Annotated in this window: 56 protein-coding genes (1 of these 56 running past the window's edge); 33 read left to right on the top strand and 23 right to left on the bottom strand. The window is 42.6% G+C overall.

What is annotated here, in order from left to right; translation table 11 throughout:
- Together CWC28_RS10235 and tatA are read left to right on the top strand one after the other, a co-directional pair.
- Positions 1–345, top strand: partial view of a TonB-dependent receptor gene (locus tag CWC28_RS10235; protein WP_105180134.1) — the 3' end only. It extends 2,472 nt beyond the left edge of the window; the window shows 345 of its 2,817 coding nt (coding positions 2,473–2,817); its start codon lies off the left edge, out of view; its stop codon occupies positions 343–345.
- A 77-nt stretch (positions 346–422) separates the two neighbouring features.
- On the top strand, positions 423–578 hold the full coding sequence (tatA, locus tag CWC28_RS10230; protein WP_082401550.1) for a twin-arginine translocase TatA/TatE family subunit: 156 nt from the start codon (positions 423–425) through the stop codon (positions 576–578).
- A 12-nt stretch (positions 579–590) separates the two neighbouring features.
- Here tatA and CWC28_RS10225 read toward each other — a convergent pair whose 3' ends face one another.
- Positions 591–1,670: a mechanosensitive ion channel family protein gene (locus CWC28_RS10225; RefSeq protein WP_063702636.1), complete on the bottom strand. Its 1,080-nt coding sequence runs from the start codon at positions 1,668–1,670 to the stop codon at positions 591–593.
- Between the two features lie 122 nt (positions 1,671–1,792).
- Between CWC28_RS10225 and CWC28_RS10220 the strand changes: the two genes are divergently transcribed.
- From CWC28_RS10220 to CWC28_RS10210, 3 genes are all read left to right on the top strand, one after another.
- Positions 1,793–2,761: a YihY/virulence factor BrkB family protein gene (locus tag CWC28_RS10220; protein ID WP_063702634.1), complete on the top strand. Its 969-nt coding sequence runs from the start codon at positions 1,793–1,795 to the stop codon at positions 2,759–2,761.
- A gap of 82 nt (positions 2,762–2,843) precedes the next feature.
- Positions 2,844–3,686, top strand: coding sequence for a pirin family protein (locus tag CWC28_RS10215; protein ID WP_063702632.1), 843 nt, complete (start codon positions 2,844–2,846; stop codon positions 3,684–3,686).
- 9 nt (positions 3,687–3,695) lie between these two features.
- Positions 3,696–4,667 carry a glutathione S-transferase family protein gene (locus CWC28_RS10210; protein WP_063702630.1) on the top strand — a complete coding sequence of 324 codons (972 nt, stop codon included), beginning with the start codon at positions 3,696–3,698 and terminating at the stop codon, positions 4,665–4,667.
- Positions 4,668–4,707: 40 nt separating this feature from the next.
- Here the strand turns inward: CWC28_RS10210 and CWC28_RS10205 are convergent, their stop codons facing one another.
- From CWC28_RS10205 to CWC28_RS10190, 4 genes are all read right to left on the bottom strand, one after another.
- A complete protein-coding gene (locus CWC28_RS10205; RefSeq protein WP_244926734.1) occupies positions 4,708–5,283 on the bottom strand; it encodes an AAA family ATPase in 576 nt (191 codons plus the stop codon).
- A gap of 89 nt (positions 5,284–5,372) precedes the next feature.
- Positions 5,373–5,633, bottom strand: a complete 261-nt coding sequence (locus tag CWC28_RS10200) for a hypothetical protein (protein WP_370625246.1) — start codon at positions 5,631–5,633, stop codon at positions 5,373–5,375.
- Positions 5,630–6,076 (bottom strand): hypothetical protein, encoded by a 447-nt coding sequence (locus CWC28_RS10195; RefSeq protein WP_063702624.1) that lies wholly within the window; start codon positions 6,074–6,076, stop codon positions 5,630–5,632. The genes CWC28_RS10200 and CWC28_RS10195 overlap by 4 nt, the downstream gene beginning before the upstream one ends.
- A gap of 5 nt (positions 6,077–6,081) precedes the next feature.
- The gene (locus tag CWC28_RS10190) at positions 6,082–6,423 is read right to left on the bottom strand and encodes a hypothetical protein (RefSeq protein ID WP_063702622.1); all 342 of its coding nucleotides are present in this window, start codon (positions 6,421–6,423) and stop codon (positions 6,082–6,084) included.
- Between the two features lie 461 nt (positions 6,424–6,884).
- Here CWC28_RS10190 and mraZ point away from each other — a divergent pair, with 461 nt between their 5' ends.
- The 16 genes from mraZ (at position 6,885) to lpxC (ending at position 24,615) form a co-directional block, all read left to right on the top strand.
- Positions 6,885–7,343 (top strand): division/cell wall cluster transcriptional repressor MraZ, encoded by a 459-nt coding sequence (gene mraZ, locus CWC28_RS10185; RefSeq protein ID WP_054552739.1) that lies wholly within the window; start codon positions 6,885–6,887, stop codon positions 7,341–7,343.
- Between the two features lie 30 nt (positions 7,344–7,373).
- Positions 7,374–8,309, top strand: a complete 936-nt coding sequence (gene rsmH, locus CWC28_RS10180; protein ID WP_063702620.1) for a 16S rRNA (cytosine(1402)-N(4))-methyltransferase RsmH — start codon at positions 7,374–7,376, stop codon at positions 8,307–8,309.
- Entirely contained in the window at positions 8,309–8,635 is a 327-nt protein-coding gene (gene ftsL, locus CWC28_RS10175; RefSeq protein WP_063702618.1) for a cell division protein FtsL, read from the top strand. Before rsmH ends, ftsL begins: the two co-directional genes overlap by 1 nt.
- A complete protein-coding gene (locus CWC28_RS10170; protein WP_063702616.1) occupies positions 8,632–10,449 on the top strand; it encodes a penicillin-binding transpeptidase domain-containing protein in 1,818 nt (605 codons plus the stop codon). Before ftsL ends, CWC28_RS10170 begins: the two co-directional genes overlap by 4 nt.
- Positions 10,442–11,920, top strand: coding sequence for a UDP-N-acetylmuramoyl-L-alanyl-D-glutamate--2,6-diaminopimelate ligase (gene murE / locus CWC28_RS10165; protein WP_138625109.1), 1,479 nt, complete (start codon positions 10,442–10,444; stop codon positions 11,918–11,920). Before CWC28_RS10170 ends, murE begins: the two co-directional genes overlap by 8 nt.
- Positions 11,917–13,305, top strand: a complete 1,389-nt coding sequence (locus CWC28_RS10160) for a UDP-N-acetylmuramoyl-tripeptide--D-alanyl-D-alanine ligase (RefSeq protein WP_063702612.1) — start codon at positions 11,917–11,919, stop codon at positions 13,303–13,305. The genes murE and CWC28_RS10160 overlap by 4 nt, the downstream gene beginning before the upstream one ends.
- Positions 13,299–14,381, top strand: a complete 1,083-nt coding sequence (gene mraY / locus CWC28_RS10155) for a phospho-N-acetylmuramoyl-pentapeptide-transferase (RefSeq protein ID WP_063702610.1) — start codon at positions 13,299–13,301, stop codon at positions 14,379–14,381. The genes CWC28_RS10160 and mraY overlap by 7 nt, the downstream gene beginning before the upstream one ends.
- A complete protein-coding gene (gene murD, locus CWC28_RS10150; RefSeq protein ID WP_138625108.1) occupies positions 14,382–15,707 on the top strand; it encodes a UDP-N-acetylmuramoyl-L-alanine--D-glutamate ligase in 1,326 nt (441 codons plus the stop codon). It begins immediately after the preceding gene.
- Positions 15,704–16,879 (top strand): cell division protein FtsW, encoded by a 1,176-nt coding sequence (gene ftsW / locus CWC28_RS10145; protein WP_063702606.1) that lies wholly within the window; start codon positions 15,704–15,706, stop codon positions 16,877–16,879. Before murD ends, ftsW begins: the two co-directional genes overlap by 4 nt.
- Positions 16,876–17,949, top strand: coding sequence for an undecaprenyldiphospho-muramoylpentapeptide beta-N-acetylglucosaminyltransferase (murG, locus tag CWC28_RS10140; RefSeq protein ID WP_105180141.1), 1,074 nt, complete (start codon positions 16,876–16,878; stop codon positions 17,947–17,949). Before ftsW ends, murG begins: the two co-directional genes overlap by 4 nt.
- A gap of 17 nt (positions 17,950–17,966) precedes the next feature.
- Positions 17,967–19,403: a UDP-N-acetylmuramate--L-alanine ligase gene (gene murC, locus CWC28_RS10135; RefSeq protein ID WP_370626057.1), complete on the top strand. Its 1,437-nt coding sequence runs from the start codon at positions 17,967–17,969 to the stop codon at positions 19,401–19,403.
- A complete protein-coding gene (locus tag CWC28_RS10130) occupies positions 19,400–20,320 on the top strand; it encodes a D-alanine--D-alanine ligase (protein ID WP_105180142.1) in 921 nt (306 codons plus the stop codon). The genes murC and CWC28_RS10130 overlap by 4 nt, the downstream gene beginning before the upstream one ends.
- 1 nt (position 20,321) lies before the next feature.
- Positions 20,322–21,101 carry a cell division protein FtsQ/DivIB gene (locus CWC28_RS10125; protein WP_063702598.1) on the top strand — a complete coding sequence of 260 codons (780 nt, stop codon included), beginning with the start codon at positions 20,322–20,324 and terminating at the stop codon, positions 21,099–21,101.
- A complete protein-coding gene (gene ftsA, locus CWC28_RS10120; protein ID WP_063702596.1) occupies positions 21,098–22,330 on the top strand; it encodes a cell division protein FtsA in 1,233 nt (410 codons plus the stop codon). Before CWC28_RS10125 ends, ftsA begins: the two co-directional genes overlap by 4 nt.
- Before the next feature lie 21 nt (positions 22,331–22,351).
- Positions 22,352–23,599, top strand: a complete 1,248-nt coding sequence (gene ftsZ, locus CWC28_RS10115) for a cell division protein FtsZ (RefSeq protein ID WP_105174507.1) — start codon at positions 22,352–22,354, stop codon at positions 23,597–23,599.
- Between the two features lie 104 nt (positions 23,600–23,703).
- On the top strand, positions 23,704–24,615 hold the full coding sequence (lpxC, locus tag CWC28_RS10110; protein WP_063702592.1) for a UDP-3-O-acyl-N-acetylglucosamine deacetylase: 912 nt from the start codon (positions 23,704–23,706) through the stop codon (positions 24,613–24,615).
- A gap of 70 nt (positions 24,616–24,685) precedes the next feature.
- Here the strand turns inward: lpxC and yjjG are convergent, their stop codons facing one another.
- From yjjG to CWC28_RS10095, 3 genes are read right to left on the bottom strand one after another with little or no spacing between them, the layout of a single operon-like run.
- Positions 24,686–25,360 (bottom strand): pyrimidine 5'-nucleotidase, encoded by a 675-nt coding sequence (gene yjjG, locus CWC28_RS10105; RefSeq protein WP_063702591.1) that lies wholly within the window; start codon positions 25,358–25,360, stop codon positions 24,686–24,688.
- Positions 25,361–25,371: 11 nt separating this feature from the next.
- The gene (gene yjjX, locus CWC28_RS10100) at positions 25,372–25,911 is read right to left on the bottom strand and encodes an inosine/xanthosine triphosphatase (RefSeq protein ID WP_063702590.1); all 540 of its coding nucleotides are present in this window, start codon (positions 25,909–25,911) and stop codon (positions 25,372–25,374) included.
- 48 nt (positions 25,912–25,959) lie between these two features.
- A complete protein-coding gene (locus tag CWC28_RS10095) occupies positions 25,960–26,859 on the bottom strand; it encodes a phosphoribulokinase (RefSeq protein WP_054561042.1) in 900 nt (299 codons plus the stop codon).
- Positions 26,860–27,087: 228 nt separating this feature from the next.
- On the opposite strand from CWC28_RS10095, the gene CWC28_RS10090 reads away from it, so the two are divergent.
- Both CWC28_RS10090 and CWC28_RS10085 read left to right on the top strand, forming a co-directional pair.
- The gene (locus CWC28_RS10090; protein ID WP_063702588.1) at positions 27,088–27,957 is read left to right on the top strand and encodes a hypothetical protein; all 870 of its coding nucleotides are present in this window, start codon (positions 27,088–27,090) and stop codon (positions 27,955–27,957) included.
- 69 nt (positions 27,958–28,026) lie between these two features.
- A complete protein-coding gene (locus CWC28_RS10085; RefSeq protein ID WP_063702586.1) occupies positions 28,027–28,392 on the top strand; it encodes a hypothetical protein in 366 nt (121 codons plus the stop codon).
- A 39-nt stretch (positions 28,393–28,431) separates the two neighbouring features.
- Here CWC28_RS10085 and CWC28_RS10080 read toward each other — a convergent pair whose 3' ends face one another.
- From CWC28_RS10080 to CWC28_RS10055, 6 genes are all read right to left on the bottom strand, one after another.
- Positions 28,432–31,002 (bottom strand): M1 family metallopeptidase, encoded by a 2,571-nt coding sequence (locus CWC28_RS10080; RefSeq protein ID WP_138625107.1) that lies wholly within the window; start codon positions 31,000–31,002, stop codon positions 28,432–28,434.
- Between the two features lie 112 nt (positions 31,003–31,114).
- Entirely contained in the window at positions 31,115–31,792 is a 678-nt protein-coding gene (locus CWC28_RS10075; RefSeq protein WP_138625106.1) for a site-specific integrase, read from the bottom strand.
- Between the two features lie 217 nt (positions 31,793–32,009).
- Positions 32,010–32,360 carry a DUF2750 domain-containing protein gene (locus tag CWC28_RS10070; protein WP_054552718.1) on the bottom strand — a complete coding sequence of 117 codons (351 nt, stop codon included), beginning with the start codon at positions 32,358–32,360 and terminating at the stop codon, positions 32,010–32,012.
- Positions 32,361–32,377: 17 nt separating this feature from the next.
- A complete protein-coding gene (locus tag CWC28_RS10065) occupies positions 32,378–32,956 on the bottom strand; it encodes a glutathione S-transferase family protein (protein WP_138625105.1) in 579 nt (192 codons plus the stop codon).
- Between the two features lie 60 nt (positions 32,957–33,016).
- A complete protein-coding gene (locus tag CWC28_RS10060) occupies positions 33,017–33,298 on the bottom strand; it encodes a peptidylprolyl isomerase (RefSeq protein WP_054552716.1) in 282 nt (93 codons plus the stop codon).
- 73 nt (positions 33,299–33,371) lie between these two features.
- Entirely contained in the window at positions 33,372–33,947 is a 576-nt protein-coding gene (locus CWC28_RS10055) for a glutathione peroxidase (RefSeq protein ID WP_138625104.1), read from the bottom strand.
- A 75-nt stretch (positions 33,948–34,022) separates the two neighbouring features.
- Between CWC28_RS10055 and CWC28_RS10050 the strand changes: the two genes are divergently transcribed.
- From CWC28_RS10050 to CWC28_RS10040, 3 genes are all read left to right on the top strand, one after another.
- Positions 34,023–34,514, top strand: a complete 492-nt coding sequence (locus CWC28_RS10050) for a GNAT family N-acetyltransferase (RefSeq protein WP_119852482.1) — start codon at positions 34,023–34,025, stop codon at positions 34,512–34,514.
- Between the two features lie 143 nt (positions 34,515–34,657).
- Positions 34,658–36,607 carry a sensor histidine kinase gene (locus CWC28_RS10045; protein ID WP_138625119.1) on the top strand — a complete coding sequence of 650 codons (1,950 nt, stop codon included), beginning with the start codon at positions 34,658–34,660 and terminating at the stop codon, positions 36,605–36,607.
- A 19-nt stretch (positions 36,608–36,626) separates the two neighbouring features.
- Positions 36,627–37,754 carry a response regulator gene (locus CWC28_RS10040; RefSeq protein ID WP_138625103.1) on the top strand — a complete coding sequence of 376 codons (1,128 nt, stop codon included), beginning with the start codon at positions 36,627–36,629 and terminating at the stop codon, positions 37,752–37,754.
- Between the two features lie 21 nt (positions 37,755–37,775).
- Here the strand turns inward: CWC28_RS10040 and queG are convergent, their stop codons facing one another.
- The 8 genes from queG to CWC28_RS10000 all read right to left on the bottom strand — a co-directional run bounded on the left by queG (position 37,776) and on the right by CWC28_RS10000 (position 45,857).
- The gene (queG, locus tag CWC28_RS10035; RefSeq protein ID WP_138625118.1) at positions 37,776–38,909 is read right to left on the bottom strand and encodes a tRNA epoxyqueuosine(34) reductase QueG; all 1,134 of its coding nucleotides are present in this window, start codon (positions 38,907–38,909) and stop codon (positions 37,776–37,778) included.
- 70 nt (positions 38,910–38,979) lie between these two features.
- On the bottom strand, positions 38,980–39,642 hold the full coding sequence (locus CWC28_RS10030; protein ID WP_138625102.1) for a hypothetical protein: 663 nt from the start codon (positions 39,640–39,642) through the stop codon (positions 38,980–38,982).
- Positions 39,643–39,702: 60 nt separating this feature from the next.
- Entirely contained in the window at positions 39,703–40,920 is a 1,218-nt protein-coding gene (locus CWC28_RS10025; RefSeq protein ID WP_063702568.1) for a methyl-accepting chemotaxis protein, read from the bottom strand.
- A gap of 84 nt (positions 40,921–41,004) precedes the next feature.
- Positions 41,005–41,703 (bottom strand): glycerophosphodiester phosphodiesterase, encoded by a 699-nt coding sequence (locus tag CWC28_RS10020; protein ID WP_063702566.1) that lies wholly within the window; start codon positions 41,701–41,703, stop codon positions 41,005–41,007.
- On the bottom strand, positions 41,700–42,566 hold the full coding sequence (locus CWC28_RS10015; RefSeq protein ID WP_105180151.1) for a DMT family transporter: 867 nt from the start codon (positions 42,564–42,566) through the stop codon (positions 41,700–41,702). The genes CWC28_RS10020 and CWC28_RS10015 overlap by 4 nt, the downstream gene beginning before the upstream one ends.
- An 87-nt stretch (positions 42,567–42,653) precedes the next feature.
- Entirely contained in the window at positions 42,654–44,180 is a 1,527-nt protein-coding gene (locus CWC28_RS10010) for a polyamine aminopropyltransferase (protein WP_249324963.1), read from the bottom strand.
- Entirely contained in the window at positions 44,170–44,988 is an 819-nt protein-coding gene (locus CWC28_RS10005) for a hypothetical protein (RefSeq protein WP_138625100.1), read from the bottom strand. The genes CWC28_RS10010 and CWC28_RS10005 overlap by 11 nt, the downstream gene beginning before the upstream one ends.
- A gap of 20 nt (positions 44,989–45,008) precedes the next feature.
- Positions 45,009–45,857, bottom strand: coding sequence for a DUF350 domain-containing protein (locus CWC28_RS10000; RefSeq protein ID WP_063702559.1), 849 nt, complete (start codon positions 45,855–45,857; stop codon positions 45,009–45,011).
- 182 nt (positions 45,858–46,039) lie between these two features.
- On the opposite strand from CWC28_RS10000, the gene rnr reads away from it, so the two are divergent.
- Both rnr and rlmB read left to right on the top strand, forming a co-directional pair.
- Complete coding sequence (gene rnr, locus CWC28_RS09995) at positions 46,040–48,523, top strand: ribonuclease R (RefSeq protein ID WP_063702557.1); 2,484 nt, start codon at positions 46,040–46,042, stop codon at positions 48,521–48,523.
- Positions 48,520–49,266: a 23S rRNA (guanosine(2251)-2'-O)-methyltransferase RlmB gene (gene rlmB, locus CWC28_RS09990; RefSeq protein WP_063702555.1), complete on the top strand. Its 747-nt coding sequence runs from the start codon at positions 48,520–48,522 to the stop codon at positions 49,264–49,266. The genes rnr and rlmB overlap by 4 nt, the downstream gene beginning before the upstream one ends.
- Positions 49,267–49,334: 68 nt before the next feature.
- Here the strand turns inward: rlmB and CWC28_RS09985 are convergent, their stop codons facing one another.
- Positions 49,335–50,261 (bottom strand): manganese-dependent inorganic pyrophosphatase, encoded by a 927-nt coding sequence (locus CWC28_RS09985; RefSeq protein WP_063701986.1) that lies wholly within the window; start codon positions 50,259–50,261, stop codon positions 49,335–49,337.
- Positions 50,262–50,412: 151 nt separating this feature from the next.
- Between CWC28_RS09985 and CWC28_RS09980 the strand changes: the two genes are divergently transcribed.
- From CWC28_RS09980 to CWC28_RS09960, 5 genes are all read left to right on the top strand, one after another.
- A complete protein-coding gene (locus CWC28_RS09980; protein ID WP_171038304.1) occupies positions 50,413–50,904 on the top strand; it encodes a hypothetical protein in 492 nt (163 codons plus the stop codon).
- Positions 50,905–50,915: 11 nt separating this feature from the next.
- Complete coding sequence (gene mutM / locus CWC28_RS09975; protein WP_138625098.1) at positions 50,916–51,725, top strand: bifunctional DNA-formamidopyrimidine glycosylase/DNA-(apurinic or apyrimidinic site) lyase; 810 nt, start codon at positions 50,916–50,918, stop codon at positions 51,723–51,725.
- Positions 51,726–51,799: 74 nt separating this feature from the next.
- Positions 51,800–53,026, top strand: coding sequence for an efflux RND transporter periplasmic adaptor subunit (locus CWC28_RS09970; RefSeq protein ID WP_063701993.1), 1,227 nt, complete (start codon positions 51,800–51,802; stop codon positions 53,024–53,026).
- Between the two features lie 2 nt (positions 53,027–53,028).
- Positions 53,029–56,163, top strand: coding sequence for an efflux RND transporter permease subunit (locus CWC28_RS09965; RefSeq protein WP_138625097.1), 3,135 nt, complete (start codon positions 53,029–53,031; stop codon positions 56,161–56,163).
- Complete coding sequence (locus CWC28_RS09960; RefSeq protein WP_138625096.1) at positions 56,156–57,526, top strand: efflux transporter outer membrane subunit; 1,371 nt, start codon at positions 56,156–56,158, stop codon at positions 57,524–57,526. Before CWC28_RS09965 ends, CWC28_RS09960 begins: the two co-directional genes overlap by 8 nt.
- Positions 57,527–57,671: the final 145 nt, after the last annotated feature.

Here is a 57,671-nt window from a genome sequence, read left to right as displayed (position 1 = left end):
CCAGAGCTCAAAGAGTCAGGTTTGCCATTTAGAGGCATGTCGAAAAACTCATATAACGCCGTGGTTTACTATGAGCAATATGGTTTCCAAGCACGTTTAGCGTATAACTGGCGTAGCAAATTCTTGTCGGATCCTGATGCATGGGGCGGTCCATATTGGATCTCTGATTATGGTCAGTTAGATGCCAGCATGAGCTATAACATCAGTGACCAATTCACAGTGTTTGCCGAAGCAACGAACTTAACGAATGAGCGTTATTGGGGTTACACCAAGCGTACTGACCAAGTGAGTTACCTTGAGCGTTTTGGTACTCAAGTCGCATTAGGTGTACGTGCTAGCTTTTAATCTTTGTATTCCCAGTTGTTAGTGTTGTTCAAGCGCCTGCAAAGGCGCTTTTATTTTTTTTAAAAAAAGAGGTTGTTATGGCAGGAATTAGTGTTTGGCAATTAGCCATTATTGCCGCAATTGTGGTGCTGTTATTTGGCACAAAAAAATTATCTCGAATTGGTGGAGATTTAGGGACGTCAGTCAAAGGGTTTAAGCGTGCTATGCAAGATAAACCCAATGATGAAGCCTAGCTCTCAAGTACTTTAAATTATATTGCTACCCTGTTCAGGGTCGCGAGATTGATCCGCTTGTTCGCGAATATCATCGGCATCACTGCTAACGTCATCAAGGCTGTGGTCGTCGAGTGATTTTGCTGTTTTTGGCTCTGCGCTTGCATTATTGTTTGGCTGCTCATTATCGTTCTCGCTATTTAAAATAATTCGCTCGCGAGCATCATCAGGCATGCTGATTTGCTCTGCTAAATAGGTATTGACCAATTCTCGCATTAATTGTGAAGCGACTTTGACAGTGCTGTGTTCGCGGCTATTAACCCAAAAATAAATGGTTAGATTTAAAGTCGCTGAGCCTAAAGAATCAATTAACACTTGGCTTGGGGGATCATTAATAACAGCAGGGTTTTGATTAACCACCTTCATTGCTAATTGTTGGGCGTAGCGAATGTCATTATCGTAGCCAATGCCAACATTAAAGTGACCCCGCATTTTCGGGTTTGCAGTGAGGTTTTTAATGACGTTTTTATACACGGTCGCATTAGGAATTTGAATGTGATTGCCATCAAAATCCACCAAGGTGGTGGCGCGAGCCGTAACCTTTTTAACCACCCCTAAACGACCATCAACTTCAATCACATCGTCAATACGAAAAGGGCGCTGCACACTGAGCAGCATGCTTGAAATAAAGTTTTCAGCGATATCGCGAAAAGCAAAGCCTAAAATAAGCCCAACTAAACCAGTCCCACTCATAATCGCTACAGCAAAACTGGTAAGCCCTGCAAGACGCAAAAATAAGTACACCCCAAACAAGATGATAATGATGCTAAAAAAGCGCCTCGTCACTACATGTAAAAGTTTACTTTCACTGACAAAGCCAAGCGGCTTTATTAATAAATACGATAAAGGACGAGCTAATAAGTAGCAAATGATGATGGCCGCAATACCGAGTGTCAGTGCTGGTAACATTTGCCATGCAGTATGTAAAAACTGCGTAATTTGAGAATTTAAGTCTTGCCAAGATAAGCTCGCAGGGATTGCTTGCGATGTTACCCAAATGGTGGGGCTGAACAAACTAGCCAATTGATTTTTAATAAGTAAGTAATAACTCATCGCACCGCTCCATGGATCTTTGTAGTGTTTTTATAAGCGTAGCTTAATGCAATTCAGACGCCATTATTACTGGCAAGTTGTTTGCAGCTTGAGAGTGTTAAAGGCAATTATTTAGGTCGTTTATGAGTAAGGACAATCGTGGTTACCACGCTCGCTCACCGATGGAGATCCCAATTCGCGGTTGGTGGGATATCAGTAAGCGGGTTTATCACAACCTATCACAAGACAATTTATCTTTCGTGGCGGCAGGTGTGGCGTTTTATGCCTTGTTGGCGATTTTCCCTGCGCTGGCGGCCATAGTCTCTGTGTATGCTTATTTTGCTTCGCCAACCGATATTTATGATCAACTCGATAAAGTGATTGCCATTTTACCTGCAAGTAGCCGCGACATTATTTTGCTGCAAGTGAGTGGCATCACTCAGCAATCACAAAAGGTATTAAGTGTCAGCGCCATAGGGACCTTGTTATTAACAGTTTGGAGTAGTAGTAAAGGCTGCCAAGCACTGATCACTGCCTGCAACATTACTTATCATCAGCGCAATAAGCGCCAGTTTTTTATGGCATTAGTGGTGCGTTTTTTATTTTCGTTAGGTGCTATTGTGGTTGCGCTGGTGGCGTTATTGATCATTGGTATTTTGCCAATAGTGCTTAATTTAGTTGGTTTAACTGAGCTTATCGATTTAATGATTCAGCTTATTACTTGGCCACTATTAGCCATTATTTTTAATTGCGCTTTAGCATTTTTATATCGTTATGCGCCTCACAGAACGCCTGCCAAATGGCGCTGGATCACCCCTGGCTCAATGCTTGCCACCTTACTGTGGATCATCGCATCAATCGGTTTTTCATATTATGTATCACAATTTGCAAGTTATAACGAAACCTATGGATCGTTAGGGGGTGTGGTGATCATGTTGATGTGGCTTTATATCAGCGCATACATCATTATTTTTGGTGCGGCCATTAATGCCAGTGCCGAGCAACAAACCTTAGTCGATAGCACCATAGGCCCTGACAAAGAAGTGGGAGATCGCGGGGCAACAGTCGCTGATAGGTTAACCAGGCAACAAAATGAGCATTCTCATAAATAGAATGATTAGTGCGAATTTTACTCATGGTTGTTAGTTAAATTAGCGCCTACAATCATTTCATACAATTTACGGGAGTAAAGTTATGAAAGTGATTCAACAATTAAATAGCCATGCCACACAAGATGGTGATGGTGTAAACATCAGCCGTATTCCAGGCTTTGATGGCAAGTATTTAGACCCTTTTTTAATGATCGATGAGCTGAAGTCTGATGATCACAGTGATTTTATGGGCGGCTTTCCTGCGCATCCTCACCGTGGTATTGAAACCTTTACGTACATTATTAAAGGTGGCTTTGAACACCAAGATCAAATGGGTAACAAAAAAGCGATTCGCGCTGGTGATGTGCAGTGGATGAGTACCGGTTTTGGTGTGATCCACAGTGAAATGCCATTAGCAGATGCCAAAGAAGGCATGCACGGCTTTCAAATTTGGCTCAATATGCCAAGTGCCGAGAAGCTAAGAGCGCCGCGATATCAAGATACCACTGAAGCGCCAGCGCCAACGAGTCAAAATGAGCAGGGTGTTGAGCTTAAAGCGTTGGCAGGAAGCTGGCAATTTGCCGGAGAAGAGCAGGTGTCTAGCTTACAAGACCTCGCCGCTGACGGCATGCTTGCTGATGTGACTTTACCGGCTGGTACGCAGTTTTACCATACACCGCTTACACAAACGAAGGTGATGATTTATATCCATACTGGAGAAATTCATACTGAGCAAGGCGGCCCAGTTAAAGCGGGTAGCTTATTGATTTTAGAGCCTGACAGTGACATTGAGTTTAACTCGCAAACGGGGGCTGGCGTTTTGATTTTAGCCGGTGAGCCGCTTAAGCAACCAATCGCTCATATGGGCCCGTTTGTAATGACAACCCAAGCTGAGTTACAGCAAGCTGTACGTGACTATCAGCTAGGTAAATTTGGCACACTATAGGAGGTTATTGTGGGATTACTAGTAAATGGCCAATGGCAAGATAAATGGTACGACACCGATAACAATCAAGGTGAGTTCAAACGTGAGGCAGCCCAGTTACGTAACTGGGTTAGCGCAGATGGCAGTGCAGGGCAAAGCGGTGATGCGGGCTTCAAAGCTGAAAAAGATCGTTACCATCTTTATGTCTCTTTAGCTTGCCCTTGGGCTCATCGCACTTTGATTTTTCGCCATTTAAAAGGCCTTGAAGATTATATTAGTGTGTCGGTTGTAAGCCCTGACATGTTGGAGCATGGCTGGACCTTTGATAAAGATAATCACAGCACAGGTGATGCACTTTTCGATAGCGACTTTATGCATCAAATTTATACGCGTAACAAAGCAGATTATTCAGGTCGTGTTACGGTTCCCGTGCTTTGGGATAAAAAAACGCAGCGTATTGTTAGTAACGAATCTGCTGAAATTATCAGAATGTTTAATAGCGCGTTTAATGGCTTTACAGGTAATGAACGCGACTTTTATCCGCAATCGTTGCGCTCTGAAATTGATGAAGTTAATGAGTTTGTTTATCACAATATTAATAACGGGGTGTATCGTGCTGGCTTTGCGACAACGCAAGAAGCTTATACAGAAGCCTTTGATAATCTCTTTGCCGCTCTAGATAAGATTGAGCAACGTTTAACAGCTAATCGTTATTTAGTGGGTGACACACTGACAGAGGCCGACTGGCGTTTATTTACTACTTTAATTCGCTTCGACAGTGTTTATGTGGGCCACTTTAAATGTAATTTGCGTACTATCGAGAGCTATCCGGCGATCAGCAATTATTTGCGTGAGTTATATCAAGTTGAAGGTGTAAGTAAGACCGTTGATTTTTATCATATAAAACGTCATTACTATTTTAGCCACACCATGATCAACCCAACTCAAGTTGTGCCAAAAGGGCCTGATATAGACTACGCTCGACCACATAATCGTGGTTAATAGACCTGATAACTAACAGTTTAATGGCTTGATTAAGCTGTTAGTTATAGCTATCCATGACCTTGCGGATGGTGTCGATGCCAAACATCACCTTTTGAATAAATGACTCTGAACTTTTCACTAAATTAAAGTTAGGGTGCTGAGACCAAACAGCTTGTAGTTTGTCATCAAGCAATATGGCTTGTTGATCAGATTCGTTTCTGACTGGGTTATTAGAATGAATACTCTGCCCAGATTTAGCAGCCGTTTCAAAAAAGATCACTGCATCATACTGGTTAAGTTCGATTTCTAGGCTGGTGTTTAAACACTGAAAAAACTCATCTTGTTCACCAGGCCAGTAGGCAAGGCCATCTAAGCTACCACGATCGCAAAGCATTAAACGATCTGGGTGCATGGTTCGCTGAATATGTTCAAGGTGTTTTTGTAAGCTGAAGATAGCTTGTTGATGGGCTTTGATAAGATGAGCTGAATCGCCTCGTTCTATACCACCACTGAAAAGCATGGTCGCAGACTCTGGCACCACGACAATTTGTTTTGAAAACTCACGTCTTAATAAATCGATGGCTGTTGTTTTACCACCACCAGGTCCGCCTGTTAATACAATCCTTTTTTTCACCTTAGGTTTCCACAAATAGCTAGTGTGTGTTTAAAGTAATGAAAATGGCTGGAAAAGAGAAGTAAAATGCACACTTTACATGATAAAGATCACAACAAACGCAGTAACCAGCTAAAGCGACCAATTTGTTTCAGTTTGCTGCTTTTTGGCTGTGGATCATTGAGCGCTTCGTAGCCCATACCCGCCGTAAAGGCACTGGCAATACCCACCTTACTGACAGCAAAACGTTTCAGGCGGTAATTAAATGCTTGATGATGCTGGCGTTTAAGCTCATCTTGTAAATCCATTTGATGACTAAGCTCACTGACTTTGTGTTGTGGCTTATTGATAAAATAATCAATTAACATCATTCATCCTTATTTATATTCAGTAATTGACGAACGCTCTTGAGCGTATGATCAAAACCAATTTTACTGCTGACATAACCAATGTTTTTCCAAAGCCATGTAAGACAAAGCAATTGCAAAACAATCAATGAAACAGCAGATAACCACAATGATTGGCTAAAGCTAAATATCGCGATACCTACAGTGGCAAGTAAGCCAGCCCATAGCAGCACTAACCCCCCAGCAAAACAGACGAGTAAGATAATCGTTAAGGCGAGTGAGCGTGTTGATAAGCGCCACTCCGCTGCGGCAAGCTGTTTGCAAAGCCCCGTTTGCTTGCGGTAGTCAATATAAAGCTGTTTGGCATAGTCAGATAATTTGGCAAGATGATCTTGCCACTGATCAGCGTTTAACGGCTGATCATTGGCATCTTGCGTTTTCTCATCTGTAGATTGAGAAGATTGCATAACGATTACTTACGACGAATAAGTGCGGTTACTAGCATGCCTGCTGCAAATGCAATACCTGCTGTCGCAAGTGGGTTCTCTGATGCAAGCTTACGAGTTTTACCACTGTACTCATTAATTTTAGCGCGTGCTATAGCTTGCTTTTCAGAAAGCGTTTGAGCTGAGCTCGATGCACCTTGACGAACACTGTGCTCAGCACTTGCTGCACGCGATGATAATGCATCTACAGCGTGGTGTGCTGCTTCTGTTGCTTTTTCTGTGAATGGCGCCTCTACTTGAGCCGCGTTCGAGTGTGCACTGCCATTAGTTGCTGCGCTTGAGTTCGATTTTGAAGTTGCGGTAGTCATAATCATTCCTTAAAAATTGCCATTTAATTGGTAGTTAACCTGTCGCAACCTTCATACCAAATAGTAAAAGTTAATTTTTTCAATGCGTTATGTTTTTAAATCAGCCGTTGGTTGGAGAATGCTCGTAACTCTTGCAGGGTGATTAAGTAAAAATTACAGAATAAGAAATTTTTGTAATTATTCATTGGTCATTCATTAACCATTTTTCCCTAATACATAGCCAAGAAAATAGGAAAAAAATTTTTTTTCGATGTTTACCACTTTTTCCCACGTAATTCATAGGCTTTGCCCGAGCCCTTATTTTTTCTGGCTTCACAAGGCGCTTATGATGATCTGCTTACTTGACAAAAAGGCTTGTCAAGCCCTAAACTGGAGCACTGTGGTAAAAAGTGGTTTTTAGTGGATCAAACTGGATCGGAAATAATCATTAACGATTAATAACCTAATTTTTAAGGCAAGCTATGTTTCGGGGTGCGAGCTCTCTGAGTTTGGATGATAAAGGACGCTTTGCGGTACCTACAAAGTACCGAGATGCGATCTTGTCTGAAGATCAGGGAACGGTTATTTGCACTGTAGCCTTAAACGAACCGTGTTTGTGGTTATATCCGTTAGCAGAATGGCTCGAAATTGAAGAACGATTATTAAAAATTTCGAACATGAATCCACGCGCTCGCCGTATGCAACGTATGTTGCTCGGTAACGCTACAGAGTATCAACTAGATAAAAATGGCCGAATTTTGCTGGCGCCGTCGTTACGCGCACATGCAGAACTTGGAAAAAAAATCATGTTGGTTGGCTTGATGAACAAGTTTGAAATTTGGGATGAAGATCGTTGGCATGAACAAATGCGCCAAGATACTGAAATTGAACGCCTAGGCGATTTTGAGGCGAATCCTGAATTTGATAACTTTTCACTCTAACCACAATAATAAAAAGGCAAAAAATAGCTAATGACAGCGCAATTTGAACATGTCTCTGTACTGATGGACGAAACCATAGATGCTTTGGATATAAAACCCGAAGGCATTTACATGGATGGCACATTTGGTCGCGGTGGACACTCTGGACAAATTCTTGCGCGATTAAGTGAGCAAGGTCGCTTACAAGCGATTGACCAAGACCCACAAGCTATTAAAGCTGCCGAAAAATTTGCTGATGATGCACGTTTTTCGATTGCTCACACTCGCTTTTCAAATCTTAAAACGGTTGCCGAAGATAACGATTTAATCGGCAAGGTTGACGGTATTCTGTTAGATATCGGCGTTTCTTCACCACAGCTTGATGATGCTGAGCGTGGCTTTAGTTTTATGAAAGATGGCCCGCTTGATATGCGTATGGACCCAACCAGTGGTCGCAGTGCGGCACAATGGCTAGCAGAAGCTGAACTTGAAGATATTACTCATGTGATTAAAACCTACGGCGAAGAAAAATTTGGTCGTCGTATTGCTCATAAAATTATTGAAACACGTGAGCATACACCGATCATCAGCACTAAGCAGCTTGCTGACTTAGTCGATGAAGCGGTGCCAGTGAAAGATAAACATAAACACCCAGCTACACGAACATTCCAAGCGATCCGTATTTATATCAACAGTGAGCTTGAAGAAATTCAAACTGCACTGCAAGCCGCTGTTGAGGTGTTAAAACCTGGTGGACGTTTAGTGGTTATTTCGTTCCACTCGTTAGAAGATCGCATTGTTAAGCAGTTTATTAAAAAACAGAGTAAGGGAGAGGCGATACCCAGAGGTCTGCCTTTGACGGACGCACAAATAAACAAAAACCTGACGTTAAAGGCAGTGGGTAAAGCCATTAAGCCAAGTAAGGCGGAAATTGAAGCGAACCCGCGTTCACGTAGCTCAGTGTTAAGGGTAGCTCAGAGGTTGTAATGAAAGCTAAAGCGACACATCGCCAACCCAATTTATTTATCGAGATTTTTAAAGGCCTAGGAGCTAATAAGCTGACCTTGGCCTTGTTGGTTGTGATCCTCGCATCAAGCTTGAGTGTGGTTCAGGTGACGCATTTAGCGCGTCAGCAGCTGATAACACAAGACAAATTATTGCAAGAACGCGATGAGCTCGATTTAGAGTGGCGTTACTTGCTCGTAGAAGAAGAGTTTTATTCGCAGCATGCGCGCATTGAAGAAGTAGCAACCATGCAATTAGAAATGAAACGGCCAACCAGCCAAGACGAACAGGTGGTAATACTGCGATGAGAAGCAGAGGGAAAAAGCCAACTAATACCTTAATCACATGGCGCTTTTTGCTTGTGTGCTCTGTGGTGTTTTTAGTCTTTATGACGCTGGTTGCGCGTGCCGCTTTTTTACAAGTGATTGAACCGGACAAAGCCCGTTCAGAAAGTGATAAACGTACTGTACGAGTTGAAAAACAACATGTGCAGCGTGGCATGATCTTCGATCGCAATGGCAAAGAATTGGCAGTGAGTGTGCCTGTAGTGAGTGTGTATGCTGATCCTAAAGCGCTACATAAATCACTGATCAGTAAAGTTCTTCGTCAAGCTCGCAAAAACGGCGAAGACCAACAAGCACTTGCAGAAAACACAGTTGAATTAGATAAACGTATTGCTGCTTATTACAGCAATGATATTCGTTGGCGTGAGCTTGCTGATGTATTACGTATTGAACCTAGTAAAATTAACTCTCGCCTACGTGATAACCCAAAACGTCGTTTTGTGTATCTAAAACGTCAGGTTACCCCTGCCGTTGCTAACTATATTGGTGACCTTCGTTTACCAGGTATTCATTTGCTGGATGAGTCAAAACGTTATTACCCAGCTGGTGAAGTGACAGCTCATGTTATTGGTTTCACCAACATTGATGGTCATGGTATCGAAGGGATTGAAAAGCTGTATGAAAAATCGTTAACCGGTGTTGAAGGGCAACGTACTATTCGTAAAGATGCGCAAGGCCGTGAAGTCGAAGTGCTCGATGAACGTGAGCGTGTAGAACCAGAGAACATTCATTTAAGCATCGACCAGCGTATTCAAGCAATTGCCTACAAAGCGGTAAAATCAGCAGTTTTATCGTACAAAGCGACCTCTGGCTCGGCTATGGTTGTAGATGTTAAAACCGGCGAAGTGTTAGCCATGGTGAACAGCCCGTCGTTTAACCCAAATAACTTATCAGATGCAGCTCCACATAAGCGTCGCAACCGTGCAATTACCGATTTGTTTGAGCCTGGCTCAACTGTTAAGCCGCTAGCCATTTTAGCTGGTTTAGACTACGGCACAATTCAACCGGATTCAATCGTTGATACTTCTCCTGGCTGGATGCGCGTTGGCGGAAGCCTAGTACAAGATACCCGTAATCACGGCAAGATGACGTTAAGAGAAATCTTAAAGTATTCAAGTAATATGGGTGTAACAAAGGTGAGTCAAGAACTACCAAAAGACTACTTTGTTAGCCTGTATGAAAAAGTCGGATTTGGCAGCGACAGTGGCACGGGCATGGTTGGTGAAAGCAGTGGTTTATTTTATCCAAATCGCCGCTGGTCAGATCATGAAATTGCCGCATTATCATTTGGCTATAACCTCGCTGTAAGCACCGCACAAATGGCGCGCTTTTATGCGATGTTAGGTTCAGGTGGCGTGATGCGTCCGCTTACGGTACTTAAACAAGAGTCAATTCCTGAAGGTGAGCGAGTTTTTCAGCAAAAAGACGTTGAAGCTGTTGTTCACATGATGGAAAGCGTGTTTGAGAAAGGCGGTACCGCACAAAAGGTTCATGTTGATGGCTATCGCGCAGCAGCAAAAACAGGTACTTCTAAAAAAGCCGCGGTAGGTGGTTACGGTGACGAGTACGTCGGCTATATTGCTGGCCTTGCACCAGCGAGTAACCCACGTTTAGCGGTAGTAGTAATGATTAACGAACCGGGTGGAGATGTTTATTACGGCGGTGCGACGGCAGGTCCTGCATTTGCAGAGATTGTCTCCAATGCCTTAAGAATTCTCAACGTTGCACCGGACAAAGATGCGGTTGCGTACGTAGAAGGCAAAGATAACGATGCGTGATTTAAAACCGATTCTTAATCGTATTGATGTTGAGGCCAATAGTTTAGTGGTCAATCAACTACGTCTTGATAGCCGAGATGTAAAAGCTGGCGATGTGTTTGTTGCCATAAAAGGCCATCAACTTGATGGCGGACAGTTTATTGAAAAAGCTATTGAAAATGGTGCGGTGGCAGTCATTGCCGACCGTTTATGTGAGTTCGAAAGTGATTTTGAACCACTTTATTTAGTAACCGATTTAGCGAAAAAGCTGCCTGCACTTGCAGCTACTTTTTACCAACAGCCATCAAAGCAGCTGGATTTAGTGGGTGTGACAGGCACCAATGGTAAATCAACTACCACAGCAATGATCGCACACTTAGCGCAGCACTGTCATAAACGTGCAGCTGTGATTGGTACGCTTGGTTATGGGCATCCAGATAACTTGACTGAGCTGGCAAATACCACACCATCGAGCGTTGATTTACAACGTATTTTATCTGAACTTGTTGCAGAGCAGAATGATGTTGTGGCTATGGAAGTCTCATCTCATGGCTTAGTTCAGCAACGTGTTGAACAGTGTAAATTTAAAGCTGCAGTGTTTACTAATCTTTCACGCGATCACTTAGATTATCATGGCACGATGGATGCCTATGGTGATGCGAAGTTGATGTTAATGCGTGACCATATGCCTGAGCTTGTAGTGCTTAATCAAGACGATGCGCAAGTTGAAGCATGGTTAGATAAATACGACTTTAATAACCTGATTTGTTATGGACATAAAAATTTACCACCTGAAAACGCACGTTTTGTTTATTTCAGCGATGTAACTTATGATAACGCCGGTATTTCAGCGAAGTTTGATACCAGTTGGGGACAAGCTGAAGTTAACAGTACGCTATTTGGTGAATTTAACCTTTATAACTTAGCCGCTGCAATGGCCACTTTATTAGGTATGGGTTACCCGCTTAATTTACTTGTTGAAGGGTGTAAAACATTACAGCCTGTAGCAGGGCGTATGCAGGCATTTAGTGCGCCAGGTCAACCGACTTGTATTGTTGACTATGCCCACACTCCTGATGCATTAGCACTGGCATTACAAGCATTGCAAAAACATGTTCCAGGTGGCGTGAGCTGTGTGTTTGGCTGTGGTGGCGACCGAGATAAAGGCAAGCGCCCGATGATGGCAAAAGCTGCTGAAGGTAATGCAGACCGTATTATTATCACCAGTGATAACCCGAGAAGTGAAGACCCAGACGCTATTATCGCAGATGTGGTTGCAGGGCTTGAACAGCCTGAACGAGCACATTGTGAAGCAGACCGCGCACAAGCTATTAGCTATGCCATCGCACAAGCGGGGGCTGATGATGTCATTCTTATTGCAGGTAAAGGCCACGAAGACTATCAAATTATTGGCGACCAACGAATCGACTTCTGCGATCGTCAATATGTACAACAACAATTAAAAGAAAAATCGCAAGGGGCGCAGTTATGATCCCTATGGATTTTGATTGGCTAGCAAATGTTCTAGCAACCGATTACCAAGGTGGTAATCAAACGGTAAAAAATATTAACACTGACACCCGTACGTTGTGCGACGGTGAAGTGTTTTTAGCGCTACAAGGGCCTAACTTTGACGGTCATAAATTTGTTGCGCAAGCAAAAGAAAAAGGGGCGATAGCTGCCATTGTAGCGCGTCCTGTTAATGTCGATATTGTGCAGTTTGTGGTCAGTGACACACGTATTGCGCTTGGCCAAATCGGCGCCGCTGTGATGGCACAGGTCGCACCAAAAACAATTGCTATCACAGGTAGCGTTGGTAAAACGACCGTTAAAGAAATGTGTGCGGCGATTTTATCTGGTCACGGCGAAGTACTGGCAACAAAAGGTAACTTTAATAATGACATTGGTGTACCGCTGACATTATTACGCCTTGAACCACAGCACCAATATGCGGTGATTGAGTTAGGTGCAAACCACATTGGTGAAATAGCTTACACCGTTGCAATGACAAAACCTGATGTTGCTGTGGTATGTAATGTTGCGGCTTCTCACTTAGAAGGCTTTGGCTCATTACAAGGTGTTGCAACGGCAAAAGGCGAAATCTATGACGGCTTAAAGCCTAATGGGGTGGCTATCGTCAATTGCGACAGCGACTTTGCCGATTTTTGGCTTGATAAATTAACTGAACGCAATGTAAAACGCTTTTCTACTAGCCAACAATTAGATTATTGGGCGGAAGATGTGGTGCTTGATGAACAAGCGCGCGCTTCTTTCATGCTTTGTAATAAAGATAAAAAAGTACCTGTTACGCTCGCATTACCGGGCAAACATAATATTGCTAATGCGTTAATTGCAACTGCCTTAACCACTGAGTTGGGTGTAAGCCTTGAAAGCGTTGCATCAGCGCTGGCGACCATGGGCGAAGTTAAAGGCCGCGTTAACGTCCTTAAAGTATCAGATACCTTGACGGTGATTGATGATACCTATAATGCGAATGTGCAATCGGTTAAAGCAGCAATTGATTTATTAAGTGATATGCCGGGTCGTCGTATTTTTGCGTTAGGTGATATGGGAGAGCTTGGCGAAGAAGCGCGCTTTTATCATCAACAAGTCGGTGAGTATGCACAGCAAAAAGGCATTGATGAGCTTTATAGCTTAGGCGTATTAAGCAAATCAGCCAGTGATGTATTTGAAAAGCCAAACCGCCACTTCTCAAGTCGTGAACAATTATTACAACAATTACAAAGTGTGCTTGCCCAATCGATGCAAAAAACCACGGTTGTTGTCAAAGGTTCGCGCAGTTCTCGTATGGAGCTAGTGGTCGAAGATTTAGTAAATAGCCAGCAAGATGGCAACAATGGAGTATCGTCATGTTAGTTTGGCTGGCAGAGTATTTAACACAGTATTACAGTGGCTTTAATGTTTTTTCTTACCTTACGCTGCGCGCGATTTTAGGTATTTTAACAGCACTGCTTATCTCACTTTATTTTGGTCCTAAGCTAATTCGTGCATTACAAAAAATGCAGATTGGTCAGGTGGTTCGTCACGATGGCCCAGAGTCTCACCTATCTAAAAAAGGCACCCCAACTATGGGCGGCATTTTGATTTTAGCGGCGATTTTTACTAGCACTTTACTGTGGGCAGACCTTTCAAATAAATATGTTTGGGCAACCTTATTTGTAGTGGGCTCGTTAGGTGTGGTTGGCTTTATTGATGACTACCGTAAAGTGATCCGCAAAGACCCTAAAGGCTTAATTGCGAAGTGGAAATACTTTTGGCAATCAGTGATTGCGTTAGTGGTTGCCAGTGCGCTTTATTTTACCTCGCAGCAAGGCAGCGAAACCTCATTAGTTGTGCCGTTTTTCAAAGACGTGTTACCACAACTTGGCTTGTTTTATATCGTGATGACTTACTTTGTAATTGTAGGTACGTCGAACGCGGTAAACCTGACAGATGGCCTTGATGGTTTAGCGATTGTGCCAACCATTTTAGTAGCGGCAGCACTTGCCATTATTGCTTACTTAACTGGTAACGTTAATTTCTCAAGCTACCTACATATTCCGCATTTACCGCTCGCCAGTGAGCTTGTGGTTGTGTGTACTGCGATTGTCGGGGCTGGACTTGGTTTCTTATGGTTTAACACCTACCCAGCACAGGTATTTATGGGTGATGTAGGCTCATTAGCACTGGGTGGTGCTTTGGGTATTATTGCGGTGCTGGTTCGCCAAGAACTGGTACTTATCATCATGGGTGGTGTGTTTGTAATGGAAGCATTATCGGTGATTTTACAAGTAGGTTCATACAAATTACGTGGTCAACGTATTTTTAGAATGGCGCCTATTCACCACCATTATGAATTAAAGGGTTGGCCTGAGCCGCGCGTTATTGTGCGCTTTTGGATTATTTCAATCGTGCTAGTACTTGCTGGCCTTGCGACATTAAAGATCAGGTAAATGACAGTAATTAACGAGATTAAAAACAAACAAATTTCAGTGCTCGGACTCGGTGTAACCGGTCTGGGCATTGTGCGTTTTTTATTGTCTCAGAATATTAAGCCAATTGTTGTTGATAGCCGCACAGCGCCGCCGGGTGCTGATTGGCTAAATGAGCATGCCAGTGAGTTAACGACTCACTTTGGTGACTTAGAACAGGCAGACTTAGCCAGCAATGACATTATTATCATCAGCCCAGGTTTAAGCCTCGCTACACCCGCTGTAGCAAAGGCAATTGATGCTGGTGTTGAAGTGATTGGTGATGTTGAGCTTTTTGCTAGATTGACGGATAAGCCGATTGTCGCGGTGACTGGCTCAAATGGTAAGTCGACAGTGGTTACATTGGCGTTTGAAGTGCTTAAAGCGGCTGGTTATAAAGTAGGCCTTGGTGGCAACATTGGTACTGCGGTGCTTGATTTACTCTCGCAAGACTACGATGTGTATGTACTTGAGCTGTCGAGTTTTCAACTTGATACCACGCACAGCTTAAAAGCAAAAAGTGCCTGTGTCTTGAATGTGAGTGAAGATCACCTTGATCGTTACCCAAGCTACCAAGCATACATTGACTCTAAGCAAAGTATTTATAACGGCTCTGAACTTGCGGTAGTCAATGCCATTGATGTGGCAACGCACACTGCAAAGCAACCTCAAGTGAGCTTTGCACTTGCCAATGCAGATTTTGCCTTGGTTGAACATCACGGTGAGCAATACTTTGCAGCACACGGTAAACCTGTGTTGCCTGCAAGCTGTTTGCAAGTTGTTGGCTCGCACAACCAACAAAATGCGCTCGCGGTGATGGCGTTATTGAGCCCGTTTAGCATCTCTACAGCGCATTATCAGCAAGCGTTTAGTGCATTTACTGGACTTGCCCATCGTTGCCAGTTTGTCGCCGAAATTAATGAAGTGAAATACTTTAACGATTCAAAGGCGACCAATGTTGGTGCGACTATCGCTGCGATTGAAAGCTTAGCTGATCAAGCAAAGCAACTAGTTGTGATTGCCGGTGGTGATGCAAAAGGGGCAGATTTAGATGCCTTGAAGCCTTATTTAAATGACAAAGTGAAAGCGCTTATTTGTTTTGGTAAGGATGCTAAAGCACTTGTGGCATTAACCGAAAAAGGCCACCTAACCACCAACATGCATGAAGCTGTGCAGTTAGCTAAACAGCTAAGCAGCAGCGGCGATATCGTTTTATTAGCACCTGCTTGTGCCAGCATCGATATGTATAACAACTATATGCAACGTGGCGATGATTTTGCACAGTGCGTATTGGCGGAGGCAGTATGATCGCATTTGCTGACATCCGTGAAGCATTAACACCAAAGCAATCGCCACAACTTTATGATGTGCCGTTGCTGTATTGCATGTTTATGTTGATAGGTGTTGGTTTTGTGATGGTAACCAGTGCGTCAATGCCAACTGCCGAGCGAATTTTTGATAATCCGTACCACATTATTATTCGTCATAGCATGTTTTTAATCATGGGCTTTTTCTTGTTTTGGATTGCCACTAATGTGCCTATGGATTGGTGGAAACGCAGTAACGCTTATTTATTATTACTGGGTTTAGGTTTACTCGTTTTGGTGCTGATTGTTGGCCGTGAAGTGAATGGCGCAAAACGTTGGATACCAATCGGCCCAGTTGGTTTTCAGGTAGCCGAGGCTGCGAAGTTGTATTTCTTTAGTTACATTGCCGGTTACTTAGTGCGTAAACGTGAAGAAGTGCAAGAGAACTTAAAAGGTTTCTTTAAGCCATTAGCTGTGTTTGGTGTGTATGCGTTTTTGATTTTAATGCAACCAGACTTAGGCACCGTGGTGGTGTTGTTTGTGACTACTGTAGGTTTACTGTTTTTAGCCGGCGCTAAGTTATGGCAGTTTTTTGGTCTTATCTTAACGGGTATAGCAGCCGTTGTGGTTTTGATTATTGCTGAACCATACCGTATGGCTCGTGTTACAGGCTTTTTAGAGCCATGGGAAGATCCATTCGGTAAAGGTTATCAGTTAGTACAATCGCTAATGGCATACAGCCAAGGTGGCTGGTTTGGTCAAGGCTTAGGTAATAGCGTACAAAAACTGCAATATCTACCAGAAGCACATAATGACTTTATCTTTGCTGTGATTGGTGAAGAGCTCGGCTTTTTTGGCGTAGTGAGTATCTTGATGGTACTCGGTGTGTTTGTATTCAGAGCCTTGTTGATTGGTCAAAAAGCGCTTAAATGTGGCAAAGAGTACGAAGGCTATTTTGCCTTTGCTATTGGTATCTGGTTTGCGTTTCAAACCATGGTAAATATTGGCGCAAGTGCAGGTATTTTACCAACAAAAGGCTTAACGCTACCGTTTATTTCGTACGGTGGTTCAAGCTTATTAATTATGACCATAGCAACAGGTGTACTTTTGCGAATAGATTTTGAGACAAAAATGGCGACTAAGCAGGCTACCTCTCGTGGAGGTAAGCGATGAGTAAAAAATTACTGGTAGTTGCAGGTGGTACCGGTGGCCATATTTTCCCAGGTATTGCTGTTGCTGACTTTTTAAAGCAACAAGGCTGGCAAGTTAGCTGGATTGGTACGCCTGATAGAATGGAAGCCACTGTGGTTCCTAAACACAACATTGAGATTGATTTTATCAATGTGAAAGGTGTGCGTGGTAATGGAATTAAACGCTTGATTAAAGCGCCATTTATGGTGATGAATGCGATTTTTCAAGCACGTAAAATTTTAAAAGCACAAAAGCCTGATGTTGTTCTTGCTATGGGTGGCTATGTGACCGGACCTACGGGGATTGCAGCAAAGAGCTTAGGTATTCCTTTGGTTATTCATGAGCAAAATGCGGTTGCAGGTATGAGTAACCGCTGGTTAGCAAAGTTTGCCAATAAAGTGTTAGCCGCTTTTCCATCGGCTTTTGCAAAAGAACAATGTGAAGTGGTGGGTAATCCGGTCAGAGCCAGTGTTGCAAATGTCACCGCCAAGCAAACAACGACACCGATCAATGTGCTTGTGGTGGGTGGTTCACTTGGTGCGCAGGTACTTAATGAGACTTTACCTGCTGTATTCAGTGAACTTTCAGCGCTAACAACGCTTAATATATGGCACCAAACAGGTAAAAATAATGAACCGAATGTGACTGCGAGCTATCAACAGTTAGGATTAGCTGAAAATAGCAAAGTTGCTGAATTCATTGATGATATGGATAGTGCATATCAATGGGCCGATTTGGTAATTTGCCGCGCTGGTGCGTTAACGGTCAGTGAGATTGCCGCAGCGGGTCGAATGGCATTATTTGTGCCTTTCCCACATGCTGTCGACGACCATCAAACTGCCAATGCAAAATATTTAGTGACAGAACATGCCGCGCTGATTATGCAGCAAAGCGAGTTCAACAAAACTGCGGTCGTTGAGTTATTAACACCGTACGTAAACGCACCAGAAAAAATTTCAACAATGGCAAGTAAAGCAAAACAACTTGCTATTTTAGATGCCACAGCCAATGTAGCAAAACGCTGTGAGCAACTAGCAGATAGAAGAGATTAGTAGTGAAAGAAAGCACGATGAAAGAAAACAACACTCGTCCTGCGATGCGTCGTATCGACACCATCCATTTTGTTGGGATTGGTGGTGCAGGCATGGGTGGAATTGCCGAAGTACTTGCTTTTGAAGGCTACCGCATCACAGGCTCAGATATTGCGCACAGTGCAATGACTGAGCGCTTAATTCAAGTGGGTGCAGAAGTATTTATTGGTCATGATGAAAACAATGTAAAAGATGCCAGCGTTGTGGTGGTATCAAGTGCTATAAATGAGCAAAACCCTGAGATTAAAGCGGCTAAAGCGGCGCGTATTCCTATTGTTCGCCGTGCTGAGATGCTGGCTGAACTAATGCGTTTTCGCCACGGAATTGCGGTAGCAGGCACTCATGGTAAAACCACAACCACGAGTTTAATCGCGAGCATTTATGCGCAAGCTGGCCTTGATCCAACATTTATTATTGGTGGCCTGTTAAATAGTGCAGGAAGTAATGCCAAGGTTGGTAAAAGTGACTTTTTAATTGCAGAAGCTGATGAGAGTGATGCGTCATTCTTACATTTACAGCCTATGGTATCGGTGATCACGAATATCGAAGAAGATCACATGGATACGTACGGCGGTAGCTTAGAAAAAATGAAAGACACCTATGTTGATTTCATTCATAACTTACCGTTTTATGGTTTAGCAGTGGTGTGTATTGATTCTGAGGTTGCGGCAGAGCTGATCCCGCGCTTTGGACGTCCTGTTATTACCTATGGTGAATCGGCCGAAGCTGATTACCGTATGCTTGATTTTAGCCAAACAGCGAATACCTGCTCATTTAGTGTAGTGAATAAGCAAGGTGAAAGCTTAGCTGTCACGCTTAATATGCCGGGCAAACACAACGCGCTTAACGCGACAGCGGCGATTGCAGTGGCTAAAGATCAAAACATTGCGAACCATGCAATTTTAGAGGCACTTGCAAAGTTTGAAGGTGTAGGCCGCCGCTTCCAACATTATGGTACGTTTGAAAATGAGCGCGGCAATGTGATGTTAGTTGATGACTATGGCCATCATCCATCTGAAGTTGCAGCGACAATTGCTGCGGTTCGTGAGGGTTGGCCAGATAAACGTTTAGTGATGGTTTACCAGCCGCACCGTTATAGTCGTACTCGCGACTTGTACGAAGATTTTGTCAAAGTACTTGCTGATGTTGATCAGCTATTACTCCTTGATGTGTACTCAGCGGGCGAAGAGCCAATTGTGGGTGCTGATAGTAAGAGTTTATGTCGTAGTTTACGCCAGCGTGGCAAAGAGCCACTGCATGTTGCTAGTAGCTCTGAGCTTGCCGGTGTCCTTGCTGATATTATGCAAGATAATGATTTAGTTTTAACACAAGGCGCTGGTAACATAGGCCAGTTAGTGAAAAAGTTAGCAGCAACCAACTTGTCTATTGAACAACTAAAGCAGGTAAATGTATGAGCCAGTTAAGCGACAAATTTGGCAAAGTAGCGGTACTTTTTGGTGGCACATCTGCCGAACGAGAAGTTTCTCTTAAATCTGGCCAAGCCGTATTGAACGCTTTGCAAAGTGTTGGCGTTGACGCCATTGCTTTTGATCCAAAAGATCAGCCGTTATGGCAATTAAAAGAATTAAACATTGAACGTGTATTCATTGCCCTTCATGGTCGTGGTGGTGAAGATGGCACCATTCAAGGTGCGCTTGAATTTATGGGTATTCCTTATACCGGTAGTGATGTACTTGGCTCTGCACTTGCGATGGACAAAGTGCGTTGTAAACACTTGTTCAAAGCGATGGGCTTAAGCACCTCGCCTTATACCGTTGTTGATAGCCGTTATGAATTTGATAGCCAAGCGATTATTAATGAATTTGGCAAAGTGATGGTCAAACCGTCACATGAAGGTTCAAGCATTGGTATGGCAGAAGCAAGTAGCGCAGAGCAACTCGATGCTGCATTAAATGCTGCATTTAAGTTTGATAGCCAAGTGCTTGTAGAGCAGTGGATCACTGGCCGTGAATTTACTGTTGCGGTACTTGGACAAGATGTTCAGCCAGTGATTGAAATGACGACGCCGAATGGTTTTTATGACTATCAAGCTAAGTACCAATCAAATACAACTCAGTACCATTGCCCAGCAGATTTATCTGCGCAAGAAACTGAATTGTTGCAAGATATGGCATTAAAAGCGTTTGATTTAGTCGGTGCAAGTGGTTGGGGCCGTGTTGATGCAATGCGTGATCAGCAAGGAAACTTTTACTTATTAGAAGTAAATACGGTACCAGGCATGACAGAAAAGTCTTTAGTACCAATGGCGGCAAAAGCAAATGGTGCAAGCTTTGAGCAATTAGTTGTTCGCATTTTGGAGCAAACACTTTAATATGCATCCTTTTTTAGAAAAAGCGCAACAATTAAAACAACAGCTAAATTGGTCGTTGATTTTTGGTGTGAGCTTTTTTCTAGTGGTGATTTTTGCATTAGTGAAAATCACCACGGGCGTCTCTGATTGGTTGGTCGAAAATAAAGACGCACAAATAAAGCATTTATCAGTACTTGGTCAGCCCCAATATACTGATGAAAAAGCAATTATTGGTGCAATAAAAAAAGCCGACTTATCGAGTTTTTTTGAATTAGACGTAAAACATGTGCAACGCTTAGTGCAAAGCTTACCTTGGGTGGCAACAGCCTCGGTCAGAAAACAATGGCCAGATACCTTACAGGTCTATGTTGTTGAACACCAAGCTGTAGCGCACTGGAACAGTGATTTACTGCTAAACCAAGCAGGCGAAGTGTTTCAGGCCAGTAGTGAAAAATTACCTACTACTTTGCCGCAGCTTTACGGCCCTGAAGGCAGTGAAATCGAAGCGTGGACTGCATTTCGTCAATTTCAAGAAATGCTTAAAGTGAATAATTTAGAGCTGACAAGTTTAGCGCTATCAGAGCGTTTTTCGTGGCAGTTATGGCTTGATAACGGCATTCGCCTGAACTTAGGCCGCAAAGAAAAAGCAAAGCGTGTACAACGTTTTATTGACGTGTATCCGCGCATGGAACAACGTGCAGATGCACAAATCGATGTTGTTGATTTACGGTATGATACCGGTCTTGCGGTGAGCTGGAAGCCAGTGCAAGAAGAACAATTAGAAAATAAGAGTAAGGCATGACCAAGTCAGCAGAAAGAAACCTAGTGATTGGATTAGACGTTGGCACATCGAAAGTTGTGGCCACCGTTGGTGAAATCACCGCAGATAACAAACTAAGCATTGTGGGTGTTGGCAGCCAAGTATCGCATGGTATGGATAAAGGCGGCGTTAACGACCTTAACCTTGTTTCTGAATCGATTCGTCGCGCAATAGACGAAGCAGAGTTGATGGCTGATTGCCGTATCAGCTCTGTTTATTTAGGTATTTCTGGAAAACACATCCAGTGCCAAAACGAAAGCGGTGTCGTTGCGATTAACAACACTGAAGTAACTGATGAAGATATCGAAAATGTGATTCACATTGCTCGCTCTGTGCCAATTTCAGCAGAGCGCAAAATGCTGCATGCACTGCCACAAGAGTACAGCATTGATATGCAAGAGGGGATTAAAAACCCACTTGGAATGAGCGGTGTTCGTATGGAAGCTCGCGCGCACATCATTACTTGCTCAAATGATATGGCAAAGAATATCGAAAAGTGCGTTGAGCGTTGTGGTCTCGAAGTCGATCAGTTGATCTTTACAGCACTGGCATCATGTTATTCAGTACTTACAGATGATGAAAAAGAACTGGGTGTGGCTGTGTTAGATATTGGTGGCGGCACTATGGATATCACCATTTATATTAATGGTGCGCTTCGTCACTCAGCCGTTATTCCGGTAGCTGGTAACCAAGTGACTGGTGATATTGCAAAAATATTTAGAACACCTATATCACATGCTGAGTCACTCAAAGTACAATATGCGTGTGCTAGTAGCCAAATGGCAAGCAACGAAGACACGATTGAAGTGCCGAGTGTGGGTGGTCGTCCTGCGCGCATTATGTCGCGTCATACCTTATCTGAGGTTGTGGAGCCACGTTTTAGAGAATTATTCGAGTTGGCGATGGAAGAAATACGCCGCTCAGGTTTTGAAGACCAAATTGCTGCAGGTCTCGTCATTACTGGCGGAACAGCAAAAATGACGGGTGCAATGGAAGTGGCAGAAGACATTTTCCAAATGCCGGTCAGAATTGGCAAACCAATCGGGATTGTTGGTTTGACAGATTATGTAGATGATCCTTCGTACGCGACCGCGGTTGGTTTGTTACAATACGGCCGTACAATGCAATCGATGAATGCACAAAAGTCGAAAGCGGAAGGTGATAATAATTGGTGGAACCGTATTACTAAATGGTTCCAAGGTGAGTTTTAAGACTCAAGTCGGAGAGTAAACATGTTTGATATGATGGAACAGCACAGCGAAGAAGCTGTCATTAAAGTAATTGGCGTGGGCGGTGGCGGCGGTAACGCTGTTGAGCACATGGTAAAACAACAAATTGAAGGCGTACGTTTCATTGCCGCGAATACAGATGCACAAGCATTACGTAATTCGTCGGCTGATGTAACAGTACAGCTAGGTACACAAATCACCTCTGGTCTAGGTGCGGGTGCAAACCCTGAAGTGGGTCGTAACTCTGCTGAAGAAGACGCTGATACTATCCGTGCCAGCCTTGAAGGCGCTGACATGGTGTTCATCGCTGCAGGTATGGGCGGTGGTACGGGTACCGGTGCTGCACCAGTGGTTGCTAAAATTGCTAAAGAGTTAGGTATTCTAACGGTTGCTGTAGTAACACGCCCATTTGACTTCGAAGGTAAAAAGCGCGCTGCAGCTGCTGAACAAGGCATTAATGAATTGTCAGAAACTGTAGACTCACTTATTACAATTCCGAACAATAAATTGCTTAAAGTTTTAGGCAAAGGGACTACACTATTAGATGCCTTCGCAAAAGCGAATGACGTGTTATTTGGTGCGGTACAAGGTATTGCAGAGCTAATTACACGTTCTGGTCTAATCAACGTGGATTTCGCAGACGTACGTACAGTAATGTCAGCGATGGGCACTGCGATGATGGGAACAGCATCAGCGTCTGGTCCAGACCGCGCGCAAGAAGCAGCTGAAGCGGCTATTTCAAGCCCATTACTTGAAGATGTTGATTTAACAGGTGCTAAAGGTATCCTAGTTAATATCACCGCAGGTATGGATATTGCGATTGAAGAATTTGAAATTGTTGGTAACCACGTTAAAGCACTTGCGTCAGAAAACGCAACAGTGGTTGTAGGTGCGGTAATTGACCCTGAAATGAGCGACGAGTTACGTGTAACGGTTGTTGCAACAGGTTTAGGCGGCGATCGTCGTCCACAGTTTGGTATTGTTGATAATGGCTTTAAGAAAGCATCAGGTTCTGATGTACACAGCTCAATGAACCAAACGACTAGCAGCATGTATGTACCAAGCTTTGCAAGTCAAGGCAGCAGCGATGACGTAAGCATGTCATCTGCGTCTGAAAAGCAAGAGTCAGTACAACAAAGTACAGCGAGCAGCTCAGTATCTAGCAGCACTGAGAGCAGCAAAAAGTCTGATAAATCAGAGGGTGGCGATTACTTCGACATTCCTGCTTTCCTAAGAAAGCAAGCTGACTAAGACAGTTTTTGTTGGTAATTTTGTTCGATAAATAAACAAATTGGCAGCTGGATGTATTTATGATACAATTCGCCGTCTAACTGTAACTATAAGTGAGCGAACCTATGATTAAACAGCGTACGATTGCAGAAGTAGTCAAAGCCATAGGAATTGGACTTCATAAAGGTGAGAAGGTCACTATTACTCTCCGACCTGCGAGCGCAAATACTGGGATAGTATTTCGTCGCGTAGACCTTGATCCGGTTGTTGATTTTGAAACAACACCAGAAGCCGTTGGTGATACGCAACTGTGTACCTGTTTAACAAACAAAGATGGCGTTCGTTTATCAACGACTGAGCACCTTATTGCGGCGGTAGCGGCAATGGGTATTGATAATCTAATTGTTGAATTAGATAGCTCAGAAGTACCAATCATGGATGGTAGTGCATTACCATTCATCTATTTGTTACAAAAAGGCGGCATTAAAGAAGTAAATGCAGCTAAACGCTTTATTCGTATTAAAGAAAAAGTACGTATTGAAGAAGGCGATAAATGGGCTGAGATCGAACCATACGATGGTTTCCACATCGATTTTGAAATTGCGTTTGATCACCCAGCAATCAATGAAAGCCGCCAACGTATCGGTTTAGATATCACGGCACAAAGCTTCACTGAAGAAATCAGCCGCGCACGTACTTTCGGCTTTATGAAAGATATCGAGTATATGCACGCTAACAACCTAGCATTAGGTGGTAGCATGGATAACGCAGTTGTATTGGATGAGTTTAAAGTACTGAATCCAAACGGCTTACGTTATAGCGATGAGTTTGTTAAACACAAGATCTTAGACTGTGTGGGCGATATGTTTATGACTGGCCACAACATTCTAGGTAAAATCACGGCTTATAAATCAGGCCATGATTTAAACAATAAACTACTTCGTAAAATTATGGCGACTGAGTCAGCATGGGAATGGGCAACTTTCGATACCCCAGTGACTATGCCAGCACCAGGCTTAGAAGTAGCGGCAGCTTAATCGCAAGCATATTACAGTTACAAAAAATGACGCTTTAAGCGTCATTTTTTTGCCAAACTATTATCAAGAATTATAAGCCTAGAATAGCTTCAAGCTCGACCAACTGATTGATTTGATATGTAGGTTTAATATTCTCTGGTAGCTCAACTTCCGGGTGTTGTAACCAACACGTGTCGATACCCACATTGTGACCACCTAAAATATCACTGGCAGCGGTATCACCCACCATTAAAATCTGCTCTTTTGGCGGATTGCCCATTAATTGGAATGTGTGCTGAAAAATCTCTGGGGCAGGCTTTGCTTTACCGACTAACTCTGAAATAACAAGCCAATCGAACATATCCTGTAAACCGGTGTGCTCTAAGCGCTTTTGTTGTAACTTAGCAAACCCATTGGTAATAATGCCTAGCTTGGCGTGTGGCTTCAATTTTGTGAGTAATTCAACTGCACCAGGCAGTGGCACACAAATAGAGGCCATAGCGTCTAAAAAGCCATCGTTAAGTGCTTTTGCTGGTACATCGAGTTTATTTGCCCACTCGGTAAAGCGAGTTATCTGTAGTTCACTGGCAGTAATTTCGTGCTTTTGATATGCAACCCACAGCGGCTTATTAGTTGCTTGGTAATGATGATAATCTGACTCAGTAAATTCGACGCCGTAATGTGCAAACATCACTTTTAAACCTTCAAATGCATTAAAGCTAAAAAGCGTTTCATCTGCATCGAATAATACGTGGCTATACTTCATGGTTATCCTAATTACTGATTGAATAGGGTTGGGTGTAAAAATGGCGCCATGGCCAGTGTCAGCGCTTGTACATAAGTGCTTTCACGCGTAGCAAGGTGATTGGTCAATAAGCCAATAGCACCACCTTGTTGTTTGATATTAACAGTATTGAATGCCTCATCCATGACATCACCCAACTCTTTACCTGCCAGCAATGCATCGTAAAAAGGTTGCGGTAATGGCAGGTTGCTACTGCGACCAACGCTAAATTGTTGCTTGTTTGCAATCACCACAAAGGCAAAGGTTGCTGCGCCATAACTAAATTGTTCTGCGCCACCTTCCATTGCTGCATAAAAGTCGGCGTCAAAGTGATCTTGGCAATACTTAACACGATTTTCAGCACCGATGCGGGTTTCATCTTCACCTAGCGGTTGATCAGGCACGCCAGATGGCGCATGTTCACCTTTGCATTCTATCGTATGGTTTGGGAAATAAAGACTAAAGACATGTTTAGCCGCGTTAATTTTAACGGGGTTCTTTGAACCAACAATAACACGTAATGTTTCTTTCAAGCCGACGACTCCATTGTTTTACCAGAGTCAGCAGTGTACCCGAGTGAGTTAAATCGGCAAGTCAACCGGGGCTAAATTTTCAAGAGCGCGTTTTTTCAAAATAATATCTTTGATCAACGGGGTTAGCACAAGCTCCATTGCTAAGCCCATTTTGCCTCCAGGCACCACAAGCGTATTGATACGAGACATAAAGCTGCCTTCAATCATGCTTAAATAGTACGGAAAATCGACGTCATCTATGCCACGAAAGCGAATAACAACAAAGCTTTCGTCTAGCGATGGAATGTCTTTTGCGCTGAATGGGTTTGAGGTATCAACGGTAGGCACTCGCTGGAAGTTGATATGAGTACGTGAAAACTGAGGAGTAATATGATTTATGTAGTCGTCCATCGAACGTACAATAGAGCCCATTACCGCCTCACGAGAGTGGCCTCGTTCCGAGGTATCGCGAATGAGCTTTTGGATCCACTCAAGGTTGATAATAGGCACCATGCCAATCAATAAATCGACATGCTTTGCAACATCATGATTCTCATCGACAGCACCACCATGAAGACCTTCATAGAACAAGATATCTGTATTTGATTCTAAATCTTGCCAAGGTGTAAAGGTTCCCGGTAATTGGTTATAAGGAACTGCTTCGTCGAAAGTATGTAAGTAGCGTCTGATTTTACCTTGCCCGGTTTCACCATATTGGTAAAAAAGCTCCTCAAGAGCGCCAAAATCGTTAGCTTCTCGGCCAAAGTAGCTAATATGCTTGCCTTCTTGTTGTGCTTCACGGACCTTTTTATCCATTTCTGGACGTGTATAACGATGAAAGCTATCGCCTTCGATGAAGGCTGCATCAATGCTTAAGCTTCTAAATATGTGCTTAATTGCATTGGTGGTTGTGGTAGTCCCCGCCCCAGATGAACCGGTAATAGCGATGATAGGGTGTTTAGCTGACATAATTATTCTCGTTATTGTTGATACCTATCGGCTTAAATAGTTAACCATTGTTGTGCTTAATGGTCAGTACCTTAACGCGTTTGGTATTATCGTGCATAAAATCAATCAGTAGAAACTGATAAAAAACGAACACGTCCTAGTTATAAAGGTCGAGCATGGTAAGGTCAAGTGACTGGCGGATTAATTAACGCTATCATGGGCTGATAAAAATTAAAACGAGAGAACAACATGAAATTGATTTCGTCTTTACTTTTCGTCGCAGCAGGGACATTTTTTACCAGTCACGCACATGCAGCGATGCCTAAAAGCGAAATATTACTTGCCGACTTAGACACTCCATATGGTATGCAGGTGTCGCGAGTAACCGATGATAAAACGTATAATAATCAACCGTTTTTAGTTGATGCTGGGCTTTACTACACCCATGAGGTTGTTGGAGAAAATGGCCAGTCACAAACCGATATTGCGTTTTATGACTTCGCATCTAAGAGCAGCGTGAATATCACCAACACGCCCGTCAGTGAATACTCGCCAACGCTTATACCAAATCAGCAAGCCTTGTCTGCAATCGTGGTCGAAGCAGATGGCAAGCAAAAGTTATGGCAGTATCCATTAGCAGAAGAGCCAGCTGCGAGCCGAATTTTTGAATGGATTGAGCCGGTTGGCTACCATGCTTGGGGCGCTGATGAAGATCTCATCATGTTTATCTTAGGTGAGCCGCATACATTGCAATACACTCGTGTTGCAGCTGCTAAACCGCGTATTATTGCTGGGGATATTGGCCGTACTTTAATTTTTGATAAGCACACAAACAGTTATTTATTTAGTTATAACAAAGATAACCAACACTGGGTTGCGCGCTTTATGCCGCAAACAGAGGACGTTAGTGATTTATTTAGATTACCTGAGTCGGTGCAAGACTTTGCTTTAATTGATAAAGATACTGTGGCCTATGCGGTTAATAACCGAGTTCATAAGCGCAGTTTGTCAGAGCCAGAAGTGGTGTCACAGTGGCTTGATTTGAGACGCTTTTGTGATGGTTCAATTTCACGGTTAAATTACAAACAGAGCAAACTGGCATTTGTATGTAATAAATAAATGAGTAACGATTTCAGCCTGATTACTGTACTGTGGTTAAACTATCCATGCTATTTGTAAGGAACGCCTTTGTCTTTTTCTGCCGAACAACTGAGTGTACAGCTGGTAAAAGCGGGCTGCCGCAGTACCTTTAAGATTAAGAATATTAACGAATTTATGCCAGCTAGCTCAAAAGAAGCATTTTATGTTCATGAGCAAAGTGGCCAAGCAAAAATTGTTATTAGACCTATATTTGAAGTATTCAGTGCTGATTTCGAGTCAATTGAGGGCATTACGCGTATCAAAGACTACTTTCACAGTAGTGAAATGACCCGTTTTCCAACTCGCATTTATAAAAGTGCACAGCCCATTCATTATGGTATCGCATTTAAAGTCATGTCATCTGACGCTGCTGAACAATTTATATCTAAATTAACCGCTATTTTAGCGCAATAAAAAAGGGCCACATTGTGGCCCTTTTCGTATTTGCTTAAATTAGCGTTTAAGGAAGCTATTTACCGAGTTTAATTCACGATTTTTCAGAGCAATACAATCATTGATGCTTTCTTCAAGCTTACTAAGAGAGCGTGCATAACCAGGTACTTCAGTGATTTTATCGTTGAAGAAGGTTTTGGTTTTCTCTAAGCTTTTCGCATCACAGCTTGCCGTCGTGAAGAACGGTAAGTTTGGTACAAAGAACGGCGGTAAGTTCTTAGTGATCGCATCGTAATTGTTATAAATCCACTCAATAAACAGTGCTTCACGCTCTTTACCATAGCCTAAACCACCTAATAACGTACGCATATCAGAGGCTGTTACGTTATCTGTTAAGCTGTATTCTAGAACCGCATTTTGTAGCTCAGGTTTACCAAAGTAACCCATCGCTGCCAGCATCTTAGTACGAACTTGTGGATCTTTGGTCGTTTTAAAGGTTTGCTTGTACTTTTCAAGTAACTTCGCATCGCCATGGTAAGCCGCAAGGTTTAAATATGTTGAGGCTAAATATGGGTCAACATTTTCAGGGTTGTTTAAGTACAGTGCCGCTTGTGCTTTTGCTGTATCAATGACTTTTTGGTCATGGCCATCGAAGCCTAAACGAGCAATGACTTGCGCACGTAATTGCGATACCGCCGCGTCTTCACCTGCTTTTGCTGTTAAACCATATTGCTTAGCGGCAGGAGCAATGCTGTTACGGATAAACTTAGGCCATAAATCACGGTTGCTGTCGTCTTCGAATACACGTTTTTGAGAAGCTAGGTAACCTAATGCTGTGTTTGCTACTAATGGGTGAGCATCACTCACAAAGGCTTCTAAAGTTTGCATTAAGTGAGCCGCAGAGATAACACCCGCGTCAAGTAATGAATCAACCGCAGAAAGTAGCGCTAAGCGCTCACGCACCGTTAGCTTATCTGCTGCATTCTCTAATAGAGCATTGAACTGTGCATCATCTAATACCCAGCGGTAATAACCCATGGCACCTTGATCTGGGTAAATCCACTCAGGTTCAAAGTCGAGAGTCAATTGCTGTGTTTCTTTGTTCAGCAGAACACTTGCGGTTTTAACTTTGTCGCCCGCACCATACTTAATTGCAACCGGAACATTCCACAGTTGTGCAGGTGCATCAACGCCAGCATTTACAAAGCGGCTTTGACTGATATTAATTTTCTTACCATCTTGCGTTACTTTGATAAGTGGGAAAGATGATTGTTCGATAAATGATTTAAGAACACTTGCTACATCTTTATTAGACGCTTCGCCTAGTGCTTGCCATAGATCAGCGGCTTCTGCATTTTTATACGAGAATTTCTTCAAGTAAGCACGAATACCTTGCTGGAATGCCTCTTCGCCAATCCAGTTTTCAACCATAGATAAAACCGCACTCCCTTTACTGTAGGCAAGGCCAAGGCCGTCCATGATGTCAGCTTCAGTTTTGATTGGTTTACGAATAGGTTTAGTACTTAAACGCGCATCCAGTGCCATTACATGGTTTTGTGGTAAGTCTAAGTGCGACTCAAACTCTGGGTTGATTTGTGCAGTGATTTTCGCTGCCATCCAGCTTGCGAATGCTTCGTTTAACCATAAGTCATTCCACCATTTCATGGTCACTAGGTTACCGTACCATTGGTGAGCTAATTCATGGGCAATGATTGATACATTTCGCTCTTTTTTGCTGCGCGTTGCTGTTGCTAGGTCTACCAATAAAATGTCTTCACGGTAAGTCACTAAGCCTGCATTTTCCATCGCGCCAAATGGGAACTCTGGTACAGCAACTGAATCTAGTTTTTTGTACACGTAAGGAATGCCAAAATAATCTTCAAGTGCTTTTAACACTCGTGGCATATTTTCTTTTGCGTAGTCAGCAAGATGGATTTTGCCTTGTGGAGTCAGAACGCGGCCAGGAATTGGCATACCTTTAATTTCAAGCTCTTCAAACGGGCCTACAGCCATGGCGACTAAGTAAGAAGGAATAGGAGGCGTTTTGTCAAAAAAGTGCGTTGTCATATCGCCATCAACTTTGGTTTTTAAAACCGGTGTATTGGCATACACTTTTTGTGATGTTGGCGCTGTAATAGTTAGCTGAAATGGAATTTTATAACTAGGCTCGTCAAAAACCGGGAATGCACGACGCGCATCGCTCATTTCAAATTGGGTGAAAAGATAAGGCGTACCTTGATCTAAAGTTTTATATAAACCAACACTTTGACGGTTATAAGGGGCTGTAAAATCAACTTTTAAAGTGTATTTGCCTGGCTGAATTTTTTCTTCACAAGCGAATTTAACTTTGCCTGTTTTTAGCATTTCAGCACTTAGGTCACAGTTTTCTGCACCTAAAATTTTCGCCATGCTAACCGCATAATCAATACCGTTTAATTCGATATAATTCGTTGCTTTTAGAACCTCTAAAGCAATTTCGGTATGACCAGAAAAATTGTCTTTGGCAGGATCAAGCGTAAGTTCTACTTGTTGTGAGCTAGGCTTGGCAAGCTTTTCGATAACATATTCATTGGCATGGGCAGAGCTAACAGCAAGTGCAACACTTACCGTTAATAGGCTTTTTAAGAACATAAGTATCCCTGATTTTTTGTTGTTAGAAAGGCACCTGCTAAGAGGGGCGAATCACCATGCTATCAGGTTTTAATTTGAACAGTAATAAATAGTTAGTAACAAAGTTTGTCAGTTAATTATGGCGGTCGATGAAACGTTGCCAATGCAGGTGTGGGTTTATTTGTCGGACGTTTTGTAGCACGGCATTTAATAGTGCCAAATCAGTAAAGCGTTGTTCGTTGAAATCTTTAAAACCAAGCAAGTAGTTAAAGGCGTCTTTGCTATTTGCTTGCAGTGCATGAATACGCACTTGTTGTTCGAAGTTGAGTCGTAAGCTACTAATTGCGGTTTTCATACCTTGTTGATCGACATTAGGAATAGCGCATTTTTGTAAGTAACCAGCACGTTCACCTTCACCCGAAAACCAAATGCGTACTTTTTCGCTATAGCGACCTGATTTTGCAGGTAAATCAAACATCAGTCGTTGTTGATTTTGATCTGTTAAAAAGTCTAAGTATTGATCAAGTCCAGCATCGAGTAATGCATTATGGATTGGCACATAGCGGGGTTTTATCTTGCCATGCGTATGAAAATCAAAGCAGCGAATACCGTCAAGGGTGACGATGTTATCTAGGGTTAAGTGGCCAATTTCATCGCTATAGGCACCAGTATAATAAGCAAATAAAGGCAACCAAAAGTGCCAATGCTTAGCTTGCTCACGTGCTAAACGCTGATCACCATAGAGGTAACCATTATACAGGGTATGTAATTCCATGGCCGAAAAGGGCCTACGACCAAGATGGGACTTCAACCTAATACCTTGATAATAAAGATGTGTCGAAGAGTATAACTGATATACCCAAACCACCTCAAGATGCGAGTTTCAGTTGGAATTAAAAGCGATTTAGGCAAGGCATTGATTGCAAGTAATAGTGGTTCTATTGTTAAAATCAATATAAGTATCAAGTTTCCAGCTTAACGACACTGCCATAAAAACGGCAGTGTCGTTGTCAGCCTAAGGATTGCTATTAATCGCAAAGTGCTTTAGCTAGACCAACCGGTTCGATTTCAACGCAAACTTGATCATCGTTCCAGTTTAAACCTACAAGTGCATCATCTTCGTTTAGGTCTTCAACCCATTCATCAAGGAACTCGTCTAGGCCTATTTCAACGGGCGTGTAGTCTTGCCACTCGTCTTTACATTGTGCTTTTGCAGCGTCTTCAGTGCCCCATAGTAATAGCACATCAGTGTCGCTAAATTGGTTTGATTCACAGACAACAAAACCACCATCTTCGGCACCGAGTGCCCACATAGATTCGTTCAAACGAACTTTTTCTACAAAGCTAACTAATTCTGATTCAATTTCGATATCGCTCATTTGCGTAACCCTTATCTTTATTTTCGTGGATCTGTTTGTTGTACCGCCGCTTTATCGGCGAATTTATGATAAAAATCAACTAAGTTATTTAGTTGGCTAAAATCAGTTAATTCGCGGAAGCGGATCCAATCTAGCAAGCAGTATAAACTGATGTTGAGGTATTCACAGCTTTTAAATACTGGCTCCGATAAATGACTATTTAAATAGGCTAATGTTTCAGCAATTCGTTCATTCTGTAAATTAAAAAACAGTTTGTCGGTGTTGGTATCAAACCCCGAGCGCTGACAAAGTAGAATTTCTACTAATGAATCATTACACGCATTGATAATGGTTAAATAGTTCTCTTGCTGCCAGCTAAGTAATGGTTGGTCTGCTTGTTCAAGCAAATAGCGAATAATTGAGTTGGAATCACACAAGGTAAAATCATGGTCGATTAATACAGGAATTTTTCTGGCAGGGTTGTGGGCTATCATGGTTTGTCTGTCTTGCTCAGAGAAAATATCCAAATTAATAAAATCAATAGGTAGGTTATTCAGTGCCGCCCAAATCCGAATACGGCGCACAAAAGGTGAAGTAGTAGAGCCTAGTAATTGCATGATGGTATCCTTTGCAAAAAAAAGCCGCTGTTAAGCGGCTTTTTGAATTCAATTGTGAAATTAATCAGTACGGCTTGTTACTTCAAGAAGATGATAACCAAACTGAGTTTGTACTGGGCCTTGTACTTGGTTAATTGGCGCAGAGAAAACGACTTTGTCGAACTCTGGAACCATCATGCCAGGGCCAAACTCACCTAATGCACCACCATCTTGACCTGATGGGCAATTAGAATGAGCACGAGCAAGCTCTGCAAAGTCAGCTCCTTGCTCAATTTGCTGTTTTAAATCCAAACAGTGAGCTTCACTGTCTACGAGAATGTGTCTTGCACTGGCTACTGCCATAACATCTCCCTAATGTGTGTTTTAGTATTAAATTACTAGTCTAGTTCAATATTTACCGAACGAAAAATTAAATTTATTTTGCAGTCAGCTCAGCTTCAATTGCATCGCGTAATTTTTGCGATTCTGGCTTAGTTTTACTGTTGAAGCGTTGTACTGTCTTACGGTCAGCAGACACTAAGTATTTGTAAAAGTTCCAGTTAGGTGAACTGGTTACTTCGTTTAAGTGCTTAAATATTGGGTTCACATCACTACCACGAACGGCGCTGGTGGCAAACATATCAAAGGTTACACCATAATTGATGAAGCATACTTTAGCAGTGTCTTTTTCATCGTCTTCTTCTTGAAAAAAATCATCTGAAGGAAACCCTAGTACTACTAAACCACGGTCTTTGTATTCTTTATGAAGGGCTTCTAAGCCTTCAAATTGCGGTGTAAAACCACAGTTACTGGCGGTATTAACAATTAAAAGCGGCTTATCTTTAAATTCACATAAGTTGATTGACTCTTTCGAGCGTAATTTTCTCATTGTGACATTGGTGAAATCATCGCATTGACTGCTTGCTTTAGCTGCCGGTGTCGCTTCTGTGGTTTGTGCTGCAAGGTTTGTTGTTAGTAGGCCTGCTGCAAGTAACAAAGCATATTTATACATAGTTATTTCCCGCTAGTTATTTGTGATGAATATACGCTAATATGCAGCAAAGTGATCATTTAATTTCAGCTATTTATGACGATTCGCAAAGCAACTCAAAACGATTTAACTGACATAGTCGCTATTTATAACGAGACTATCCCTGGGCGTATGGTAACCGCAGATACCGAAGAGGTGTCGGTTGCAGATAGGCAAGCGTGGTTTGATAGCCATACACAGAAAAGACCTATCTTTGTTTTTGAGCAACAAGGTAAAGTGCTTGCTTGGCTGAGTTATAAGTCGTTTTATGGTCGTCCTGCTTACGATGGTACCGTTGAAATAAGCATTTACATCACTCAACAGGCTCAAGGACAAGGGCTTGGTAAACAATTGCTTACATTTTCAGAGCAGCATGCAAAAACACTTGATATCAAGGTGTTATTAGCTTTTATTTTCAGCCATAACCTACCGAGCATAAAACTGTTTAATCGCTTTGATTACAAGGTCTGGGGAGAGCTTCCGGATATTGCGATTATGGATGATAAAGCTTATAGCCTCACTATTTTAGGCAAGCGATTAGACCGTTAATACGTTAAAAAACTAATAAAAAATGCGGTACAAATTGTGACCCACTGTGATTTTAGACTACGCTAAAATAGGTATTTATTATTAAGCGGGTCTAGTCAACGGTGCGAAGAATATTAATTGTTGATAGCAATAGTGTGTTAGCCATGCGGGTCAAGGTGCTGCTGGAGCTGATTGGCTGCAGAGTAGAGCTATTACATTTTGCGATGGTTGATGATGCTGTTTTAGAGCAAGACTTTGATCTTGTTGCAGCTTCTCATGGTGTGCCAACCAGTATTATTAAAAAGCTTATGGAGGTATTTTCTCAAGAGCATTTCTTGCTTTTGGCTCCTAAAGCACAACGAAGCGATTTACTTGAGCATTTTAGTGAAGTAAATCGCCTGTTACCTAATGCTGTGGTCATTTACCCTTTCTTTGCTAATAAAGAAATTAGCTCTTTATTGGAAGGGGTGCTTGAGCTCGACAGCGATAATATTCTTCAACTTCCTACCGTGTTACTCGTTGATCATTGTGCTGAACGTTTGGCGCAAATAGCCCTGAATCTCAAAGGTGCACATATTAAAACCCTCACGGCTGATAGTACGGCGTCAGCATTGGATGTTATCAAAGAGCAAAATATTGATTTACTGATAAGCGATTTTACTTTTGAAGACGGTACTGGACTTGCGCTTTTCAACAAGCTCAAAACACGCCAGCCGAATAGTCGCTGTTTACTTTATACTTCTAAGCCTGATCAAGTCTCCATGGTGGCCGCTATTCGCCAAGGGGTGGAAGATGTGCTCATCAAACCGGTTGATGATAATAGCTTACTACAATCAGTGCATAAACTGTGGCAGACAGAGCTCTTAAGACGCCATAACAGTGAATTAGTGGAGCGTTTACAAAATACCGTTGATGCACTCATTGAAAAAGACAGCTTACTGCGGGTTATCTTTAAACATACCCCAGATGCCATTATTTTATTTGAACGCTGTGGCAAGGTAATTGAAACGAACGATGCCTGTGAACAGCTGTTTGAAAAACCGCTCAAAGAGTTTGAAAACTGCTCGGTCTATGAGTTCTTTGATGTGGCATCAACTGAGCGAATCAAAGATAAAATCGCAACCTTAAGTAAAAATCGTCAATTTAGTTGTGATTTACGACTACTTAAGAAAAATGGCACAGAGGTACCTCTTGTTGGATCGTTTAATGAAATCGATCATCATGGCGAAATAGCGTTAGCGGTTATCTTTAAAAATGTGACTCATTTAAAAGAGAAAGAAGACTTGCTGCTTGAAGCAAAAGACATGCTTGAAGAAGAAGTAAAAGCCCGTACTGCCCAGTTAGAGCACGCTAAAAATGTTGCAGAAGCTGCAAATCACAGTAAATCTGAGTTTTTAGCAAACATGTCTCACGAACTTAGAACCCCTATGCATTCTATCTTAAGTTTTGCTCGCTTTGGGCTTGAGAAGGTTGCCAATGACGATTTAAGTAAAGATAAGTTAAATAAATACTTATCTAGAATTGAGCAAAGTGGTGAGCGCTTATTGTCGCTGCTAAATAACTTGCTTGATTTATCAAAGCTCGATGTCGGGAAATTCCCATTCAATCCACACAAACATAATTTAAGCAATATTATAAAAACCAGTATTGATGATGTGTCGGGCACAGCGCTTGAGCGAAATATTGCGATTCGGCCAATAGGCTTTGAGCAAGGCATTGTGCTTGAGTGTGACGAAGAGCAAATAAACCAAATCATGCGCAACTTACTCGGAAATGCACTGAAATTTAGTGAGCCGAATAGCGAGATTGATATTAGTTTAGCGGTGCATGAGGAGATGGCCGAAATCGCTGTTATTGACCGCGGAATAGGGATCCCTGAACAAGAACTTGAAAAGATTTTTGCTAAGTTTGAGCAAAGTAGTAAAACCAACAGTGGTGCGGGAGGCACCGGGCTTGGTCTGGCGATTTGTCGTGAATTCGTGTCCTTGCATCAAGGCACCATTATGGCAAGCAACAATGAATACGGGGGCGCCACTATTTTGGTTCGACTGCCCCTAGAAATAGACTTGCCACAACACTTGGCAAATGAACAACAGTCTATATCGATAAATTGATAAAACGGAAGAAGCAATCATGGCCTTGAAGCGTATTTTAGCGGTTGATGATGAACCATTTAATCTAGAAATTATTGAAGAGATCTTAGAAGATCTGGATTTTGAGCTGAAAATGGTTAATAGCGGCCCAGAATGTTTAGAAGTCGTTGAAGAGTTTGATCCTCAGGTGATTTTACTCGATGTGAGCATGCCACAAATGAGTGGTTATGATGTATGCCGTAAACTCAAAGAAAATCCAATCACACAAAAAATTATAGTGATGTTTGTCTCAGCGAGGGGCACGGTTGAAGAGCGTATGGAAGGCTACTCTGTCGGTGCAGAAGACTACATTGTTAAGCCATTTAGCCATGAAGAACTGAGACTGAAATTACAACATTTGAATCAAGTACTCATTGAAAAAGAGTCGTTAGAGCAACAGGTTGAAGATGCGACTTCAACGGCGTTTAACGCCATGGCAAACAGCAGTGAAATGGGGCAAATCGTTAATTACATCGAACATATTGGTTCGATTGACAATGAGCAAGATCTCGGTAAAGCCTTTTTAAACTGTTTAGGTGCGTTTGATTTACAAAGTAACGTGGAATTTAGGCTAGATGGTGAAGTGTTACATTTCTCTGTGTCGGGAGTGTGTTCACCCATAGTGATCGAGCTGTTTGAAATGCTCAAAAGTAAAGGACGTTTGCACGAGTTCTCAAATCGGATTTTAGTAAACTATGAAATGATTAGTTTGCTTATCTTAAACATGCCGGGACAAGACCCCGATAAGCATGGCCGAATTCGAGACCATATTTGCTTTTTAGTCAGTGTTACAGAGCAGCAGCTTAAAGCGATTCTCACTAAAAAAGAGCTTCTTCAGCAGCAACAACAATTGAATGATGCCGTCGGTAAGGTACATAGTAAATTTACTGGTTTAATTGAGCTTTTAAATGAAAACCGTATCAATAACGAAGCAATTTTTAAGCAGCTTCAAGAAGACTTAGAAAGGCGCATACCGACCATGGGCTTAGATGAAGACCAAGAGGTGTTTATCTATCAAAAGGTCGATGAAACCATTCAAAACTCGGTAGCTCGAGAAGAGTCTGTAAAAGGGGTTAAAACGGCCTTCAAAGAAATTGAAAATGACCTATCGCAATTATTAAAGCAATAGGTACATCGCTTTGATTATGCATTAAGCATCTCTGGGGAGGCCTTTTTCAACAATACGAATTAAGCGCGCAGTTTTACGAAGCTTTAACTGGCGCTTATTTTTTTGTTGATCAAGTGCCCACTCAATATGCTCAGCAACCAAAGCGCTAGCGGTTGTTAATCTTTGCTGTAAAGCATCGATTATCTGCTCATTGTAATCAGCGTTACCTAATCCGACAGCGAGGTTCCTTAACCAACGCTCATGGCCGATGCGGCGAATAGGGCTGCCTTCGGTATTTTTAAGAAAGGTTGCTTCATCCCATGCAAATAAAGCCAGTAAGTCTTGATCTTTAAGCTGTGTTCTTGGGTGAAAGTCAGCTTCATCGGTGATCTGACCATAGCGATTCCATGGACACACTAACTGACAATCATCACAGCCATAAACACGATTGCCTAGCAGCGGACGATATTCTTCTGGGATCGCGCCTTGTAACTCAATCGTTAGGTAAGAAATACACTTACGGGCATCAACGACATAAGGTTCGACAATTGCACCGGTTGGGCACAGCGTCATACAGGCAACACATTTACCGCAACCTTCAAAACTATTTTCTTCATCAATAGGCAGCGGTATATCAACAAATAACTCACCTAAGAAAAACCAAGAGCCCGCTTCTTTATTGATTAATAAACTATGTTTTCCACGCCAACCTAAGCCTGCCTTTTCGGCTAGTTGTCTTTCAAGCACAGGGGCTGAGTCAACAAAAGGACGAAAACCGAGTTGGCCGATATGCTGTTCTATTTGTTGGCCTAATTTTTTCAAACGGTTGCGAATTAACTTGTGATAATCACGACCTAATGCATAGCGACTGATATACGCTTTGTCGGTTTGTTTAAGGTTTTTAGCAAAACTTGCATCAGGCGGTAGGTAATTCATTTTTACTGAGATGACTCGCTGCGTACCAGGTACCAACTCAGCGGGGCGCGCTCGCTTCATACCATGGGCTACCATGTATTCCATCTCACCGTGATAGCCTAAATCTAACCAGCGTTGTAGCTGCGCTTCGTGCTTCGTTAGGTCAATATCAGTGATCCCGACTTCTGCAAAGCCAAGGTCTTTACCCCATTGCTTTATTTGCAGCGCGAGTTGTTCATAATCAATAGCGGGTGTTGTCACGGTCAATAAAAAAGTAGCCAAGAAGCGGCTACTTTAACATAGTTTGAGGTAGGCCCTGAACAATATTCACTTATTGTAGGGTAATTCCTTCGTCAGTAATAACAGCGATTAGTAAGCCATACTCGACGTTGTTTTCAGAAAAAGCACGCGATAATCCACCTCTAGTGTTTTGCTTCATAGTGTTGTTGCTGATTAAATCATCAAGGCTCTGGCTAATAGCATCTGTATTCTGGCTTTGCAGAATAATGCCGCATAGTTGATTTGAGCACTGCATATCATAAACAGTAATGTCTGCGTGTTCTTCTTGGTATTTCACTGTTTCATCGTAAACTAGTTCTCTAATTTGCGCTTTGTTGGTATCAGTTAAGCCATTCGCTAACTCAGACACATAATCTTGAATTTGTGTAAATCCCATTTCGTTTAATGGCTGTGTATTAAACACTTTTTGACCGTTTTCTTTGTCTGTTACGAGTTCATCAAATGAGCTTATTGAATCTTTAGAGACGTTTGTGTTGGCAAATGTACTGCTATAACTTGGAGAATCAGTCTCTTGTGATGATTGCGGGTTTATTTTTGTTTGAAGCGCTGATGACTCAATAGTAAGGGGGGCGGTTTCTTCAGCTGTTTCTACAGCCATAACATTGTGTGTACTGTTACTCTCAAGCAAGTTAACGACTTTATAAGTAATAAAAAGCGTGCATAGCGTGAGTACTGCAAAGAAAACATTTTTCATTTAAATTCCCTTTAGATGTTTTCTTATACAGTAATGTAACTAAATGAATTAAGTCAACTTTTACACAAAGCGTTTTAATTGCTCTTGGGTTTGTTGGCTCAGTTTGTGTGATTGTTGGCAATCAGCGAGTGATTCATCAATTTGCTGTTTAGCTTGCTCGCCCAAAGCCACAATTTGCTCTACCGTTTGATGAGTGTGGGTTTGGGTTTGCTCTAGTAAATGCACCGCGCTGACAATCTGCTGCAGCTGTTGTTGGTTTTGCTCAAATTCGCCAAGCATATTGCTAAAGCCTGTTGAGGTATTGCTAATTGCTGTTTCAGCCTCACTCGAGTGGCTAATTAGTTGCTCAGATTCTTTATTGGTTTCGCTAACGAGGGTGTTCATTTGATTAATAAAATCGCTGATCTGGCGAGTTGCATCGTTTACTTTAACTGAGAGCGATCTGACTTCATCGGCAACCACAGCAAAACCTCGGCCAGCTTCACCGGCACGTGCCGCCTCAATTGCAGCATTGAGGGCAAGTAAATTGGTTTGATCCGAAAATTCTTCGACCATTTTCAAAATAGCGCGAATGTTCTCGCTGTTTTCTTTCAGACCAGACACAGTTGCTGAGAAGTTACCCAAAATTTGGCTTATCATCGCGACCTTTTTAACCAGTGCTGATAACTCAGTAGCTGAGTGCTGCACAAAGCTCAAGTGTTCATTATTTACTTGATGTACGCTGTCTGTGTTCGCTGAGATATTCTCTAGGCTTGAAGTAATTTGATTACTTGAATCGGTAATGGTTTGACTGAATTTTATTTGCTGGTGGCTCATCTGTGCGGTTTGCTGCATAGAATGGGTCATCTTTAAGCTACTATCAGCACTGGCTTGTGCACTTTGATACGTGGTGGCTAATAGTTTTGCTAGGTGAACGGTAAAGGTATTGTACTGCTCACTTAAATCACGAAATTCATCGTAGGTAAAATGCGGAAGCTTGGCAGATAAATCGGCATCATGGCGATTGATTTGCTCAAGTGTGTCGCGCATTGCTTGCACTGGGCGCACAATCAAAAAGCGCATGTAGAAAACAGTAAAAATAAAGCTGGCGACGATAACAAAGGTCATTAACCAAAATAGTCCCATACCAGCTTGTTGCTCTGACAGGCTGCTATAAAGCCAGATCAAAGTAATGGCTTGAAACGCAAACACAAAACCTAAATTACCGACAATCTTACGTGTAAGAGTGTAAAAGAATGTTTGTTCGATAAAATTATAAATGCGCATATAGCTACTCATTAAGGTGTTGTGTTGATTCATTTTGGCGTATTTTTTTATTATTCAATTTCACATAATTCAACAGTATAGCTTAGTTTTGTTGAGTTACAGTGACTGCAGTGTCATTTGTGTATGACACGGAAAATTAGTAAAAATACCATCTACGCCATACTCTAGCATTAATTCGATATCTTCCACTTTATCGACCGTGTAAGCATAAACTTGAAGGCCGCGTTGTTTTGCATCAGCAACAAACTCATGGTTTATAAAGTTTTTATCTACATGAATGCTGTAGGCATGCAGTTTTTGCGCAAACTCGCTGTAATTAATTGGAATAGAAGCGGTGAGTGCGCCAATCTTTACCCAAGGCAGTTTTTGCTTGAGCCACATTAGTTGGTGATGATCGAATGAAGAGACTAACAGGTTATCTCTAGATATCTTTCCTGCACTGACATTTGACTCAATAAGCTCAACAAATTTATCTAGCGAAAAAGTATGTTTAAGTTCTAAATTGAGCAGTGTTTTATCATCAACCCAATCGATTGCCTGCTGTAAAGTCGGTACGACTTCGCCATTGCCTGCATCGTATTGCTGAATTTTTTCTTTTGAGCAGGCGTTTACCTTGCCGCGCCCTGAGGTTGTACGATCAAGCCAGGTGTCATGAATAATCATGTAATCATCAAGACAGCTTTGCACATCAATTTCGATACCATCTACTGCCAAATCAACAGCGGCGATAATGGCGCTCTTGGTATTTTCTGGATAGGTACCACTGGCACCTCTGTGAGCGAATACTTTCATCATTGCTTATACCTACGAGTCACTGACCATGTTTCATAAAAAGCGGCACTAATTACTAACGCGCCACCAATAAGAGTGCTAATTGAAGGTTGCTCATGCAAAATTAAAAAAGCGAAAAACGTACCGTATAAAGGCTGCAAACACGATATCAAACCAGCGGTTGAGGCTGATAAGTTTTTTAGGCTTGCTGCAAACAGTGAATGCGGTGCTGCTGTAAAAATAACCCCTACGGTAATTAATAGCAGCCAATTTATTGTATCAACTTGTAATGGCGGTACTTCGACAAAGGCGCACAGCATAATGCAGGCGATCCAGGTTTGATAAAGCATGGTTTGTGGGCCGCCATACTGGCTAAAGTAACGCTTGTGAACGATATTTCGAAAAGCAAAAAAGAACGCTGACAAAATACCAATAGCAATACCGAGTGTGACATCATTACCTAAGCTGGCATCTGGAATGAGTAAGTAAATCCCTAGCATTACCACCAAGGCGCTAAAAATATCTTTAAGCTGTGGTTTACTGCCATGAAAAAAAGGTTCTAAAAACACCGTGATAACAGGGTAAGTAAAAAAGGCAATCATACCGACTGCAATACCTGCCAATTGCATACCTGCGAAGTAGGTAAGCCAATGTATTCCAACAATGACACCAAGTAACAAGGCGATGAGATAATCACGACGTGAGTGAAGCTTAATCGCTTTCTTTTGGATTGTGAGTAACAGCAGTAGTGCACAGCCCGCAATGGCTGTTCGGTAAACGGTAATATCTAATGCACTTAGGCTGACTAGCTTGGCAAATAATGCAGTGCCCCCAAATAGGAGTACTGCAATGTGTAAGTACAAAAGGCTCTGTTTGTGCGCCTGCATTACAAACCTTGTTATTGTTGTTATTAACTCTCTTTGTAACGGTAATCCTTTACTTTGTAAACTCCCCAAATAGGCTAATCCATTCGTTTAGTTCCAATATTTCCACCCATGTAAGTAATAGTGCAGCACATTTGGCTCATCAAGCGTCGATACTTTTTCGTTGTTAGCGCTAATGTCTGGCGTGAAAATAAACAGTTGTGCGTCATTTTCAGGGCGATAATAGCGGGTGTTAACAGGCAATAACTGGTGGTTGCTACAGATCAAGTTGCAAGCCATAACAAAGCCCCACTCACCGAAAGAGGGCACATTCAAATGATAAGGCAAAGTATGAGCAAAGCCTGCTGCACTGAGCGTGTTGTTGATAGACCAAAATGCCTGTTTTGCAAAAAATGGGCTGGTGGCTTGTGTGACCACAATTCCGTTATTTGGCAGTCGTGTTTTTACTAGTTGATAAAACTGCTGACTGTAAAGCCGTGCAAGATTGATTGCTTTTGGATCGGGTAAATCAATAAAAATAATATCGAACAGTTGTTCGCTTTGCTCAACAAACACATAGGCATCTTGATGAATAATTGTCACTTTAGGATCACTCAGTGAGTGCTTGTTAAGTGTTGTGAGGTTGTGATTAGTTTGCGCAAGCCTAGCGACAGCAGGGTCTAAATCAACCAGGGTAATAGACTCTAATTGCGGGTATTTCAAAAGCTCTCTGGCTGCTAAGCCATCGCCACCACCTAAAATTAGAATTCGTTTTGCATTGCCATGGCGCACCATGGCTGGGTGAATAAGCGCTTCGTGATAGCGATATTCATCAATCGATGAAAACTGTAAGCCACCGTTTAAATAAAGGCGAATATCATCTTTATGACGAGTGAGTACGATTTGCTGATAGGGGGTTTGCTCTGAATGTACAACACGATCATCGTAAATTTGGCTTTGCCAAAGATACGTGAGCTGTTTACTAGCAAATAAGCAAAGCACCAATATTAAGCTAACTAAAACAAGTGTGAGCCTCAGTACTTTTCGACGGTTTGGGCTGATATGGTCGATAAAGTACCAAAGCAATAGCAGCGCAATACTTAGATTCATTAAGCCAAAGCTTAGGGCCGTTTTAAAAACCCCAAGCCAAGGTAAAAATAGAAAAGGAAACAGTAAAGTCGCGAGCAGGGCACCAAAGTAGTCAATAGATAACACATTGGCGAGGTTTGCTTTTAGCGCATAATGTTTTTCCATTAGGCGACTTAACAGCGGAATTTCTAAGCCAATCAAAATCCCTATTAGCGTGGTGAGTAAAATACTAATTGCTTGTAGTGGTAAGCCATAGGCATACGAGAAGTACAACAAGGGCACGCTCAAACCACCAAGTAGTGCAAGCGCTAACTCAAAACCTATAAAATAAGCTAGCAGTGGTTTATCGGGCACAAAACGCGAAAAATAAGAGCCTATGCCCATTGCCGCCATATAGACGCCAATCGTCAGAGAAAATTGGGTGATGCTATCACCCAAAAAGTAGGCACCCGTTGTTGCGATCAGCAGCTCATAGATAATAGAGCAAAGGCCAGCGACAAAAATACTAAACAGTAAAATGTGGCTTTCGCGAATTGATTTACTTACCACCCGGGCCGCCTCGTGAACGAAAACCAGCACTACCAATACTTTGCTCTCGAAGCTGTTTATCTACATAGATATTACTGTGTCCATAGGCGTAAATTTGCCAGTCAGCTTCATCATCATCTTTGCCATAGGCGAACAGAGATACAAGTAGCACAGGCACAAAAAACAGCAGGGCTATAGGCCAAACAGGAAATGTTGTTTCCATCGCTTGCTTTGCCTGTAAGCCTTTTTTGGTGATAGGTTGAAAAGAAATATCTGATTTATTTTTACCTTCCTCTAAGCGATTCAAAATCACAAAAAGGCATAAGCCAGCAATAATGCCTGACATCCACATTAGCGGAATAAGTATTTTACTATTCCCTTTGATTGGGATAATTCGAAACGTATAACTAAAATGTTCGGCACGCTTATTTGGGCCAAACGTACTACTAACGTAGGCGCTATATTGCCCCTTCTTGGGGAAGTGGACATCGTGATAAGTATAATCACGGTATTCAGTCCATTTTCCTTCTGAATCGCGTCCGGTTTCAGCCCATAGCTCATCTGCGTAACTAAATAAATAGTTGCCATCAGGGTCAAATACTTCAAGGTCAATGGCTTTCCACGAATTTAAAGGCAGTCTGCCTTTAATTTCTAAGCGCATCATCTGGCCATCTTCTGGCACATTAAATAGGTAGGCTTTATCTTGTCCGTCGTAGTCTTTAAAGTTGCCATATTGGCCACTGATAAGTGGCGCTTGTAGATCTGCACGTATTATTATGCAAGCCAAAAACGAGATGGCAGCAATAATAAAAAGCTTATAGATGTTCATCCATTACTCCATATATAAGCTTAAATAGCGATAGTGATGATAACAGCAACACAAATGGCAATGCTGCTTTCGATAACCGCAACAGCGGTGTTTTTATCGTGCATTGCTTGGTCGAGAGAAATTTTACTAAAAATAATTTTATCAACGAGGTAACGCACAATTGGTAAAATTAAAAAGCCAAATAATGCGTCAATAAAGAATAAGCTTAAGCTTTGTTGCCAACTATGAAAGCCACCAATAAGCGCATGACATAAGATAATAGCTAATGCCAACATGGTGCCTGAAAAGCTAAGTGCAACGGCTTTATTGCCTTTTTCTAGCTGCTCGTGAAGGTTGAATGCAGTAAGGTGATCATAGCCTTTGGCAAAAATGATAAGCATCAGTTGCCCTAAAAAGTAGAACACAATGGCTGATAACCAGGTGCCTTCGCCGGTTAATGCGCCACCAATGATAAGTGCTGCTGCCATATAGTTAGCTGCTTGTACTAAGCCAACGGCCTCGTTTTGTTGGTTAATTAATTGCTCTTGGTTGCAGAACAAGCGCAGCAGTAATTTGTCATTTAAAATACGTGAGCAGGTCAGTAGTACCATACCTAACACGCTGTACAGTGAAACATTCATCAAGTCGCTAACAAGCCCTTTACTAGGCCCAGCTAAAACAAAGCCGTAAATAATGGTGATAGCTCCTAAATAACCGCCTATCGATAAACCTAAAGCACTGTTGGCATTATCGGTTAACTGGCTGGTGGTGTTGTAAGGCGTTGCTAAGTTATACGACAGTTTTGCAAGGGCTATGATAGCAATGAACAGGCCAATGTAGGCGCTGTTATAGGCCATAGTCGAAAGGTAATGGGTTAAGTTAATATCCATATAGATTTGTTAGCTTGTTGTTATTTTCCGAAAATATTAACACAGAGTGTTTGTTGCAAAGAATATCAACGCCTCACTTTTTGCCAGAATTAATCAATTTCTTAAAAGTTTCATAGCTTTTGCCTGTCTCATTGTTAGGTTATGGGTTAAAATAACAACATAACCAACTAACAAGATAGTGAATGTCAAAACAGGATCCCAATCTCAGTCGAGAACAAGAAAAGTACGAAAACCCCGTCCCTAGCCGTGAGTTTATACTTACTCACTTAGAATCTCGCGCCAAACCAGCAAACTTCACACAACTTTGTGACGAATTACATGTGAACGATACAGAGCGCCAAATAGCGTTCAAACGTCGTTTACGTGCTATGGAGCGCGATGGTCAACTGTATTTCAATAAGTTTAAATGCTACGCATTGATCGATGAATCTGGCCTCGTTAAAGGTAAGGTCATTGGTCATCGTGACGGATTCGGCTTTTTAGAAGTTGAAGGTGAGAGTAAAGATTGGTTTATCGCGAAGCACCAAATGAATATGGTGTTACACGGTGACATTGTGCTTGCAAAAGGCAATCGTAAAGGCGCTAGTGGCAAATGCGAAGCACGTATCATTAAGGTATTAACCAATGAACGAGCACCGATTGTTGGTCGCTATTTTGTTGAGCATGGTATTGCTGTTGTAGTGGCGGAAGACCCACGCATAACGCAAGACATTATGATACTACCGGGTAGTGAAAATGGCGCGCGCCACAATCAAATGGTGCAGGTGCAAATTACCCAAAACCCTAGCCGACATATGAATGCGGTAGGTAAAGTAACCGAGGTACTGGGTGAACATTTAGCACCGGGTATGGAAATTGAAGTTGCACTACGCAATCACGATATTCCCCATGTGTGGCCAGAAGCGGTTGAGAAGCAAGTTGCTCATTTAGGTGAGTTTGTTGATGAACAAGCAAAGCTAGGTCGTGTTGATTTACGTGACTTACCGCTGGTGACTATTGACGGTGAAGATGCCCGTGACTTTGACGATGCCGTTTATTGTGAGCGTAAACCATCGGGTGGTTGGCGTTTATGGGTCGCTATTGCTGATGTGTCGCATTATGTAGGTATGAATACGCCTCTGAATAAAGAAGCGATTGAACGCGGTAATTCAGTGTACTTCCCTGAGCAAGTTATTCCGATGCTGCCAAAAGTGTTATCCAATGGCTTATGCTCACTAAACCCGAAAGTTGACCGCTTATGTATGGTCGCTGAGATGACAGTGTCAGATGCGGGTAAATTGTCTGGGTACAAATTTTACGAAGCGGTGATGAATTCACACGCTCGTTTTACCTACACTAAAGTGAATGCGATTTTACAAGGCGATGAAAAGCTGCGTGAAGAATATGCCGAGATGGTGCCGCATTTAACTGACTTGCATCAGATGTATATGGCACTAAAAGCAGCACGCCAAGAACGTGGTGCGATTGAATTTGAAACGTTAGAAACGCGTTTTGTGTTTAATGCACACCGTAAGATTGAATCAATCGTGCCAGTGGTTCGCAATGATGCACACAAGCTTATCGAAGAGTGCATGATTCTTGCGAACGTATCAGCTGCCCGTTTATTAGAAAAACACGAAGCAAGTGCGCTTTATCGTGTGCATGATGAGCCGGATGGTGAAAAGCTTGGTTTCTTCAGAAACTTTTTATCAGAGCTTGGTATTGAAACCGCGATTTCTGATGAGCCAACACCAAAAGAAATCACTCAGGTGTTAGCAAAATTAGGCGACCGTCCTGAAGCTGAGCTTATTCAAACCATGTTGCTTCGTTCGATGAAGCAAGCGGTGTATCAGCCAGATAACATTGGTCACTTTGGTTTGGCTTTGCCAGCCTATGCCCACTTTACGTCGCCTATTCGTCGTTACCCTGATTTAGTGGTGCACCGTGCAATTAAAGCCGTGCTTAAAGCGCAAGGTCAGCAAACATCCGGTGAGTACGCCTACACTGATGACGAAGTTGATATTTTAGGTGAGCAGTGTTCAACCACTGAACGCCGTGCTGATGATGCGACACGCGAAGTCGCAGATTGGCTGAAATGTGAATTTATGCAAGACCATGTTGGTGACGAATTTGGTGGGGTGATCTCATCGGTAACTAACTTTGGTTTATTTGTACGTTTAGACGACTTACAAATCGACGGCATGATCCATGTAACTAATTTAGGCAATGAATATTTCCATTATGATGGAGCTAAGCATTGCTTGATTGGTGAACAAACACATACCGTTTATCGTTTAGGCGATAAAGTAACGGTTCAGGTTTCATCTGTAAGTCTTGATGAGCGACGCATAAACTTAGTGTTAGCAGGTGAAGCGCAACAAGACCGTTATGCGCGTCGTCGTGGTCGTAGTGCCCCTGCAAAACCAAGTGTTCGTGCCCAGCTTAAGGCCGGTAAAATCCCTGGCAAAAAACCGCAGTCAGGCAGTTTTGAGGCTAAGTCAGGCGATAAAGACAACGAAAAACGTGGCAAGTCTTCTCATTCTAAAGGGCGTAAAAAACCTAATGGTAAACAAGCCGATGCTGTAAAAGCCGGCAACAAGAAGAGCAAGAAGAAAGCCACCAAAAAGGCAAAAAGACCGGGTAAGAATGCCCGTAAACGTAATAGCCGAGGAGCAAATAATACGTGAGTAATGAATTAATTTTTGGTTTTCACTCAGTTGAAGCAATTTTAGCAAAAGAGCCAGAGCGCTTTTTAGAAATTTATGCTTTAAAAGGACGTGAAGATAAACGTTTAAACCCGATTATTGATGAAGCACGTAAATTCGGTATTTCTGTACAATTTATGCAGCGTAAAGCGCTTGATAATAAAGCCGACGGTGAGCAGCACCAAGGCATTATTGCCAATGTAAAAGCAGCCCGTATGTATAACGAGAAAGATCTAGATGAGATCATTGCCCGTGAGGAAACGCCTTTCTTACTGGTACTTGATGGCATAACTGATCCGCATAACTTAGGGGCGTGTTTACGTAGTGCTGATGCTGCAGGCGTGCACGCGATTATCGTTCCTAAAGATAAATCAGCAAAACTCAATGGTACAGCGCGTAAAGTAGCATGTGGTGCGGCAGAAACAGTACCACTGGTACAAGTCACTAATCTGGCACGCACATTACGCGAAATTAAAGACGCAGGTGTTTGGGTTGTCGGCACTGCAGGTGAAACAGATACTGAGTTATTCGATGCAAATCTAACAGGGCCAATGGCGATTGTTATGGGTGCAGAAGGGGATGGTATGCGCCGCTTAACTCGTGAGCATTGTGATTTATTAGTTAAAATCCCAATGGCTGGTACGGTATCTAGCTTAAATGTGTCAGTTGCGACGGGGATTTGTTTATTTGAAGTGTTACGCCAGCGTAATGCAACGCAGATCTAACTACCGCAAAATTCCAGACACAAAAAAGCCGATGTAACATCGGCTTTTTTTGTATCTATTTCGTAAGATTAGATCTTTGCGAAAGCGTCTTGTAGTGGTGGTACTACTTGCTTCTTACGGCTTAATACGCCATCTAACCATACGCGACCGTCTTCTGATTTAACATCATAAGCAGCTTCGATTACAGATACGTCATCAGACGTAATTAGCATTTCTGAGCCTTCTTTCATGATATCAGTTAACAGGAGTAATACTGAGTGTCGATCGCCTTCTTCTTTAAGCTTAGCGATATCAGCTTCAAGATCTGCTTTGATTTCATCAAATACTGCAAGGTCGATAACTTCTAGCTGGCCAATACCTACTAGCTTACCGTTCATGTTGAAGTCTTTGAAATCACGCATTACTAAATCGCGTGCAGGCGTGCCTTCCACTGCTGATTTAACCTTGAACATGTCCATGCCAAGTTCTTTGAAATCTTCGATGCCAGCGATTTCAGCAAGTGCTTCAACACACTTGATATCAGCCGTTGTACATGTTGGTGATTTAAAGATCACAGTGTCGCTTAAGATAGCGCATAACATGATGCCTGCGATATCTTTTGGAATTTCTACATTGTAGAAGTCATACATCATTTTGATGATAGTGTTTGAACAACCAACTGGACGGATCCAACACTCAAGTGGTGTTGACGATGTTAAGTCGCCTAGTTTGTGGTGATCAACAACCCCCACAACACGTGCTTCATCGATGTCATCAGGTGCTTGTGTTTTTTCTGTGTGGTCAACGATATAAACGTCTTCGCCTGCGTAGCTAAGTTTTAGCTCAGGTGCTTCGAAACCGAATTTATCTAGGATAAATTGTGTTTCAGGTGATACTTCACCTAAACGCGTCGGGATCGCAGGTTCATTGATCTGGTTTTTTAAGTAAGCAAGCGCAATTGCACCGCAAATTGAATCTGAATCAGGGATCTTATGACCCACTACATACATTGACATTGACGGAACTCCTTTAAATTTGGCGGATATTTTAGCAAAGTATCGACAGATTGATACATAACAGACATGAAATTTTGTTGATCAATTACAACTGCCAATTAATGTCCTTTTTGGTTACACTTTAAGATATTGAAAACTGAGGAAGATACTGATGCGCTTGAGCCGAAAAGCATGGAATAATGTGGTGATTATTTCGATGCTATTGATGATTTTTTTCTTCAATGGCCTACATAAAAAGCTCAATACACAGCCTGTTGAAGAAGGAGTGCAAGCGTTACTCCCAGCGCAAAGCTTCATTTTAGCAATGGCATTTCCAGAATTAAAAATCGAGCGTATCGGCACCTCTTGGCGAAGCCAATCACAGCAAGAAACCGCATGGCAAGGCGATGAGCAGCAGCTCGAACAACTCGTTGAACTTTGGCAGCATCAACAACTCACTATTGCCAGTCTCCCTGTGAGTAAAATTTCACAGGCGTCGGCTGATTATGTTGCCTCCGTGTGGTTAGCTGGAGAGCAGTTGCCAGCGGTGTATCAGTTGTACAACATAGATCAGCAATACTATTTATTAGATAAGCGGTTACAGCGGGTATTTGAGCTTGAACAAGCTGATGCCGCTAAGTTATTCCCGTTATATCCGTTTTAAGAGAGTCACAGATGCCTGAATTACCAGAAGTTGAAGTTAGCCGTTTGGGAATAACGCCGCATGTGCTTAACCAAACAGTGGCCAAAGTAAATATTCATAACGCCAGTATGCGTTGGCCTGTGCCTGATGATGTATATCAATTACAAGGGCTTGAAGTTACTTCAGTGGAGCGTAGAGCAAAATATTTATTACTCGGTTGTGAGCTGGGTAGTGTTATTTTGCACCTAGGAATGTCGGGTAATTTACGGGTCTTGAGTGCTGATGAGCCACTGAAAAAACACGATCATATCGAATTTATTTTAGCCTCAGGTAAAGCATTAAGGCTCAACGATGCGCGTCGCTTTGGTGCCTGTTTGTGGCAAGCGCCAGGCGAATGTCATACCTTGTTAACCAAACTCGGGCCTGAGCCGCTAACTGATGAGTTTACTGCTAAGCGAGCCTACGAACAGTCTAGAAATAAAAAAGTACCAATTAAACAGTTTATTATGGATAACGCTGTGGTGGTTGGTGTGGGTAATATCTATGCCAATGAATCGTTGTTTAAGGCCGGAATTCACCCGAAACGAGAAGCCGGCAAGGTGTCTTTAAAGCGATTTCAGCAATTAGTGCCTATTATTAAAGAAACTCTCGCAGCGGCTATCACGCAAGGCGGTACAACATTAAAAGATTTCGCTCAAAGTGATGGTAAGCCGGGTTATTTTGCCCAGCAATTACTGGTTTATGGCCGCAAGGGTGAGCCATGCGTTAATTGTAAAGAGCCATTAAAAGAAATTAGATTAGGACAAAGAAGCACAGTGTACTGTTCTAATTGTCAAAAATAATAAAGAATCCCTTATCTATGTAGTATTGCAACAGATAGCAAGATAGAGACAGGCTTAAGGAATGAGAAGGTTGTATGCTATTAAACAAATACGTCATAGGGTGCGTGTGCTTGGCGGCACTGGTTGGTTGTTCTAAAGAGCAACCTCAAGTGGTTGTTGAAGAAGTGGTTACCGCTGAGGTTAAGCAGCTTGATGTGCCACTGTACGGGAATTACGTGGCACGCACAGATGCGTCGCTGGATGTTGAAGTGCGAGCGCGGATCACCGGCTTTGTACAAAGCGTAGAATTTGTTGAAGGTAGCTGGGTAAATGAAGGAGATTTACTCTACACCATTGATGATAGACCCTACCGAGCAAAACTTAATCGCGTTAAAGCGGCGCTGCAAAAAGACCAAGCAGCGCTGGCTAAAGCAAAGCGCGATGTAACCCGTTTAAAACCCCTCTACGAGCAAGACGCAGCAAGTCAGCTTGATTACGACAATGCTATTTCGATTCAAGAGCAAGCACAAGCCTCATTATCAGCAACCCAAGCAGAACTTGAAGAAACCAAGCTTGATTTAGAATATACCCGTGTGACGGCGCCAATTAGCGGCATGGTGGGTAGCTCAGAAGCCGATCTTGGTGCTTTGGTTGGCAGTAATGGTATTTCGCTCCTTACCACCATTCAGCAAATAGACCCTATTTTTGTTAACTTTAATATGTCGGCACTTGATTATTTGAATGCTAAGCGGCGTATGACCAGTATGATGGAGCAGCTACAAGCTGAGCAAAAGGGCAAGGCACTTGAAGGCTTTGTACGTATTTCATTACCTGATGGCAGCGAGTATCGATATTGGGGTGATGTGAGTTTTACCGACCCTAAAATTAGCCCGAAAACGGGCACATTTAAAGTAAGGGCAAAGCTGCCGAACCCTAATAGTGAGCTATTACCTGGACAATATACAAAAGCGCGTATCAAATTATCTGAACTTACAGATGCGATTGTGGTTCCAGAGGAAGCCACACAAGTGGAACAGGGCGGTATTTATGTCATGGTGGTCCTTGATTCTGGTGTGATAGAGCGACGCTTTATTGTTGTTGAGCATTACGGTGAACAGGGAATTGTTGCCAGCGGGGGCTTGAGTGCGGGTGAGCAAGTGGTGGTGAAAGGTTTACATCGCATTCGTCATGGTCAGCAAGTAAAGGCGATTTCGTTAGCCGAATTTGAAAAACGCCAAGTCGCACCTAACACTGACACTACTCCACTGGCGCCAGATAAACCAAGCAAACAAGATGATGAAAAAAATCAGCAGGGAGCTTAGCTATGTTTTCGCATTTTTTTATCAAGCGTCCAGTGTTTGCTATCGTTATTTCGTTAGTTATTTTACTCACAGGCTTGGTCTCGCTCTTTACCCTACCCATTGATCAATACCCAGATATTGCTCCGCCGTCGGTTAAAGTGTCTGCTTCATTCCCCGGCGCAACGGCTGAGACCGCATCTGAGTCGGTAGCTATTCCTCTTGAGCAAGAATTAAATGGCACACCGAATATGTTGTATATGGAGTCAAAGGCAACTAACTCTGGCAGTGTTGGGATCACACTCACCTTTGATGTTGGCACCGACCCTGATCTCGCCCTTGTTGATGTACAAAACACCGCAAGTCAAGCTGGTAGTAATTTACCTGTTGATGTGCAAACTGAAGGGGTGAATGTCTCTAATGAAAGTTCCGTTGAGCTTTTGAAACTGGCACTGACCTCTGATGACCCACGCTATGATGAAATCTATTTGAGTAACTACGCTAGCATCAATGTTGAGGCGGCTTTAAAGCGTGTCCCGGGGGTTGGTAAGGTACGTAACACTGGCTCGCGTTCATATGCTATGCGGGTCTGGTTAAAGCCTGATATTTTAGCGGGCTACGAGTTAACCGTGAATGATGTGACCGCAGCAATCAAAGCACAAAATAAAGAGGCCGCTGCTGGGGAGATCGGGGCTCAGCCAATGAGCGATGCTATTAAGCTTAACTTTCCGGTACGAGCACAAGGCCGGCTTAATAAGGTGGATGAGTTTAATAATATTATGCTGCGAGTTAATAGTGATGGCTCGATGATCCGTTTGCGAGATGTCGCAAGGGTTGAGCTAGCTTCCTCTGCGTATACTTTAAATTCAAAACTTAATGAACAGCCAGCCACTATTTTGCAGGTTTATATGTTACCAGGCTCTAATGCATTAGCGGTTACAGAGCGTGTTAAGGCTGAGATGGAGCGCCTGAGCGAGGCTTTTCCAAAGGGAGTGAAATGGCAGCTTTTTTATGATGCTTCAGAGTTCATCAAACTGTCGATTAATGAGGTGATTAATACCCTTATTCAAGCGCTGATCTTAGTGATTTTAGTGGTGTATTTATTTTTGCAAAACTGGCGAACAACTTTAATACCTGCGTTAGCTGTGCCGGTGTCGATAGTGGGCACCTTTATCGCCTTGGCTGCATTTGGTTTTACCATTAACAATGTCAGTTTATTGGCTATGGTATTAGCAATCGGCATCGTCGTCGATGATGCGATTGTCGTAGTAGAAAGTGTTGAGCGACTGATCAATGAGCAAAATATGGAGGTAGTTGCCGCTACTAAGCAAGCGATGACGGAGCTTTCTGGCGCCATAGTGGCAACCTCTTTAGTACTGGCAGCGGTGTTTGTGCCGGTGTCATTTTTAGCCGGTATTACGGGCATTATGTACCGAGAGTTCGCGATTTCAATTACGGTTGCGGTACTCATTTCAACCTTAGTTGCGCTAACCTTGAGCCCTGCTTTATGTGCGATTTTCTTAAAACCTAGTGCCCCATCAAAAAATAAGATTTTTAATAAATTTAATAACTGGCTTGAAGGTGTTGGCGAAAAATACACTTGGCTTGTAAAGGCATGCTCCGAAAAAGCAAAACGTAGTTATATTGGCTTTTTTATAATGGTAGGAGGCTGTTACTTTGTGTTTAGCCAATTACCAAGCAGCTTTATGCCGCAAGAAGATCAAGGACGCTTTTTTGTTGATATTACCTTGCCAGATGCGGCAACGGTCTCACGTACCAATGAGGTGATAAGTAAGGCAAACCAATATGTTATGAACCATGCCGGGGTGGCTTATTCATTCACGCTAGCGGGTGAAAACCGTCGTGCTGGTAGTGCGCAATCACATGGTCAAATGGAGGTTATTTTACAACCTTGGCAAGTGCGTGCTGAGCAAGGCTTTACGGTCACAAGTGTGATGAATGATATACGTAAGCAGTTGTATGCCATTCCGGATGCTGAGTTTAATGTGTTTCAACCATCAGCTGTAGCGGGGCTTGGTTCGGGCTCTGGCGTTGAGTTTGCGCTGCAAGAAAAAACAGGAGGCAACTTAACGAGTCTGGTTGAATCGCTTGAGGTACTGTTGGCAAATTTAAATAATCGCCCTGAAGTTGCTAAAGCAAGTAGCTCACTGCGTGGCTCAGTACCTCAGCTGTTTTTGGAATTAGATAGAGAAAAAGCTATGGCATTAGAGGTGCCGATTGCCGATGTATACAGCACAATGAAGGTGCTGACTGGCTCATCAACAATTAATGACTTTAATTTATTTGGCCGGGTTTATCGGGTTAAAGTTCAGGCTGAAGATGAATTTAGAGCGCGCCCTGAAAACCTCAATGAATTTTATGTGCGTTCAAAAAATGGCGCTATGGTGCCATCAAATGTGCTTGCTAAGTTAAATTTAACAACCGGTCCGTCTGCGATAAATCGCTTTAATATGTTTACCAGTGCCATGGTGAATGTATCGCCAGCTGAAGGCTATGCATCGGGTGATGTAATTAAGGTAATTAAAGAAGAAATGGCAAAACTACCGCCTAACCTTGGCTATGAATGGACAGGATTAACCTATCAAGAAATTCGTTCATCGGGTCAGTTAAGTATCGCTATCAGCCTTGCTATCGTGTTTGTATTTTTATTTTTAGCGGCGCTCTATGAAAGTTGGAGCTTGCCGTTTGCGGTTCTATTAATAAGCCCGATTGCTATGTTAGGAGCCGCTGTATTGACCTTAGTGACGGGGCATGAAAACAATTTATTCTTCCAAGTCGCCTTTATTGCCTTGATAGGCCTTGCTGCAAAGAACTCAATTTTGATTGTTGAAGTGGCAAATCAGCTTTATCAGGAGGGGATGGATGCCGCTGATGCAGCAATAGAAGCCGCCCGTTCTCGCTTTCGGCCTATTTTAATGACGGCAGCCTCTTTTGTGCTTGGTGTTTTGCCGTTAGTGCTTGCCTCTGGCCCCGGCGCCGTTGGTCGGCAGTCGGTATCTATGCCTATTTTAGGGGGAATGTTACTGGCAAGTTCTATCGGCATTATATTAGTGCCACTGTTTTTTATTACTGCTGCGCGCTTTGTGAAAAAACAGCCGATACCGGCCTCTAAAGTAGTAGAGGAGCAAGTCGATGCATAAATTGTTGCCATTGCTTTGTTTCGCTTGTATTCATGGCTGTGCTGTAGGGCCAGATTTTGAAATACCTGATCATAGTGAAGTTACTAATTTTATGGGCGCAACGGCAACGCCACAGTCGGAGGCTTTAGCGGGCTGGAAGCAAATATATAACGACCCTCATTTGCAAAAGCTGATTAGCCAAGCGCTTCTTAACAACCAAGATATGTTAATTGCGCAATCGAAAATTATTGAAGCGCGAGCTCGGTATCGAATTACGGATGCCGCTTTATGGCCTGATGTGAATGTAGGGCTTACTTCAGAGCGAGAAGAAGAGCTTAATAGCAGCCCAGAAAATACCTTTGATTTAAAAGGTTACTTAAGTTGGGAGCTAGATTTATTTGGTAGTAACCGACGCGCAAGCGAAGCCGCACTGGCAAATTATTATAGCCAAGAGCAAGCAAGAAACGCGTTGCAGCTCGCCTTGATTGCTGATGTTGCGCAGCAGTTTTTTGCCCTCAAAGAAGTTGAAGAGCAATTAAAAATTAGCCTGAGTACGATTAAGCTTCGCGAGAAGGAGCTTGAAATTGCGCGTATTCGTAAAAAAGGCGGTATTATTTCAGGGCTAGAACAGCGCCAAGCCGAGGTTGAATTAGAGTCAGCGAAAGTGAAGATCCCTCCTTTACAGCACAGTGAAAGGCGGATTATTAATCAGTTAAAGTTTTTGATTGGTGATGCCAATGCTGATGTGCAAGGGGGTAATGAGTTATCTGTACAAACCCTTCCTAAGCAATTACCCACAGGGCTACCTAGCGAGCTTTTAAAACGCCGGCCAGATGTACAGCAAGCAATGTATCAATGGCAAGCGGCAATGGCTGAGATAGGAGTCGCAAAAGCGGCGTTATTTCCAAAACTTAATTTATATGCCGAGCTTGGCAGTGAAAGTACTGATTTTAGTGATTTGCTCGCCAGTAACTCGCAGGTTTGGTTACTGGGCTCAGAGTTGTTAATGCCTATATTTAATATGGGGCGCAATCAGGCAAATTTAACGGTGGCGGAACAGCGGGCTTATCAGGCAAGTATTCAATTCCAAAAAACAGTGCTGGTGGCACTGCAAGAAGTGAGTAATCAGCTTTCGAATTATCAGTCTGCAGAGCAAAGCTATGATGCGCAAAGAAGCTTGGTGCTCAGTAGTCAAGATTACTACCGCTTAGCACGCCTTAGGTATAGCAATGGTGTTGCCAGCTCCCTTGATTTGATGGATGCACAGCGGCAGTTATTTTCGGCAGAAATTGCGTTATCGCAGGCCAAAAATGATCGCCTTCAAAGCTTAGCTACGCTTTATAAAGCCCTTGGTGGTGGATGGTATGATACCAATCCGCAATAATACTTAATCAATTTGAGGGATTAAACCTGTCGCTATCTACGTTAAAAATTTCTGATTTAGAACAACTAAATAACGAAATTTTTGCCTTGCTATCAACGAGGTTTTATTGCCTCAAAATAGATCACTTAATTAAGCGAATTGGTAT

The organism is Pseudoalteromonas sp. S4492 (assembly GCF_005886115.1).
Classification (GTDB): Bacteria; Pseudomonadota; Gammaproteobacteria; order Enterobacterales; family Alteromonadaceae; genus Pseudoalteromonas; species Pseudoalteromonas gelatinilytica.
Note: the sequence above shows the minus strand (reverse complement) of the source record. Positions and strands in the feature narration are given on the sequence as shown.

What these genes read in the sequence shown, in the direction of transcription:
- CWC28_RS10015 (WP_105180151.1), bottom strand. Translation starts at nt 42,566, where the DNA reads ATGCAGGCGCACAAACAGAGCCTTTTGTACTTACACATTGCAGTACTC.
- CWC28_RS09980 (WP_171038304.1), top strand. Translation starts at nt 50,413, where the DNA reads ATGCGCTTGAGCCGAAAAGCATGGAATAATGTGGTGATTATTTCGATG.
- CWC28_RS10020 (WP_063702566.1), bottom strand. Translation starts at nt 41,703, where the DNA reads ATGATGAAAGTATTCGCTCACAGAGGTGCCAGTGGTACCTATCCAGAA.
- CWC28_RS10220 (WP_063702634.1), top strand. Translation starts at nt 1,793, where the DNA reads ATGAGTAAGGACAATCGTGGTTACCACGCTCGCTCACCGATGGAGATC.
- murE (WP_138625109.1), top strand. Translation starts at nt 10,442, where the DNA reads ATGCGTGATTTAAAACCGATTCTTAATCGTATTGATGTTGAGGCCAAT.
- ftsL (WP_063702618.1), top strand. Translation starts at nt 8,309, where the DNA reads ATGAAAGCTAAAGCGACACATCGCCAACCCAATTTATTTATCGAGATT.
- ftsA (WP_063702596.1), top strand. Translation starts at nt 21,098, where the DNA reads ATGACCAAGTCAGCAGAAAGAAACCTAGTGATTGGATTAGACGTTGGC.
- CWC28_RS10005 (WP_138625100.1), bottom strand. Translation starts at nt 44,988, where the DNA reads ATGAACATCTATAAGCTTTTTATTATTGCTGCCATCTCGTTTTTGGCT.
- ftsZ (WP_105174507.1), top strand. Translation starts at nt 22,352, where the DNA reads ATGTTTGATATGATGGAACAGCACAGCGAAGAAGCTGTCATTAAAGTA.
- CWC28_RS10160 (WP_063702612.1), top strand. Translation starts at nt 11,917, where the DNA reads ATGATCCCTATGGATTTTGATTGGCTAGCAAATGTTCTAGCAACCGAT.
- mutM (WP_138625098.1), top strand. Translation starts at nt 50,916, where the DNA reads ATGCCTGAATTACCAGAAGTTGAAGTTAGCCGTTTGGGAATAACGCCG.
- CWC28_RS09965 (WP_138625097.1), top strand. Translation starts at nt 53,029, where the DNA reads ATGTTTTCGCATTTTTTTATCAAGCGTCCAGTGTTTGCTATCGTTATT.
- yjjG (WP_063702591.1), bottom strand. Translation starts at nt 25,360, where the DNA reads ATGAAGTATAGCCACGTATTATTCGATGCAGATGAAACGCTTTTTAGC.
- CWC28_RS10060 (WP_054552716.1), bottom strand. Translation starts at nt 33,298, where the DNA reads ATGGCAGTAGCCAGTGCAAGACACATTCTCGTAGACAGTGAAGCTCAC.
- CWC28_RS10215 (WP_063702632.1), top strand. Translation starts at nt 2,844, where the DNA reads ATGAAAGTGATTCAACAATTAAATAGCCATGCCACACAAGATGGTGAT.
- CWC28_RS10190 (WP_063702622.1), bottom strand. Translation starts at nt 6,423, where the DNA reads ATGACTACCGCAACTTCAAAATCGAACTCAAGCGCAGCAACTAATGGC.
- CWC28_RS10225 (WP_063702636.1), bottom strand. Translation starts at nt 1,670, where the DNA reads ATGAGTTATTACTTACTTATTAAAAATCAATTGGCTAGTTTGTTCAGC.
- CWC28_RS10025 (WP_063702568.1), bottom strand. Translation starts at nt 40,920, where the DNA reads ATGAGTAGCTATATGCGCATTTATAATTTTATCGAACAAACATTCTTT.
- rnr (WP_063702557.1), top strand. Translation starts at nt 46,040, where the DNA reads ATGTCAAAACAGGATCCCAATCTCAGTCGAGAACAAGAAAAGTACGAA.
- CWC28_RS10040 (WP_138625103.1), top strand. Translation starts at nt 36,627, where the DNA reads ATGGCCTTGAAGCGTATTTTAGCGGTTGATGATGAACCATTTAATCTA.
- CWC28_RS10130 (WP_105180142.1), top strand. Translation starts at nt 19,400, where the DNA reads ATGAGCCAGTTAAGCGACAAATTTGGCAAAGTAGCGGTACTTTTTGGT.
- CWC28_RS09960 (WP_138625096.1), top strand. Translation starts at nt 56,156, where the DNA reads ATGCATAAATTGTTGCCATTGCTTTGTTTCGCTTGTATTCATGGCTGT.
- ftsW (WP_063702606.1), top strand. Translation starts at nt 15,704, where the DNA reads ATGATCGCATTTGCTGACATCCGTGAAGCATTAACACCAAAGCAATCG.
- CWC28_RS10030 (WP_138625102.1), bottom strand. Translation starts at nt 39,642, where the DNA reads ATGAAAAATGTTTTCTTTGCAGTACTCACGCTATGCACGCTTTTTATT.
- CWC28_RS10200 (WP_370625246.1), bottom strand. Translation starts at nt 5,633, where the DNA reads ATGATGTTAATTGATTATTTTATCAATAAGCCACAACACAAAGTCAGT.
- CWC28_RS10125 (WP_063702598.1), top strand. Translation starts at nt 20,322, where the DNA reads ATGCATCCTTTTTTAGAAAAAGCGCAACAATTAAAACAACAGCTAAAT.
- CWC28_RS10050 (WP_119852482.1), top strand. Translation starts at nt 34,023, where the DNA reads ATGACGATTCGCAAAGCAACTCAAAACGATTTAACTGACATAGTCGCT.
- murD (WP_138625108.1), top strand. Translation starts at nt 14,382, where the DNA reads ATGACAGTAATTAACGAGATTAAAAACAAACAAATTTCAGTGCTCGGA.
- rsmH (WP_063702620.1), top strand. Translation starts at nt 7,374, where the DNA reads ATGACAGCGCAATTTGAACATGTCTCTGTACTGATGGACGAAACCATA.
- CWC28_RS10070 (WP_054552718.1), bottom strand. Translation starts at nt 32,360, where the DNA reads ATGAGCGATATCGAAATTGAATCAGAATTAGTTAGCTTTGTAGAAAAA.
- CWC28_RS10095 (WP_054561042.1), bottom strand. Translation starts at nt 26,859, where the DNA reads ATGTCAGCTAAACACCCTATCATCGCTATTACCGGTTCATCTGGGGCG.
- mraY (WP_063702610.1), top strand. Translation starts at nt 13,299, where the DNA reads ATGTTAGTTTGGCTGGCAGAGTATTTAACACAGTATTACAGTGGCTTT.
- lpxC (WP_063702592.1), top strand. Translation starts at nt 23,704, where the DNA reads ATGATTAAACAGCGTACGATTGCAGAAGTAGTCAAAGCCATAGGAATT.
- tatA (WP_082401550.1), top strand. Translation starts at nt 423, where the DNA reads ATGGCAGGAATTAGTGTTTGGCAATTAGCCATTATTGCCGCAATTGTG.
- mraZ (WP_054552739.1), top strand. Translation starts at nt 6,885, where the DNA reads ATGTTTCGGGGTGCGAGCTCTCTGAGTTTGGATGATAAAGGACGCTTT.
- CWC28_RS10065 (WP_138625105.1), bottom strand. Translation starts at nt 32,956, where the DNA reads ATGCAATTACTAGGCTCTACTACTTCACCTTTTGTGCGCCGTATTCGG.
- CWC28_RS10045 (WP_138625119.1), top strand. Translation starts at nt 34,658, where the DNA reads ATGCGGGTCAAGGTGCTGCTGGAGCTGATTGGCTGCAGAGTAGAGCTA.
- murC (WP_370626057.1), top strand. Translation starts at nt 17,967, where the DNA reads ATGAAAGAAAACAACACTCGTCCTGCGATGCGTCGTATCGACACCATC.
- CWC28_RS10195 (WP_063702624.1), bottom strand. Translation starts at nt 6,076, where the DNA reads ATGCAATCTTCTCAATCTACAGATGAGAAAACGCAAGATGCCAATGAT.
- CWC28_RS09970 (WP_063701993.1), top strand. Translation starts at nt 51,800, where the DNA reads ATGCTATTAAACAAATACGTCATAGGGTGCGTGTGCTTGGCGGCACTG.
- CWC28_RS10170 (WP_063702616.1), top strand. Translation starts at nt 8,632, where the DNA reads ATGAGAAGCAGAGGGAAAAAGCCAACTAATACCTTAATCACATGGCGC.
- CWC28_RS10055 (WP_138625104.1), bottom strand. Translation starts at nt 33,947, where the DNA reads ATGTATAAATATGCTTTGTTACTTGCAGCAGGCCTACTAACAACAAAC.
- CWC28_RS10090 (WP_063702588.1), top strand. Translation starts at nt 27,088, where the DNA reads ATGAAATTGATTTCGTCTTTACTTTTCGTCGCAGCAGGGACATTTTTT.
- murG (WP_105180141.1), top strand. Translation starts at nt 16,876, where the DNA reads ATGAGTAAAAAATTACTGGTAGTTGCAGGTGGTACCGGTGGCCATATT.
- CWC28_RS09985 (WP_063701986.1), bottom strand. Translation starts at nt 50,261, where the DNA reads ATGTCAATGTATGTAGTGGGTCATAAGATCCCTGATTCAGATTCAATT.
- CWC28_RS10000 (WP_063702559.1), bottom strand. Translation starts at nt 45,857, where the DNA reads ATGGATATTAACTTAACCCATTACCTTTCGACTATGGCCTATAACAGC.
- CWC28_RS10080 (WP_138625107.1), bottom strand. Translation starts at nt 31,002, where the DNA reads ATGTTCTTAAAAAGCCTATTAACGGTAAGTGTTGCACTTGCTGTTAGC.